The organism is Acinetobacter sp. 1294596, from assembly GCF_000582925.1.
Taxonomy (GTDB): Bacteria; Pseudomonadota; Gammaproteobacteria; order Pseudomonadales; family Moraxellaceae; genus Acinetobacter; species Acinetobacter radioresistens.
This window is the reverse complement of the sequence record NZ_JFCC01000008.1, coordinates 1-57,671: the sequence shown is the minus strand read 5'-3', so window position 1 is coordinate 57,671 and position 57,671 is coordinate 1. Positions and strand designations below refer to the sequence as shown.

Genomic DNA, 57,671 nt, shown 5'->3' with positions numbered 1-57,671 from the left:
CTCTGAGCAGCTAATAATCTTAGATTTTCTTCTAAATTCTGCTTATATAAGATATTAGACATCTAACTCACCCATAAGCAGGAAAAAATGAACCCAATACGTTTTCCCAATACTCGAAAGCTTTCTCTTTTTCCCCAATATCTTCATAGTAATTACCATTCTGAATATTCTCTAGGTCATTACTAGTGCGTACATAAATTTTATTTTGAAGATCTCTATCCAAGCGATTGATATTACCTTCAATACCTTTGGGATCGGTCACATCATAATAGATATTATCTTTTATGTAATTCAGACATTGTTGTACTTCAACTTGCAACGTTCCACATGGTTGCCAAATATTAGATCTATTCTTATAAAAATTTAGAAGCATAACTTCTAGTAAATAAGATGAGTGGATCGAAGTCTTTCTATCTATCTTATTCCAATATTTGATTAAGCGAATAATTTCTAAAATTTGCCCATTGTATTTTTGATTCACTTCTGTTGCTAGAGTTTGATCCTTTCTTGGATCCGTTTGCATCCAATAATTTCCATTACCACTTGGGATTAAATAGACTCCACTTTGAGTATAAAAACATGGAACTAAATCGAAGTTCCATTCATTACTGGTCATTTGAAATGTGACTGCCTGCTGACGTCTATTTAATTGAGGATTTTGATAGCCACTCATATTACTTAGCATCCTTTTAAATCTATTAAGAACTTTAATAGGACTCAAAGTATCGTCATCATTCAAAAGTTGTGACCAAATGCCTTTGTCCGATGGATTACTAATCGAAATAATGGCTTCATCATAATTACTAGCTTCATTCCATACGAATTTTCCACCATTCAAACCAATCATTTGATCAATATCATCAAGTGGCTTCACTTTAGTTCTTCTAGAAAAAGAGCCAAATGGCAAATTGTAGGTTTCAGCAAAATCTAACTTTTCTGCACTATTTGCATTTAATAACTTTATTTGTGCAAGCAAATGATCTCGACTTCTTCTGCCAGCATCAGTGCGACTTTTCAATAAATTAACTTTATCTTGTACTAATTCATTAAGCGCACCATTAATCGTTCTAGCCATTTTTATATCTCTTATTCCTGCGTACATTTTTTATAAATGGGCTTAATACATTTTTTCAACAATAAATCATCATTTTTTTACAATATTCACTATACCACTGTTTTTTATAAAATTTAATATATTCTACAGAAAGAGAACGTAATTTAATTTTATTCCTGCATAGCTTTCACAATGGATGTTCCCTATCCTGAGCAAGCTTTAAAGTAATGCTTTAAAACGAAGCGCAAGTAATGAGTATCCTCAAAATATATTCTGAGTGCGCAAGAGAGGGAGAAACGCATTAAAGCACTCCATTCTCCATCAACATCTCTACCCCACTCATCTTCTTCATATACTTCAACCGTTCCTTTTCCCCTTTTAACTGCTTTTTCATTGCTGAAGTATCCGCATCTACCTGCTTATATAAATCTGTAATTTTCACTTTGCCTATATATGCTTTTTTATTCCAGCTCAATGATTGAATAATTTCTTCTATCTGATCATCCAACTTTTGACTTTGCAGATCTAAGGCCAATTGGTAAAACTTCATTTGTTCCGCACTTAGACCCTTTTGTGAAGTACTCCGATTCTGCTCAATCTGGATTTGCAGTTTCAGTAAATAAAACAAATCCTGCGCTGCATAAGCCTCATTCGCTCGCTGCAGTAACTCAGTCTTTTCAACTTTTTTGCTTTCATCCGGTTCACGGTCTGGGTGAATAGTTGCAGCAATTTTTAAGTACACTGTTTTTAAAGACTGCTCGGCCAGCTTTGTAGCCTGCTCCAGTTTTTCCTGCTGGCGTTTAAGCTTGGCTTGCTCTCGTGTCTGGCTGTACTTTTCGCTATCCCATTCTTCAAAATCTTCAGATGCTATCTGTTCCGAATTATTTTCTTCATCAAAAAATAGCTCTATTTCCTCTGCACTTTGCTTTCTATTTTTTCTGGCTTGCGTATGTTCAATATGCTGTTGATAGTAATTATAAATGTCGTCAATAATCTCGGTTTGCTGCCTTGATAAAGATTGAGAGTTTTTTAAGTAAGCTGCAAGATACTGAATTTTAACATCCAGTTGCGTTGCCTCTGCCTTGGAGAATTCTGCCTCATGCAAATGTTTCCATAGCTGTTCCAATTGTTGAAACAGCACTGCATGCAACTCTTGATAGACCGGCATTAAAGTCTGACGGGTATATTGCTGAATCTGTTCCTGCGCCTGCTGCCACTGCTTCAGTTCAAGCTGTTGCTGCTCAATTTTATCAATTAGCCGGTTCAGCTTTCTCTGCTGCGGTGAAAGCCCGACATCGGGCTGAAGCGTGTTTTTTAATTCAAGTGCCATATGAATAATGCAGCAAAAGAAAAATTATACCTGATTTAAAGTCCATCATCTGATCCTTTACTTTACATCACCCAAGCAATTACAAGCGGCAACGTTATGGCAGCGCATAAGGTCTGTAAACTGATAACAGCTGCCATAAGCTGACTATCACCCTTTAACACTTTAGTCAGAATATAAGCTGCCGAGGCTGTCGGTAATGCGAAAAAAATCACCAGAATCTGCGTTTGTAACACAGGAAGCTGCATCCACCAGCAAATTCCTATAGCCAACGCCGGCATTACCAGCAAACGGGCAAAAGTATCCAGCATTAAGGTAAGAATATCTTTTTTCATTTCCATAAACTGTAAGGCTGCACCGACACAGAGCAGGCCCAGTGGCAGGCTTGCAGCAGAAAACAGTTTGATCAGGTTAAATACTCCTTCCCAGACAGGAATCTTTAATACATTTACGATCGCCCCTACCAGACAAGACATGATCAAGGGATTCTTCAACAGAGAAATAATGACAGGTCGTAAGCTCATCTGCTCGCTAGACGTCAGTGACAGCACAGAAATGATATTAACCAGTGGTATACAGACTGCCAGCAGAACCGCCAGTATGGCCATACCTTCCTGTTTAAACAGTGCTGCCACCAGTGCCAGCCCGATGTAAGTATTAAAACGGACAATACTTTGTGTATGTACGCCAAAGCGGGCAGGCTGAATGTGTTTTATATAGCGCAGCAGGTACAAGACAATCGTGGCAGTCAGCACTGTAATAAACATTGCCGCCAGCAGCATTTTCAGACTGTCAAATTCAATTTTTGCAGTCGCTAAAGTGTGAAACAGCAGCGCCGGAAACAAGATATAGTAATTCAGCTTTTCAGCGCCTGACCAGAATTCGGTACTTAAAAAATGATATCTTTTAAACAGGTAGCCCGTAGCAATCAATGCAACCAACGGAACAAGGGCCAGAATTATATGTGTCATGTGAAATACTATATGCTGGGGCCGCATTAAAAAATATCAAATTAATTTTTGATCCAAGCAGCAAAAATAAATAATGTTTTAAACAACATATAAGCTCTGCAAAGGATACACAATCTGTATTTCTAGCTCTAAGTGAAAAAACAGTTTTTTATTTTTCCTGCTTCATAAAAACAAGCCAGTCTCATCATGAGAGAAATGGAGTATAAAGTTGAAATACTATACACGATCAAGCTCCTCCTACAGCCGTCAGTTGTAAGTAAAACTAATCATCCACCCCCCTTTAAAATGATGCTTTTTTCATCATAATTTCTTTTATTTACAAACACTTGGATAAAAGTCCCTACAACTTCAGTCGTGGATATCTTCCACACCGATTATTAACATGCTAAAAGATAAGTTGAAAGATGTATAAAAATATTTAATCGTTTAAAACAGGTAAACATTCAGGTGTTTATCTTGGGCAGGAACCGCAAGCTCACAACAATAGAAAAGGAGTTTTACCATGTCAAATAAAGTACGTGCAGCCTCAGTGCTGTGCCTGAGTACATTGATGCTCGGCCTTGTGGCCTGTAGTAACAATAATAATGCTCCTGCTAGTGAAAATAATGCTGCATCGGGGAATGCTGCAAATACAGGTTCAGCAGGTTCGGGGACATTGGAGAAAATCCGTCAGTCTGGCACTGTAGTACTGGGACACCGTGATTCATCTATTCCATTTTCTTATATTGCAGATAATCCAAACCAGCCGGTGGGTTATGCTCATGACTTGCAAATGAAGGTCGTAGAAGCTCTTAAGCAGAAACTGAACAAACCGGATCTGAAAGTGCGTTATAACCTGGTGACCAGCCAGAACCGTATTCCTTTGGTTTCAAATGGTACCGTCGATCTGGAGTGCGGCTCAACCACCAACAATAAGGAACGTCAGCAACAGGTCGACTTTTCAGTTGGTTTCTTCCAGGTCGGTTCTCGTCTGCTTACAGCGAAAGACTCAGGTATTAAGGATTTTTCTGACTTAAAAGGCAAAAAGGTCGTAACCACCGCCGGCACAACTTCTGAACGTTATATCCGTCAGCATGCACAGGAACTGGGGATTGGTGAAGTTATTTCTGCCAAAGACCATGCTGATTCATTCTTGATGCTGCAAAATGGCCGTGCGGCAGCCTTTATGATGGATGATATTCTGCTGGCTGGTGAAAAGTCTAAAGCCAAAGAACCAGACAAGTGGGTGATTGTGGGTACACCACCGATTCAGGAAGTTTATGGCTGTATGCTGCGTAAAGGTGATAAAGAATTTAAACAAGTAGTTGATAACGCAATCAAGGCCACTTATGCCTCTGGTGAAATCAACGATATGTATAAAAAGTGGTTCCAGCAGCCAATTCCACCAAAAAATATTAACCTGAACTTCCCAATGTCGGAACAAGTAAAAGCCCTGATCAGCAATCCGCATGACCGGGATCAGTAAGTCCTGATTTTAGACAGTCATCGTCAGGCCAGGTATCTTCTGGCCTGCTTCTGTCAGGAGTTTTCATGAATTATAGCTGGAATTGGTCAGTACTGTTTCAGTCGACTGGTGTAGGTGACAGCACTTATCTGCAATGGGTATTAATCGGTCTGGGCTGGTTACTGGTCATTGCGCTGGTGGCCTGGAGTATTGCCATGGTGCTGGGGAGCATCCTGGGAATTATGCGCACCCTACCCAGTAAGACTGCACGTACTATCGGCACTGCTTATGTAACACTTTTTCGTAATGTTCCCTTATTGATCCAACTGTTTATCTGGTTCTATGTAGTTCCGAACTTTTTACCTGGTCCGGTCAAGGACTGGTGGATGAACGACTTAAGCTCAAATGCCAGTGCACTCATCTCGGCCAGTGTCGGATTGGGCCTGTTTACTGCCGCACGTGTCTGTGAACAGGTACGTACCGGTATTGAGGCATTGCCACGTGGCCAGATCAATGCAGGTTACGCCATGGGCTTTAGTACAGCACAGTTATACCGCTATGTCATTTTGCCGCAGTCATTCCGGACGATTTTGCCGCCGCTCAGTTCCGAGCTGACCAACTGTGTTAAAAACACTTCAGTCGCTTCACTGGTCGGGGTAGCGGAAATCATTTCACAGATGAAAACCATTAGTGAATATACCCAAAATACTATTGAAATTTATACCTTTGTGACCCTGATCTTTATTGTGATCAATGTCTGCTTCATTTTACTGATGACCCTGTTGGAACACCGTTTACGTGTACCGGGCCTGATTGCAGGAGGCAAATAATATGGAATGGCTCACTTCGTTTCTACAGGATTTACAGGCTTCTGGTCCGGCACTCTGGTACGGCATGACCATCACCCTGAAAGTTGTCTGTATTGCCACCCTTGGCGGAATTCTGATTGGTACCCTGCTGGCCCTGATGCGCCTGTCTTCTTTTAGAATACTTAATCTGGTGGCACAGGCGTATGTAAATCTGTTCCGTTCCATTCCCCTGCTGCTGGTGCTGATGTGGTTCTACTTTGCAGTTCCATTCATTTACACCACAATAACCGGACGTTTCCTGACTATAGATACTGCTCTGGTTTCCAGTATTGTGGCCTTCATGCTGTTTGAAGCAGCCTATTTCTCGGAAATTGTACGTGCAGGCATACAGTCAATTCCACGCGGCCAAAGTGCTGCGGCTTATGCTCTGGGAATGACATATAGCCAGAACATGCGGCTGGTTGTTTTGCCTCAGGCCTTTCGCAAAATGACTCCATTACTGCTACAGCAGACTATTATCCTGTTTCAGGATTCAACCATGGTTTATGCCATTGGCCTGCTGGATTTCTTCCGCAGCAATTATGTCCGCGGTGACCTGATGTCACTGCTCACTCAATACATCCTGTTTGCCGGTCTGGTCTATTTCACCATTAGTGCACTGGCAACATATACCGTAAGAAGATTACAGAAAAGGTTACATGTATGAATGATCAAAAGATCATGATTGATATGCACAATGTCAGCAAGTGGTATGGCAAGTTTCAGGTACTCACAGACTGTACCACCCAGATTCGTCAAGGTGAAGTGGTAGTAGTCTGTGGCCCATCAGGTTCCGGGAAATCTACTTTAATCAAAACAGTCAATGGCCTGGAAACCATCCAGCAGGGACAGATTCTGGTTGATGGTATTGCGATTAATGACCCCAAAACCGATCTGAACAAATTGCGTAGCCGGGTTGGTATGGTATTTCAGCATTTTGAACTGTTTCCTCACCTCAGCATTACTGAGAATCTGACTATTGCCCAGATTAAGGTATTGGGTCGCAGTGAAGCTGAGGCCAAGAAAAAAGGCCTGGCATATCTGGACCGCGTCGGTTTAAGTACTCAGGCAAACAAGTACCCGGCCGAGCTTTCCGGTGGCCAGCAGCAACGTGTGGCAATTGCCCGTGCTTTAAGCATGGATCCTATTGCCATGCTATTTGATGAACCCACCTCTGCTCTTGATCCGGAAATGATTAATGAAGTACTGGACGTAATGGTTGAACTGGCTAAAGAAGGCATGACCATGATGTGTGTAACTCATGAAATGGGTTTTGCCCGTCAGGTCGCAGACCGGATTATTTTCATGGATCAGGGTAAAATCGTGGAAGACTGTAGCAAGCAGGAGTTTTTCACAACGCCTCGGGGTGAACGTGCTCAGCAGTTCCTGAACAAGATTCTGCATTAAAAAAATTGATGAGAACAAGCAGATCATATGATCTGCTTTTTTGTAGTGTTTAAGATTAAAACCAGGTTTACAGTTAGTTTTGTTAAATTTTCAACCTGATTCTCTACTGTTTATCTTTAGCTTAAAAATGCACTTTTTCATAGCACAAATTCATAACCAGCCTTATACCTATTAAAAATAATTTATATTTATTAATAAATTAAATCATAAATAGACTATATTTTTATGCCCCATCTTGACGCAAACCTATAATTTAAACCTAAGTAATTGCTTTATATCGAGTCTTGTTATTTCTTAGCAAAACTTAATCAATATTTTCTGTCTTCTTCTCTCTTTTACTTAAATTTGGCATGGTTATACTGACTGAGTTTTAGATCAGTTGCACCGAATTGGAACCTCATTATGCAGAATATGGATTTATTTTTTCTCCTTCTTGGTGCAATTCTGGTACTTGCCATGCATGCCGGATTTGCTTTTTTAGAATTGGGAACTGTACGTCATAAGAATCAGGTGAATGCCTTAAGTAAAATTCTGACAGACTTCTCGATTTCTGCCTTGGCTTATTTTTTTGTTGGTTATTATATTGCCTATGGTCATCATTTTTTTCACCTAGGTGCAACGCTGGCTGAAGATCATGGCTATAACCTGATGCGCTGTTTTTTTCTGCTGACTTTCGCGGCAGCCATACCTGCCATCATCTCTGGCGGTATTGCTGAACGTGCCAAAATGCGCTCTCAGGCAATTGCGACTCTAGTTCTGGTTGCCTTAATTTACCCGTTCTTTGAAGGTATGATCTGGAACGGGAATCTGGGCCTCCAGGACTGGCTCAAGTCCAGTTTTGGTGCAAGCTTTCATGACTTTGCCGGTTCAGTGGTAGTCCATGCGATGGGCGGCTGGATTGCCTTGGCAGCTGTAATCCTTTTAGGTGCGCGTCGTGGCCGCTATAAAAAAGATGGACGGATCAGTGCACATCCCCCTTCTTCAATTCCTTTTCTGGCGTTGGGTTCCTGGATTCTGATTGTGGGCTGGTTTGGTTTTAATGTTATGAGTGCCCAGCGTCTGGATGCTATCTCCGGTCTGGTGGCCATTAACTCCCTGATGGCCATGACAGGTGGAACGCTGGCTGCCAACTTTATAGGTAAAAATGACCCTGGTTTTTTGCATAACGGACCACTTGCCGGATTAGTGGCTATCTGTGCCGGGTCAGATATTGTTCATCCAGTAGGTGCCTTAATTATTGGAGCACTGGCAGGTATTATTTTTGTCAAGCTGTTTACTTATACCCAAAACCGTCTAAAGGTAGATGATGTACTCGGTGTGTGGCCATTACACGGCGTATGTGGCGCTTTTGGTGGAATAGCAGTGGGAATATTTGGACAGCAGATATTGGGTGGTCTGGGCGGTGTTTCATTCATTTCACAGTTATTCGGTACTTTGCTGGTAATTGTTATTGCACTGGGCGGTGGTTTTTTAGTCTATGGCGTACTTAAACTGACTGTGGGTATCCGATTAAGTCAGGAAGATGAGTTTGTTGGTGCAGACCTCTCTATCCATAAAATTTCTGCTAATTCGGATGATAGTATGTTTTAAAATTCTGCTCATATCTGGCGGCCATCCAGGCCGCTTTTTAGCTTTATTAACCAATAAATTGCCAGATTTTCTCAAGTTTTTTAATTCTGGGGCTTATTAACTGAGCGTCATATGGATCTACTTCATGAAAGCCTTCCATCCAGACCGGATGCATTCCTGCATTTTGCGCGCCCTGAATATCATTTATGGGATGGTCACCAATAAACAGACATTCTTCAGGCATAACATTCAGCCGCTGACATACATATTGAAAAATTTCTGGCTCCGGCTTTTTAGAACCTGCTAGCTCCGAACTGACAATCAGGTCAAAATAGTGAGCGATATTTAAACCCTCTATAATTTTGAGTCGTGTGTCATGACCGCCATTTGACACTATTGCCAGTTTAAAACCCTGCTGTTTTAGCTCTTGCAATACTTGTTCAGAGCCTTCCATCGGTACTGCATGCAGGCCAAACTGTTCAAACCAGAATGCCGTCAACTCATCAAAATCTACAGTATGATGCCATTCAAGTTCATGTTGTAATGCCTGTGCAACGGAAGCAGCAATACTCGGATGAGTTAGCAATTCCTTTTTGGGATAGCCGCCATTATCAATCCGGTTGATGATAGCTTTAATCTGCATTACATCCACCTCTCCCAGGTGCCATTGATAATATTGGGCCAAATAGTAACTATAAGCCTCTACACTCTGGTCACGGTGTGTCAGGGTATTATCCAGATCAAAAAGGATGGCTTGAATCATACATAATATTCATAACTTAAAATTTAGAAAATTAGAGTAGCCTAATTGAGAATCGGCGTTATACTAATTTGTGTTAAAAACATACAGCAATTGCAACTATAACAACCAGCTTGATCATGACAGGGCTATTAGTCATCACAATAATTTAAATCATTTATCTTTTGCCAAAAATGAGTTACATGATGAAAAAAAGAGCATTTGCCTTCAGTATTAGCTTAGCCGCAATATGGATGAGTTCAAGTTTTGCCGAACTTGTTTCCAAGACGACAGTTTCAGACTCAACTTTAAATATGCCCTTAGTTTATAACATGATGGCTGCATCAACTCCGCATCAAACTGCTGAAAGTTTTACTGCATCTACAGCTGAAACGGTTTCCCTTTCCCCCATGAACAGTGCAAAGCAGACCCTAAATGATAATATGCACGTGATGAATGGTCCTAATCGTACTGCTTTGGATAAACTTTGTCAGGGAAAAATAATGGGAGAGAAAATTACCAGTAACAGTTATCGTCTGTCTGGCACGTGCCGGCTCAGCTTCAAACCGAATAACCCTCGTGACTGGTCACGTCTGGAGCAGCATCAGTTCTACAATACAAGCGCTGATCCTACCAGCCGTTTGGGAACATATTCAAAATACCAACAGCTCTGTAAAGATAAAAAAGTAGGACAGTCAATTTATGTCATAGTGAACAGACAAAAAATTAAAGGGGTGTGTCAGGCTCAGTTTCAGCCTGATTTACCTCAACGCAATTAACCAGCTTTTTCACTTGATTTAGCAAACTGCTGCTCATACGCTTCATTCGACATTGTTAAAAAACCGGGCTCAACAGTGCGAACCATATTATTCATTGGCCCTGTTCATACATAGAATTTTAGAATTTATATTCAAGCCCTATACCCCCTAGAGGTTGTTTATTTTTACTTTCACCCTGCTCGAGCGTTAAATAACCCGCATAACCATAGGTTTTGACCTGTTTATTTAGGGCATAGTCCGCACCTACCATATACTGCTGTGCTTCGTAATCTGGTGTGGCATTCTTAAATGAGGTAGCATTCTGGCTATATTGTGCCTTTAGAATCCAGTCTTGGGCCTGAGGCAATTGATACTCTGCTCCGATCAGCCAGCCTTGTGCATCATCAATTGTCGCTGCACCGGTTGCATTTCCGGCTGCATCCGCCACTTTTGAACTCTGATAGAGTACTTTCAGATACAGAGGCTGGTTCAGATGAATCCGTCCCACTGCCCGAACGGTATTTGCTGCTGCGAATATACCGCTGCTTAAGGGTTCCGGCTCGGAAGCATTTAAAATACCTCGTCCAAGAAAATTACTTGGGATAGCTTTATCATAGGCAATGCCTGCATTAAACAGTTGATGGTCATAGATGATCGCTGTAGAGAACGCATCACCTAAACCACGCCCAGCTGTTTTAACACCGCCACTGGATTTTTTAATACCTGAAGCTTCTCCAGTTGCCAGTAGCGTATTTATTTTAAGATTTCCTTCCGCTACAGGAATAGCGGGTGATTCATAAACCAGCACATTGTCTACCCTGTTTTCACCAGTAAAAATACCGGCAACATCTGCCTTATTAGCCACATAATTATTAAAGCTGTCTACCACACCGGACAGCTGCTTAAGGGGTGTATCATGTTTGCCCAGCTTGAGCATGCCAAGTCTGATATCTTTTAAACCTATAAAGCGGTTACGCTGGTCAAAATCGGTGTTATCACCATCTGCATAAAAGGTCCATTCAGCAGCATAGATTGCACTTAAACGCTCGTTCAGTTTTTCCTCGCCCTTGATTCCAATAAAGCTACTATTACTATTAATTTCCCAAACGTCTTTATCAGAAACACCCGAACGATTATTTTCTGGAAGATAATCCAGACTTACATCGATTTCCCCGTAAATGACTGGTGCAGCGAAAGATGTGCTCGTAATCAGACTCAAGATTAGCCCCGTTAAAATTTTCATTTTCATGATTTACTCGTGATTGATTTGTAACGGATCTTAGCGAGCCCTGTGATTGAATAAAATCAATTATTTTTTATTTAAAAATCTGATTTTATTATTTATTTTTTTATTACAAGCTTAGTTGTCTGCTCAAGGAAGGTATAGTTGTACCTGATACCTTTTCACTCCGCATGAGGTCCATTAAGTTAAATCAACTGCTGATAGGATCTGAATATAGAAAACAACTGAATGAGTGGTATCACAGGTAGACACTGGCTGCATATAGTTATTTATTAAGATGCTTCAATATAGAACACTAGAATAATCTATTATTTAGTAGACGACTGGTCTATTAGTAATTTATAGTAAAAGTATGAAACGATCAGATAAAAGTGAAGCAACGCGCCAACATATTTTAAGCAGTAGTTTTGAATTGGTACTGCATAAAGGTTTTGTTGGAGTGGGCTTACAGGAAATTCTCAAGAATTGCGATGTGCCTAAAGGCTCATTCTATTATTACTTTGCTTCAAAAGAGGCTTTCGGCTGCGCACTTCTACAACAGTATCTGGCTGATTACAAGGTCAAGATTGACCAGTTGATGCAGCAAGAAGGCGGAAGCGCTTACCTACGTCTTCTGGCACTTTGGAAAGCATGGATTAACCCTCCTGCTCATATTGAAGAAAGCATTCATGGCAGAGGCTGGGCAGAAAACTGTCTGATCGTCAAGTTAGCAGCAGAAGTTTCAGATTTATCTGAAGATATGCGTCAAATTTTGAACTTTGGCGTGCATAAGTTAACACAACGTATTATGAGTCTACTTAAAGAAGGACAACAAGACGGTTCAATTCCCTTACATATTGAACCTGAAAAACTGGCGCAAACAATGTATCAACTATGGTTGGGTGCAGCTTTATTGGCAAAACTTGCACAAGATAAGCAACCACTCTATCTCGCCTTGGAAACCACCCAACAATTATTAAAACCTTTAAAGGAATAGCAAATGCAAAGTATTATTCATCATCAGTTTGGCGAACCCGTTGAGGTTTTGGAAACTGCCGATATGCCACAACCCGAGCCGAAAGCTGGCGAAGTACGTATTAAAACAATTTTATCTCCAATGCATAACCATGATATATGGACTGTGCGTGGCAGTTATGGCTATAAGCCCACACTTCCCGCAATTGGTGGTAGTGAAGCTGTAGGGATAATCGACGCACTGGGTGAAGGTGTGCAAGGTGTAACAGTGGGTCAGCGTGTGGCAGTTGCTGGAGTTCATGGTAGTTGGGCGGAATATTTTATTGCGCCAGTGCAGGGTCTCGTCCCTTTAATTGATGCAATTGATGACGAAACTGCGGCTCAGTTAATTGGGATGCCAATCAGCGCATTAATGCTCTTAGACTTTATCAACCTGCCTGCAGATTCATGGCTAATTCAAAATACTGCAAATGGTGCGGTGGGTAAAACTGTGGCTATGATCGCAAAAGCGCGTGGTCAGAAGGTAATTCATCTGGTTCGTCGGCACGAAGCAGTCACTGAAATGCAAGCCTTGGGTATCGAGAATGTAGTTGCAACAGACCAGGCAGATTGGAAAAATCAGGTGAAAGCCATTCATGCTGATCAGCCTCTTATGGCCGGTGTAGACTCAATTGGTGGTCAAGCCAGTGGGGAAATGCTAGCTTTACTGAGCGACAATAGCCTATTAGTTTCATTTGGCAGTATGACAGGTGAAACCATGCAGATTTCCTCAGGAGATCTGATTTTTAAACAGGCCACTGTCAAAGGCTTTTGGGCAAGCGTCGTAAACAAGCAGTTATCTGCTGAACGCAAAAAGGCGCTAATTACAGAATTATTGACGCTTGCAGCGCAAAAAAAATTACTACTTCCTGTTGAAGGTATATTCAGCTTTGCACAAATTAGAGAAGCTGCACTGAAAGCCACTCAAGGTGCACGTCAGGGCAAAGTACTTCTTAAACCGTAATTTTTTATCCCAGATCAGCTACGAGGCTGATCTGGCGTTATTCATCAATAATAAGGATAAAGTGTATGATCGGACAAATTCTGGTCGTTTTGATTGCACTGCTACATCTCTATATTTTAGTTTTAGAAATGTTTTTATGGGATAAGCCCTCTGGTTTAAAAGCATTTGGTAATACTCTTGAAAAAGCACGGTTGACTAAAGTCATGGCGCAAAATCAAGGCTTATACAATGGTTTCTTGGCAGCTGGCCTGCTCTGGTCATTGTATGCACCTGAGAGCTATGCACTGGCACTCGCCAATTTCTTCTTAGGCTGCGTCCTGGTTGCAGGAATATACGGTGGGCTGACCGCAAGTAAGAAAATTATATATATTCAGGCACTACCTGCCCTTGTTGCCTTGATTGCAGTGAATTTTTTCTAAATTTATTAAATAATAGAAATTATTTTTAAGGCAAAATAAAAATATTTAATTTTCACACACCACCCTAAATTTGATTTATATAACTTTTATTGTTTAAAGTTCTTATGAAAACAAAACCATATACTTTTTTCTATCACCTGAATACAGCAAAACAAATAGTCCTTATACATCCGAAGGATGCTGGCTGACTTTTGTCCAGAGCCAAATTGGATACATACACAATATTGAAATGCCTATAATAATATTCAGATAATAGGCATAACCTAGCCAGTCTCCGGCGATACCACTTAACGTGTACAGTAGCCCACTGATTGTTGCCATAAGGGCAACCTGAAAAGTGAAATCGGTACCGGCATGTTGTTTTCTTGAATATTGCATTACCAGTGTGAGCATGACAACCAGTAACATGGCAGAAATCATGTCTTCAGCTGCATTAATGCAATAGATTAACCAGTGACCTACCCTATACCGCTGTTCATAACAATAAGCCAGCCAGGCGTATGCAATTAAACTTAGAACCTTGAAAAAAGAAAACAGAAATAAAGCCTGCGTACGACGCATCCATCTTAATAGCATACCAGCTAATACTGCTCCGAAAAGTGCTGCAACAGCACCTAATATTGTGATGTAAATACCAATCTGTGAAAGGCTGAGTCCCAGATCGACCATCAGTGGTTTTAACAGCGGTCCGGATAGTCCATCTGCTACTTTAAAAGTGACTAACACGCCTAACCAGGATTTTAAAATCCGGTTATTCAGGAAATAGTTAAAATACTGTCTGATGCTTTGCTTGCAGGATATTTTTTCGTAAAAGACCGATACTTCTTTTGCGGGCTCTTTAAATAAAACAATGGGCAGCGTATTTAAAAGAACCAAAGCTGCCAGTACTAAAAATGTAGGTTGCCAGCTTAACCATTCCAATGCCCAGAGCAAAGCTCCGCCCCCTACTATAAAGCCCAAACGTGAGCCAATGACCTGAAAAGTGTTACCCCAATGCTGTTGTTTGAGGGTAAGCAAATGAACAGCCAGTCCATCTGTAGCTATATCTTGGGTGGCACCTGCCAGATTTAGCAGCATTAAGGCAGCAAAAAAAGTGAGTAAAAAAACGGGCTGGTCGAGTGCCTGAATCGGCAAGAATGACAGGGCAATTAATATTAAAACACTGCATAACTGTGTAGGGATAATCCAGCTACAATAATGTCCAAACCGTTGAGTACCATAACGGTCAATCCAGGGTGCCCACAGAATTTTGATTGACCACGGCAGCATTAATAGGCCAAAGCCGCCAATATGTGCCAATGATACTCCTTGCATACGAAGAATGACAGGTAAGGCATGTGTCATAAAACCAACAGGTAGGCCTTGCGCCCAGTACAACGAAAACAGCAGCAGATAAAGATGCCGGGACATTTACTTTACTCGGTTATTCAGGATTATTTTTATGCTGCTCACACTGTCCATGATGCTCATTCCCATAAACCAAGCTTCAGATATTTTGCCAATGTATCAGCTGTGACATCGGATTAAGATTTAAAATACGCCACTACTTAAAAAACCAAAGCATGTTACAACATTTTCCCCGTCTACCCAATCTGGTTCCCTCACGCGGTACAGCAGCTACTCGGCTTTTATGCCAGAAACTGTTTCTGGCACAGGGCTGGACTTTTGAAGGTGAATTTCCCAATCTGCCTAAAGCTGTTGCAGTGGTATCACCCCACACTTCCAACATTGACGGCTGGTACGGATTTTTGGTGATCGGGGCACTGGGATTAAAAGTAAACGTGTTTGGAAAAGATAGCCTGTTCAGATTCCCTTTTAAGTCTTTACTCAAATGGATAGGTATTATTCCAGTCAAGCGTAACAGCACCAATGGTCTGACTGAACAGGCAGTAGAAAAAATCCACTCTACTGACAAAATCTGGATTGCCCTCGCCCCAGAAGGCACCCGAAAACGTGCCGAGAAAATCAAAAGCGGTTTTTACTGGATCGCTTATCAGGCAAATATTCCAATAGTCATGTTTTCTTTCGACTACAAGCATAAAAAAGTTTATTGCCTAGGCATCATGCAGCCTACAGGCAACTATGAAGCAGATCTGGAGTATATCCTGAAACAATATCAGGGGAAATTCTTTCCCAAAAAACCAGAGTGGCTGGCCCTACCCTTACAAAAACTGCTGGAAAATGCTGGCAAAAATTAAGCAAATCTGCTGTGATGGACATATCTTTTCTGATCCAAGTCACTACTAAACTAAAGATGAAATTTGCACAGCTTACTTTTGCAGGAATACTGGCACTAGCTCTTGCTGGATGTGACAAGACCGCCCAGACTCCACCGGTTACAACACAATTAAAGGCTCGTGAGCCTGTCATTGCCTTAGCACTTGGTGGTGGTGGTGCTAAAGGTTTTGCTCATATCGGTGTAATTAAAGTACTCGAATCTCACGGTATTAAACCTAGAATTGTTACAGGCACCAGTGCCGGTAGCTTTGTCGGTAGTATTTATGCCAGTGGTAAAACCCCGTATCAGTTACAGCAGCTGGCACTACAGCTTAAAGAGGCTGATATCCGTGATTTAACCCTTAATAGCCAGGGTATTATTTTAGGCCAAAAATTGCAGAACTATGTGAATACTCAGGTCAGCAATAAACCAATTGAAAAGTTTCCAATCCGCTTTGCTGCAGTCGCAACACGTCTTGATAATGGTCAAAAAGCAGACTTCATTAAAGGGAATGCGGGACAGGCTGTACGGGCCTCATGCAGTATCCCGAATGTATTCGTGCCGGCAACTATTGGTAAAACCAAATATATTGATGGTGGACTGGTGAGCCCGATTCCGGTAAAAACTGCCAGAGATATGGGAGCGGATATTGTTATTGCGGTTGATATTTCAGCCAGACCAGATGCCAGCCGCCCGGTAAATATGTGGGGTTTACTGGACCAGACCATTAATATCATGGGCCAGCAAAGCATTAATGAAGAACTTGCACAGGCTAATGTGGTCATCCAACCTAAAGTCGGGCACTTAGGCGTACTTGACTTAAAAGCCAGCAATGAATCTATTTTAGAAGGTGAGAAAGCGGCGCAGCTTAAGATACGGGCTATTCAAGGTGCGATTCAGCAATTTAAGAAGTCACCTGCGGCCTTTAAGCCAGCCCCACGCCCAAAATTCTGAACAGCTGAAAATTTTTAAATTTTCATTGAGTTATTGATCTGTTACAGTGAAGACTCATCTTTTTGCTGTAACTTTAATCACCGGACAAAATTATGGAATTTGTAATTGAACCTTGGCACTGGTTTGTACTCGGCATTTTACTGATTCTGTCCGAGTTAATTCTTCCTGCCTTTGCCGCATTATGGTTTGGTATTGCTGCAATCATGGTCTGTATTTTGTTTTGGCTTTTTCCAATGATGAGCCTGACCACTCAGATCGTGATGTGGATTGTCCTGTCGATTCTATGTACCCTGCTCTGGTTCAAGTTTATCAAGCCTCTGTCTATCGATAAAACCAAGGCCGGGCTCTCAAGGGAGGCCACTATCGGCCAGATAGGCATGGTTATTCAGACCGGTATGGAACATGGCCAGATTAAAGTCCGTTTTCCCATGCCGTTACTAGGGTCGGATGAATGGAACTGCCGTACGCAAGATATTGTTCAAGTCGGTGATCGGGTACAAGTGACGGATATATCAGGAAATAACCTGGTCGTGCAGCGACATGGTTAACTGCACGTTACTATCATGAAAATATAAAGAGAAGCCATCATGTCAGTCAGCACCATTATTGTTTTAGTCTTTTTACTCTTTGTAGGCGTAACTATTTTTAAAGGGGTGCGTATTGTTCCTCAAGGTTATAAGTGGATTGTTCAACGTCTGGGTAAATACCATACTACTTTGAATCCGGGCCTGAGTTTTGTGATTCCCTACGTCGATGAAGTCGCCTATAAAGTGACCACCAAAGATATTGTTCTGGATATTCCTTCACAAGAAGTGATCACCCGAGATAATGCTGTACTGCTGATGAATGCAGTAGCTTATATCAATCTGACTACACCAGAAAAAGCCGTCTATGGTATTGAAAACTATAGTTGGGCGATTCAGAATCTGGTACAGACTTCTTTACGTTCAATTGTTGGTGAAATGGATCTGGATGATGCACTTTCTTCACGTGATCATATCAAGGCCAAACTTAAAGCAGCCATTTCCGATGATATTTCAGATTGGGGTATCACTTTAAAAACTGTAGAAATCCAAGATATTCAGCCTTCTGCAACCATGCAGGCTGCAATGGAAGCGCAGGCAGCAGCTGAACGTCAGCGCCGTGCAACCGTAACGCGTGCTGATGGTGAAAAACAGGCTGCCATTTTAGAAGCTGATGGTCGTCTGGAGGCATCTCGCCGTGATGCAGAGGCACAGGTCGTATTGGCCGAAGCTTCACAAAAAGCTATTGATATGGTCACCTCAGCAGTAGGTGATAAGGAAATACCGGTAGCTTATTTGCTCGGTGAACAATATGTAAAAGCCATGCAGGATATGGCAAAATCCAATAATGCTAAAACGGTGGTTCTACCGGCTGATGTACTCAATACCATCCGCGGAATTATGGGTCGTCATAACTAATCTTGACTGATTTTATTAAAACAGGCGGCTTGCTTAATAGCCGCCTGTTCTTATTTTATTAATATTAAATAGAGTTTAATAACAAATAATGGAAGTAAAACTTGAGTCTCGGCAGAAAGACTTTGAGCAAAACACCCATAAATTACTCAATAGAAACTGCTTTAAACAGACTGATAGTTAGAAAAAATAGTTTTATGAGCGCATTTTTTATATAAAAAGGAGCTTAACATGCTCCTTTTTCATTACAGGGTTTTATTGGCCAGATCTAGCTTTTACGTGAAAGCAAAAATTGGGATATTGTATTGAGCTCTTCAGCAGCCTCTCCAAAATATTCAAGCGCACTAAAAGCCTGATCATGGAGTTGCTTGGCATAAAGCTGTGCCTGTTCAAGCCCCATCAAAGCAGGATAAGTTGACTTTTCGACCTGCTCATCTTTACCGGCCGTTTTACCCAGTACTTCTGTTTCAGACACAATATCCAGAATATCATCCTGTACCTGAAATGCCAGACCAATTGCCTGTCCATACTGGCGAAGTTGGGGAATAGCCTGATCCGTACCCTTAAATATAGTCACCGCAGCCATCATGATCGCTGCCTGAATCAATGCGCCTGTCTTATTGCAGTGAATATTTTCCAGCTGGCTTTGGTCTACCTGCTTGCCTTCAGCCTGTAAATCCATCACCTGGCCACAAACCATTTTTGAGCTTGCAGTAGCCAATATCTGCATCTGTCTTAATACAACTGCCTGGTCTACCGCCACGCCTTGATCAAACAGGCGGCTACCCAGAACTTCAAATGCCATTGACTGTAATATATCACCAGCCAGTAATGCAGTGTCTTCACCAAAAGCAACATGACAGGTAGGCTGACCGCGGCGCAGCAGATCATTATCCATACATGGCAAATCATCATGTGCCAGCGAATAGCAATGGATCATTTCGATCGCGACCGCAGCACGGCGCACAGCTGCAAAATTGGAGTTGGGCTGCAGGGCCGCTGTTGCATAACAGAGTGCAGGACGGACCCGTTTACCTCCGAGCATGACTGCATGATATACCGCACTTTTTAAAGGCTCTGGTAAGGAAAATGCCTCCAGCGCACTGAGCAGGTCCTGCTGGATACGTTCTTGCGCCTGTTTTAATATCTCTGCTTTAACTGCGGGTATTGCTGACACAAATAGCCTCAATATCTTCTGTTCGGTTAGACTTTTTTAACAAATTCGGATTTAAGTTTCATGGCTCCAATTCCATCAATCTTACAATCAATATTATGATCACTATGCTCAATCAGGCGAATATTTTTAACTTTTGTACCTATTTTTACGACCTGTGAGGAACCTTTAATTTTCAGGTCTTTGATCACACTGACCGTATCCCCATCCTGAAGCAGATTACCTACCGCATCCTTAACTGTAAAAGTTTCGGTCTCTATCATGTTGGATGCTGGCCACTCGTGCGCACATTCAGGACAGATATAAAGTTCCTGGTCTTGATAGGTAAATTCAGAGTGACACTGTGGACACGCAGGAAGTTGGTCAGTCATGAGGTTATCCTTATCAAAAGTAAGAGCATCATACTGCTTTCCGCCTGTTTTCTCTATGGCTCAGTTCGAAAGTATTATAGCACCCCCTATTTTAGGGAGAAAATCACATTGGCTCTTTATAATCAAAAGAGGAAATATAAAAAATACCAGCCTGACTTTGAAGACTGGTATTTTTTAATTTAATGTCTTTGGTTAAAAACAGTCGCCCGGTACACGAACCCAGCCTTCCATCAGCACACGGGCACTCCGGCTCATAATGGCTTTCCTGACAGTCCATGTTCCCTGCTGCTGTTCAGCTTGTGCGCCCACACGTAAGGTCCCGGAAGGATGTCCGAAACGGACGACTTCACGCTCTCCCCCACCAGCAGCGAGATTTACCACAGTGCCTGGGACTGCCGCCGCTGTTGCTATAGCAACTGCAGCAGTACCCATCATAGCATGGTGTAGTTTACCCATCGACATCGCACGGACCAGCAGGTCAATATCTTCCTGCTTGACCTGCTTTCCACTGGAGGCCATATAAGTAAGCGGGGGCGCCACAAAAGCAATTTTCGGCGTATGCTGACGGGAGGCTGCCTCAGCTATATCCTGTATCAGTCCCATTTTAAGAGCACCAAAGGCACGAATAGTTTCCAGACGTGCTAGCGCTAAAGGGTCAGTATTAATCTGTTCTTGTAACTCCGTGCCGGTATACCCTAAATCTGCTGCATTTAAAAAAATAGTGGGGATGCCTGCATTAATAAATGTAGCCTGAAAACTGCCTTCTCCAGGAACCTCGAACATATCGATGACATTGCCGGTAGGAAACATACTGCCCCCCTCACCATCATCATCGGAAGGATCTAAAAACTCAATTTGAACTTCGGCTGCCGGAAAGGTCACACCGTCCAGCTCGAAATCTCCAGTTTCCTGAACCTGCCCTTGCGTTACAGGTACATGTGCAACAATTGTTTTACCAATATTGACCTGCCAGATTTTTACGGTACATATACCATTTTCAGGAATACGATTAGCATCGACCAGTCCGTTACTAATAGCAAAAGACCCAACTGCTGCGGTCAAATTGCCACAGTTACCACTCCAGTCAACGACAGGCTGGTCAATTGAGACCTGTCCAAACAGATAGTCGACATCATGTTCTGCGCGGGTACTTTTAGACAGGATCACCGTTTTACTGGTGCTTGAGGTCGCTCCACCCATCCCATCAATCTGTTTGGTATAAGGGTCTGGACTGCCGATCACACGCAGTAAAAAATGATCACGCGCCTGACCTGCTTCGCGAGCCTTTTCAGGTAAATCATCAAGTTTAAAAAATACACCTTTACTGGTTCCGCCACGCATATAGGTAGCGGCGACTTTAATTTGTGGTACTGAACTCATTGCTGTTTTAATTCCTGTCATTCTTTATGATTATTGCTGGGCAAATGTGGGCTATCCAATCCCGGTTCATATTAAAGCTTTTTTAAACTGCTGTGCAGGCTATTCCTGTTCGAGTCTGAAACCGGCAGAATTATTTTATAGACTAGTCAGACTAAATTTAAATACTCAACCATCCCAATTCTATAAATAACAGCCTTACCTCTCTCTAAGTTATTTATTTTTATTAAATTTATAAAAGAGCTTAAGATTCAGCAGCAAGCAATTAGTCTGACTAGGCTAATAAGTTGCAATACATTACAATACTTGACTTAGTCATCGTCGAGCTGAGCACTTTGAACAATAATACATCGCAACTTCAGCGTGGCTTAAAAAACCGTCATATCCAGCTTATTGCCATGGGTGGAGCTATTGGTACCGGTCTGTTTTTAGGTTCTGCGCAGGTTATACAGTCTGCTGGTCCATCCATTATTTTAGGTTATGCGATCGGTGGATTAATTGCTTTTTTAATTATGCGCCAACTAGGTGAAATGATTGTACATGAGCCGGTTGCTGGCTCTTTTAGTCATTTTGCGCATAAATACTGGGGTAACTTTCCGGGCTTCTTGGCAGGCTGGAACTACTGGATTCTTTATATTTTAGTTGCAATGACAGAGCTGACTGCCGTTGCCAAATATATCAATTACTGGTGGCCGCATATTCCTGCGTGGGCTTCGGTACTCTTCTTTTTTGTAATCATTACTTTAGTTAACTTGGGTAATGTCAAGTTTTATGGTGAATCAGAATTCTGGCTATCCATTATCAAGGTGGCAGCAGTCATTTCCATGATTGTGTTTGGCCTTTATCTGATCTTTACTGCAGATGCCAGTTCTGGTGCATCTTTTAGCAATCTGTGGAGTCATGGCGGCTTTTTCCCGAATGGTTTTGACGGCCTGTTTTATATGCTGGCTTTCCTGATGTTTGCTTTTGGCGGGATTGAACTGATCGGAATGGCAGCTGCAGAAGCAGAAAACCCGGAAAAAACTATTCCTAAGGCTATTAACCAGGTAGTTTTCCGAATTTTACTGTTTTATGTAGGTTCACTCACCATCTTACTGTCACTGGTACCATGGAACCAGCTGGAACTCGGTGGTCTGGATAAAAGTCCATTTGTAATGATTTTTAGCCAGTTAGGTATTGGCTGGGCAGCTCATCTGCTGAATTTTATTATTCTGACTGCAGCCCTGTCAGTTTATAACAGCGGTATGTACGCCAATAGCCGTATGCTGTATGGTCTGGCTCAGCAAGGTAATGCGCCAAAAATATTCTTGAAGGTTAATAAGCAAGGTGTACCGATTCCTGCTGTGCTTTTCTCTGCACTTCTGATTTTCGGTTGCGTATTACTAAACTATCTGATTCCAGAAGATGCATTAGGTCATCTGATGTATGTGGTAGTAGGAGCTTTAGTACTGAACTGGGCCATGATCACGTTAACCCACTTAAAGTTCAAAGACTATATTCAGAAAAATGGAATTTTATCCAAATTTCCGGCACTGTTTTCACCTCTGAGCAACTATATCGTTTTAGTATTTATTGCTGTTGTACTCTACATTATGTGGACACAAGGCTTTAAAGAGTCGGTGCTGATGCTACCAATCTGGGTGGTTCTCATGCTAGTGCTTTATAAAATACTTAAACCTCGTGCGTAAAGTCCATAAAATTCTATTTTGAAAAAGTTATTGTTGAGACAGTAACTTTTTCATTTATAATAAGTCTTCTTTGTGCCTTTAGCTTAACTGGATAGAGCAGTTGCCTCCTAAGCGACCGACGTGGGTTCGAGTCCCGCAGGGCACACATCCTTTTAAATCAGTATACATCTCTTTAATGATTGCAAAGTCTTTTGCATATTTTGTCTCTCCTCTTCCCTGATTTAAGTATCATTTAAGTTTCAGCTTTTACATTAAAATTCCATACAAGCTGAAAGTATCAATGCCTTTATGATATTCAGACAACTCCAGAACAAGATTCCGCCTATTTCACTTAATATCTTCAATTTAATCCTGGCTATATGGTTTGGCATTGCCCTGAATCTTTCTTTTTATATGAAGATAATTCAGCTCACACCTTACCAGGGAATCAAGGCATGGTTATTTTTAATGGCAACAGTCATTGTAGTGGTGAGTATCTACAACCTGATTTTTCAGTTGCTGCAGTGGAAATGGAATATTCGATTCTTTGCTGTCGTCTTCATTCTTTTAGGCGGTTTTTCAGCTTATTTTGTTAACAGTCTGGGCATAGGTATATCAGCTGACCAAATTCAGAATGCATTACAAACCGATCAGCACGAAGTACTGGATCTGCTCTCTTGGCAATTTGTTTTGTGGAGTCTTGGCTTTGTCTTGCTGCCTTTATCATTGCTAGGCTTAGTCAAAATAAAAACTGAAGGTTTATCTAAAGTTTTTATTTCTAAAATGCTCAGTGCGCTGATTTCACTGGTTCTGGCCGGCCTGATGCTATTTATCTTCTATATTGATTATGCAGCTATCTTTCGTGAACATCGTGATCTAAAAGGTATGATCAGCCCACAAAATGTAATCGCATCTAGCATTTCGTATTATAAAAAGAAAGCGCTAAGACAGAATTTGCCGCTTATTAAATATGGAGAAGATGCACATTTAATTTTACCAGTATCAGATTCAAAAAAACCCCAGCTTATGGTTCTGGTAGTAGGTGAAACTGCCCGTGCTGAGAGTTTTGCTTTAAACGGATATACCAGAGCGACCAATCCAGAACTATCTAAACTGGATATTATAAATTTCAGTCAGGTCAATTCTTGTGGAACAGCCACAGCAGTTTCAGTTCCCTGCATGTTTTCCGGTATGCCGCGTCAGCAGTATGATGAACAGCTCGCATCACACCGGGAAGGCTTGCTAGATATTGCCCAGCGTGCGGGCTACAAAGTAACCTGGGTAGATAATAACTCAGGCTGTAAAGGCGTCTGCAACCGCATAGAACAATATGAATTCAATAAATCTCTTAAACAGAAGTGGTGTATAGAGGGAGAATGTCATGATGAAATCTTGCCTGAGGCACTCCAGGCTTATCTGGCCAGTATTCCAGAGACCGATAAGGCACCACGCCTGATTGTTCTGCATCAGGCAGGTAGTCATGGCCCGGCTTATTTTAAGCGCTCAACAGCAGCATACCAGCCGTTCCAACCGACATGTAATACCAATGCTATTCAGGGTTGTAGTGCCGAGTCTTTAATTAATAGCTACGATAATTCAATAGTTTACACCGATCATGTGCTTGCCGAGCTTATACAAACCTTAGAAGGAAACCAACACTATCAGAGCGCGCTATGGTATTTGTCGGATCATGGTGAATCTACTGGAGAGCATGGTTTATATTTACATGGTTCGCCTTATGCCATTGCACCCAGCCAGCAAACCCATATTCCAATGTTAATGTGGTTTTCAGAGAGCTGGAAACAGCAGCACCCTGTGCAGTTCGCCTGTCTGGCCAACCAGAAACAGCAAAATCTGAGCCAGGATAATTTATTTCCTACCCTGCTCAGTCTGCTCAACATTAAGAGTGCAGTGATACAGCCACAGCATGATATGCTGCAACAATGCCATCATCTATCGGGCCTGAGGATATAAAAAATGAATAAAATCCTGATTATTGAAGATGATTTTATGATTGCCGAATCCACCATTACACTGCTGCAATATCAGCAGTTCGCAGTGCAATGGGTAAATAACGGTATTGATGGCCTAAAACTGCTTAAAACACAGGAATTTGATATTGTCCTGCTAGATCTGGGCCTCCCTCTTATGGATGGAATGCAGGTCCTCAAGCAGATCCGGCAGCAAAAACCGGCTCTTCCAGTTTTAATTATTTCTGCACGCGACCAGCTACACAACCGGGTAGATGGCTTGAATCAAGGTGCAGATGATTATCTGGTTAAGCCTTATGAATTTGATGAATTACTGGCACGTATACAGGCTCTATTACGTCGCAGCACTATAACCAGCATTCAGACCGAAACCGTACAGATACTACAACATGGCGACCTGATACTTGATCTGGAACAGCATTCTGCCCTGTTTAAAAATGAACATATTGACTTGTCCAAGCGTGAATGGGCTATCCTTATTCCCTTGATGAGTTATCCCTATAAAATTTTTTCCAGAAGCAGTCTGGAAGATAAGCTCTACGATATAGATTCTGAAATCAACAGCAATACCATTGAGGTCTATATACACCATTTACGCACCAAGCTCGGCAAGGACTTTATCCGGACTATTCGTGGTTTAGGTTACCGTCTGGGTCAGGCCTAAGCTTAAACAGCGAAGTTTTTATGTCATCAAATTACTCCTTAAAAAAACGGCTCATACTCTATATTTCATTCTTTAGTATCAGTCTGGGCTGTGTACTGGTCTTTTCAGCTTATCGTATTGCGCTTGAAGAAATTAATGAAATTCTGGATGCCCAGATGCAGAATCTGGCTGAACGTATTGCCACTCATGGTCCAGAGCAGATCCAAAGCCAGTTTGATGAACATCAGCGCTACCATGAAGAAGATTTATTTGTAGATGTATGGGCATATACTGATCAAGATCATCAAAGCCAGTCAAAGCGGCTGGTTGCACCGGTAGAAAAAGCCGGTTTTTATACACACCAGACTGCAAGTGATATCTGGCGGACTTATGTGCTCCCACTTGAGCATGACCAGATACAGGTTAGCCAGCAGCTTTCTGTCCGCCGGCATCTGGCACTAGAACTTGCGGGCAATATGTTTATTCCCTACTTGCTGTTTATGCCCTTGGTGCTCTGGGGATTAGGCTGGATCATCAGCCACAATCTTAAACCTTTAGACGAATTTAAAGAAGAAATTGCAAAGCGTGAGCCACATGAATTAGAACCGGTTCAAATATTTAAATATCCTCAAGAAATTGTACCAGTCCTTAATGAAATCAACTCTCTATTTAGCCGAATTCAATATTCACAGCAAGAGCAGCGGCAATTTATAGCAAATGCAGCTCATGAGTTAAGAACACCGATTACTGCATTAAATTTGCAAATACAGATTCTGTTACAAGAGTTTCCTGACCATCCTGCTTTAAAGAACCTCAATAAAGGTTTAATGCGTGTCCAGCATCTGGTCAGTCAATTACTTAGCCTGGCTCAACAGGATGCAAATATTTTAGAAACTGAGCATGGTGTGCAGGTCAGAGTGAGCGATATCGCTACAAATTGTGTAGAGGAACTCATCCAGCTGGCAATACAAAAGAATATCGATCTGGGCATGGAGCAGCAGGATCCGGTGAGTATCTTGTCGGAACCCGCTATCATACACTCAATCATTTTTAATCTGATTGATAACGCCATTAAATACACGCCAGAGAATGGTGTAATTAATGTTTCCGTATATGCCAGAGAAAATGGAGCACTGATACAGATAGAAGACAGTGGACCAGGTATTGACCCTATGCTATACGAAAAGGTGCTTCAGCGTTTTTACCGTGTTTATCAGCATACAGAAATTGGGAGTGGCTTAGGTCTGTCCATTGTTCATAAGGCAACCCAACGTTTAAAGGGACGGCTTAGTTTTACACACAGCCAGACATTAGGTGGCTTACAGGTCAATATATTTTTACCAGATAATATTCTTTAAAAACCTGTAGAAAGTAGTGAGCCAGAATCTCTAGTCAGTACTTAAAATTTGAGGATAATCTGGTATATCAGAACATTTACACACCAGCAGATCCACAATGTCCATAGATTATGACTTAAAAAATGGGCACCACGCATCATCTGTGCCCAGCCCATTGCAAAACCAAGTATTAAGCCAGCCACAAGAAAGAAACAGGCCTTTTTTATATTAGATAAGCGGTAAACAAAATAACCTGTTAATAAAGCAAAACCTGTTGAAGCATGGCCGCCTGGAAAGCAATGCCCATTTTTTGCTGAAAAATCCCAAGTAAACCCTGAAATAGAAGGGATAGTCATATTCCATGGACAAGCATATGCAGACTGCGACTTGATGAGACCAACGATACTGGTACATAACAGGGAGACCAGAAAAAAATAGCCCCACTTCATTTGATACATTTTAAGTTTTTGGCACTTAAATGAGCTTAACCAGCCCATAAAATAGCAGATATAAACAGCCATAATTATATCTTTTATATAGCTATGGTTGAGTTTCGCCAAATACCAGCTATCACGAAATAGGAATTCTCCCGAGTGGCTTACCCACGGTTGTATAAGAGATAAATCGATTAACCCGCCTACAGGGAAAAAAATTTTTAAGATAAAGAAATTTATAAATAATAAAATGTACTGATAAGACAAAAAATAGTTTGAGTTTTGCATCACAGAAAATTTAAATAAATATCCTCTTTATCTGAACAGATATTACTTAAAATCATCTTAAACTGACCCACTACTTCCTACTTAAAATCTTGTTTAAAGAAAATTAACCCATTCCTCCCTACAATGAATTCACTTAAATTAATTATTTGCTTAAATTTTGCTCTTGATTTTCTTGATTATTTTTAAAAATCTGAATAGTCAAATTTTAAATTTTAATTGAAAAAAGCGATTATTACATAATAACGATAAATTAATATTTTTATATTTCAATTACTTAATTTATTATTCTTTTTAAATTATAGAACATTTACTCCAGTTAGCATGTTTTTTCAACATATTTTTTTTATTTTTAAGTTCAAATAGAGCATTTACTCTTAGTTTAATTGTGCTATTTTTGTCACATGGAGTTAAGTTAGATTTTATCCCGGAAGAGGATGATCTCCAAAATTAAAAAGCATAGATCATGCACGTAAAACTTCCCGTATCTCAAGGAAAGACTAGAATGAAATTAAAAACTCTTAGCACAGCAATGATTTTAGCAATGCTACCTGCAACTGGGGTATTTGCAGCAGCTTTAGATCGTTCAGGTCAGTCGATCTCTGCATTCTTACAGCCAGGTAATTATTTTGAAGCCGGAATTTCTGTTCTTGATCCATCAGTTTCTGGTAAAGTTCAAAATAATTGGACGCCAGGAGGAGCTGCCGCACCATTAGCTCCTGCTTATCGAGGCACCTCAGTTGGCGAAATGGGTGATGATTATTATTTTCCAAGTGCAGCATTAAAATTTCAGTTAACTGATAATTTTTCATTTGGTATAATTTATGATCAGCCATTTGGAGCGAAAGCAACTTACCCTACTGATACTTATTTAAATCCTTTAGCTGGTGGTGTTTTCCATAATGGAACAGAAGGTACAGAAGTAGAAGTTAAATCAGAAAATATTACTATGCTTGTAGGTTATCAACCTATTGAAAATTTTAATATTTATGGTGGTGCTGTATACCAGTCAGTTGAAGGTAATGTTCAATTACGTGGTCTAGCATATGGCAGTACAACTGCATTAGGTCAATACAATGCTACAATGGAAGACGATAGTGCTGTAGGTTGGTTAGCGGGTATTGCTTACCAGATTCCTGAAATTGCTCTAAAAGCATCACTAACTTATCGTTCTGAAATTGATCATGATTTGAAAACAAATGAATATGGTCATAGTGATATTTTAGCTTTAGTAACGCAAAACCCTGCTGCTGCGCTTTATAATGTAAATACAAATACTAAAATTTCTACTCCTCAGTCTGTAAACCTTGATTTCCAAAGCGGTATTATGGCAGATACAGTAGCCTTTGCTAACGTACGCTGGGTCAACTGGAAGGATTTCTCAATTCGTCCACAGCAGTTTGAACGAGTTTCAAGAGCTTTAGGCGCGGCAGGTGCTACTCCTAATAATCCAAATGGCTTTGATATTGTTTCTTATACTGATGATCAAATCTCAGCTACTCTAGGCGTAGGCCGTAAATTTTCTGAACAATGGGCAGGTAACGTTTCTGTAGGTTGGGATTCAGGTGCTGGTAATCCAGTTTCTACTTTAGGCCCAACAGAAGGCTATTGGAATCTTGGTTTAGGTCTACAATTTAGCCCTGCACAAAACTACTTTATTGCGGGCGGTGTGAAATATTTCTGGTTAGGCGATGCAAAAGCTCAAGCTGCATCTGATTTCGGTTCTAATTCATATGTAGCTGATTTTGAAGATAACGATGCTTGGGGTTATGGTCTAAAAATTGGTTATCGTTTCTAAGGTAAATTATTTTAGAAAGGCTATCGCTTGCGGTAGCTTTTCTATTACTACTCTACTATACAAATTTTAAGTGTTGCTAATTTAGCCAAAAAAAATCCGGTTTTGTTTGGTATCTTTTTAAAACATTTACTCTAATTTTTTATTTATAAATCATTTATATACATCAGTATTCTTAGTCTTTTTACTCTAATCAAGCATATTTCTTGCATTCATCAGTTCATTTTTTAGACCGAGCTGAGCATTTACTCTTTTTTGTTTTGTGTTACTTTCCCTCAACTTTTTTGTTACATATGGCATCAGGGAAAGACCATGAAGCTCAATAAAATTTATTCCGCTATTCTTCTTAGCTCACTCCCTCTCACTGCGGTTAATGCGGGTGGTTTAGACCGTTCAGGTCAATCTATTCAGGCATTTTTACAGCCTGGAAACTATTTTGAGGCAGGTATTTCTATCCTTGATCCTGATGTTTCAGGTACTGACGCAAATGGGAATGTTGCTGGTGATATGGCTGGGGACTACTATTTCCCATCAGCGGCTTTGAAAATTCAAGCTACTGATAAAATTTCACTTGGTCTGATCTATGATCAGCCATTTGGTGCTGATGCCGAGTACAAAGGAAATAATAACTTTGTTGAAAACCGTATGGTTCCATTTAAAGGTGGTACTACCGTTGAAGTAGATACTCAAAACCTGAATTTTCTGATTGGCTATCAGCCTACTCAAAACTGGAATTTATATGCAGGTGCTGTTTATCAGACAGTTGATGGTACGGTGAAATTACGCGGTAATGCTTATAGCGCCTTCAATGGATATGATTTAAAAACAGGTGAAGACGAATCGGTAGGCTGGCTGGCTGGTATTGCTTATCAAATTCCTGAGATTGCCCTAAAAGCTGCTATAACCTATCGTTCTGAAATTGAGCATGATATGAATGCTTATGAGAATTTTGGCGCGGCAGGACTCACTGGTAATCCTCGACTTGATGGTGCAATGAACCAGATTAGTGCTACTTCTGGACGTACTGAATTAACCACACCACAGTCAGTTAATGTCGATTTTCAAACGGGCATTATGGAAAATACTGTCGCATTTGCCAATGTACGATGGGTAGAATGGTCCAAGTTTGCAGTTCAACCTTATAAATTCGGCAAGTTATCGCAAGTCCTTGGTCAATCAACTCCAGCTCTTGGCAAACCAAATGGCTTTAATCTGATTGACTATAAAGATGATCAGATTTCAGCAACGGTCGGTGTAGGTCGTAAATTTAATGATCTGTGGGCAGGTAATGTATCAGTAGGTTGGGATTCTGGTGCAGGTAATCCTGTAACAACTCTAGGCCCAACTGAAGGTTACTGGAGTATAGGTACAGGCGTACGTTTTTCACCGGCTGAAAATTACTTTATTGGTGCAGGTGTAAAATACTTCTGGTTAGGTGATGCTGATGCAGTAACAGGTGCTCATACGGCGGCAGGTACTTTTGAAAGTAATCATGCTATCGCTTATGGTCTAAATATTGGTTACAAATTCTAAAAATCTCATTAGACAATTTATAGAAAAAGGGCGCTTCAAGTGCCCTTTTTTAAGCTTATTTATAAAATCTTAAGCTGGAATATCGCGCAGTGACACTGAACGGATTGCCTCTTTTAAAGCAGCGTAACCATGAATTGCCTGGAACTGCGGGAACTCAGCGATTACATTTTCTGGCGCATCAAACAGGAAACCATGGTCTGCTTCACCCAGCATGGTTGTATCATTATACGAGTCCCCTGCTGCAATTACACGAAAGTTCAGGTTGTGGAGTGCCTTTACTGCCTCACGTTTCTGGTCTGGCTGACGTAATTTATAGGCAGTGATCATGCCTTTTTCATCTGTTTCCAGCTTGTGACAAAAAATAGTAGGCCAGCCCAACTGTTGCATCAATGGATGGGCAAATTCATAGAAAGTATCAGATAAAATAATCAGCTGGAAATGGGTACGGACCCACTCTACAAATTCTTTGGCGCCGGGTAATGGACCCATATCTGCAATCACGGCCTGAATATCATTTAAGCCTAAACCATGCTGCTTCAAGATATTTAAACGCTGAGTCATCAGGACATCGTAGTCAGGAATGTCTCGAGTAGTGGCTTCTAGTTCTTTAATCCCTGTTTTTTTTGCAAAGTTAATCCAGATTTCCGGGACTAATACCCCCTCAAGATCGAGACATACAATTTCCATGAATTCTCCAAGCATCATAAAAAAATCGGATTATCATAGCATTAACCCGATATATTTTGTGCAACTGTTTATTAATCAGTTTTATTCATAAGCTTTGTAGTTAATGTGCTAAGCAGCTTATTTCATTTCCCTTAAAATGTATTGCACTTTAGTGAATATATATTTTTACAGCGTCCAAGCCTTTGAGCCAGGAGCCTTCATGACTGCTATCCCAACCATTGATATAGTGGATGCCTTGGCATCTGAATATGCTGACAAATCTCCAAGCGAGATTCTGGAACTTGCCTTGAGTCAGGAAGGTGAAATTGCTATTTCATTTTCAGGGGCTGAAGATGTAGTCCTGATTGATATGGCCTCCCGCTTGGGAAAACCATTTCGGGTATTCAGTCTGGATACTGGCCGGCTGCATTCAGAAACCTATCAGTTTATTGAAAAAGTCCGCAATCATTACAACATTGAAATTGAAATTTGTTTTCCTGAAGCAGAACCCTTACTCGATATGGTAAATCGTAAAGGCCTGTTTAGCTTCTATGTTGATGGCCATCAGGAATGCTGTGGTATTCGTAAAGTTCAGCCATTACGCAAGAAACTAGCGACTTTAGATGGCTGGATTACCGGTCAGCGTCGTGACCAGAGTCCGGGAACCCGTACTGAAATACCAGTAGTTCAGGCAGACACAGGTTTTTCTGGGCCGGGTAAACAGTTAATCAAGTATAACCCGCTGGCCAACTGGTCAAGCAGTGATGTCTGGAGTTATATCCGTTTAATGGAAATTCCATATAATGCCCTGCATGAACGTGGTTTTATCTCAATCGGCTGTGAACCTTGTACTAAAGCTGTTTTACCAAATCAGCATGAACGTGAAGGGCGCTGGTGGTGGGAAGAAGCCACCCATAAAGAATGTGGTCTGCATGCTGGTAATTTAAAGAAGTAATATCAGTCAAAAAACCGCTCATACCTAACTGAGAGTCTTAACAGTTGATTGGGCGGTTTTTTATTTAACTGATGAATTCACATAAATTTATGCTGCGTCTGGACTGAAAGATTATATACTGTAACGCGTGTTCTATAATTCTAACAATGAGCAGCTCAATAAGAGCTGACAGATCCATTGCAGTGAGGCAATCAACGCTATGCGTCCATTACACCCAATTGATTTCATTTTTTTATCATTAGAAAAACGTCAACAGCCCATGCATGTAGGCGGTCTATTCCTGTTTGAAATTCCTGAACATGCACCCGCGACTTTTATACAAGATTTGGTACAGGATATTCGTAACTCAAAATCAATTCCGATACCACCCTTTAATAACCGGCTAAGTGGCCTGTTTTGGGATGAAGATGAAGAGTTTGATCTGGATCATCACTTCCGCCATATTTCACTGCCTCATCCAGGACGTATTCGCGAACTATTAGCTTATATTTCTCAAGAACATAGTACACTTATTGATCGCGCAAAACCGCTCTGGACCTGTAATATTATTGAAGGTATTGAAGGCAACCGATTTGCTATGTACTTCAAAATTCATCATGCCATGGTTGATGGAATTGCAGGAATGCGACTGGTTGAAAAATCACTATCTAAAGACCAGCAGGCTAAAAGTATTGTACCGCCATGGTGTGTAGAAGGCCCACGAGCCAAACGCCTTAAAGAAGCTAAAAAAGGAAGTACAAAGAAAATTCTTGGATTACTTAAAGACCAGTTTGAAGCTGTACCTAAAGTAATGTATGAACTGTCACAGACAGTGATGAAAGATATGGGCCGTAATCCGCACTATGTTTCTAGCTTTCAGGCACCGAAAAGTATACTCAATCAGCGGGTCAGTGCTTCACGACGTTTTGCAGCACAATCTTTTGAGTTGAACCGTTTGCGTAGTATCGCAAGTGCATTGGATGTAACTATTAATGATGTAATTCTGGCAGTGTGTTCGGGTGCTTTACGTGAATATCTTCTTAGCCAGAACAGTTTCCCGGCCAAGCCATTAATTGCCTTGGTTCCAGCTTCTATCCGGGATGATGACTCAGATGTGAGCAACCGGATCACCATGATTCTGGCCAATCTGGGTACACATCAGGCAGATCCACTGAAACGGCTGGAAACTATTCGCCGGAGTGTACTAAATGCTAAACAGCGCTTTAAACGGATGACATCAGGTCAGATTCTGAATTACAGCGCATTGGTATACTCTGCCGCAGGACTTAATATACTTTCAGGAATGATGCCTAAACGTCAGGCCTTTAACTTGGTAATTTCTAATGTGCCGGGTCCACGTGAACCCTTGTACTGGAATGGTGCAAAGTTGGATGCACTTTTTCCTGCTTCGATTGTACTGGATGGACAAGCTTTAAATATTACCATGACCAGTTATCTGGACAAACTCGAGGTCGGCTTAATCGCCTGTCGCAATGCATTACCCAAAATGCAGAATCTGCTTACCCATTTGGAAGATGAAATACAACGTTTTGAATCACTGATTGAAGCTGAAACGTTTGAGAAGAATCTGACTGTAACAGGTTAAAGGACAGTAGAAAATTGAGGGGCAGAATTAAGCCCCTTATTTTTTAATAGTACGGCACTGTTTTAAAAGCTGGTGACAAACCGAGCGGATCATCGCAGTAGTAATCTGGATTTCTCGACCATCATCATCAAGCATATAGCATGTATTGACTTTTTTTGAATCAAGTACGTGTTGAAAACCTTTATGAATAATTCTTTCACTAACATTCATGTCATTTACCTCATTTGCTAAGACTACATAGGGGAGAAAAGTCTTTGGCTACCCAATGCATCTAGTATTGAAAATTCATGCATGAAAGTAAAATTTCAGTTGTAACAAGGATTAAGCGAAATTCTGTTACAACTTTAGCTTAAGATGATGTCATATTGCTCTTGCGTATACAGATTTTCGACCTGGAACTTAATTACCCGATTTACAAAATGCTCTAAATCAGCCACTGCTGGTGCTTCTGCTGTTAATAGACGGTCTATGACCGCAGGATGGGCAACTACTGTAAAGCCACTTTGTGATTCAAATGCCCGAGCATAGCGCATAATTTCTCGAAATATCTCGTAACATACTGTTTCTGCTGTCTTCACATATCCCCGTCCCTGACAGGTTGGGCAAGCTTCACATAATAGATGTTCTAAAGACTCCCGAGTTCGTTTCCGGGTCATTTCTACCAGTCCCAATTCGGAAACTTGTGTAATTTTAGTTTTGGCATGATCCCGTTCCAGCATTTTTTCAAACTGGTGCATGACTTCATTGCGGTGGTTCGCTTCCTGCATGTCAATAAAATCAATAATAATGATGCCGCCCAAGTTGCGTAGTCGTAACTGCCGGACAATCACTTGAGTGGCTTCCATATTGGTTTTAAAGACCGTATCTTCAAGTGAACGGCCGCCCACATAGGAACCTGTATTAACATCAATAGTAGTCATGGCTTCAGTCTGATCAATCATCAGATAGCCACCTGATTTTAAGGCCACTCGTGTCTGCAAGGCTTTTTGCAGGTCTTCTTCGACATTATACAAGTCGAAAAGTGGGCGCTCACCTGGGTAGTGAATCAGACGATCTTGCATACCCGGTACGAACTCTTCAATAAATTCGCTCAGTTTGGTATAGATTTCCCGCGAATCAATATAGATTTTGGCAGTTTCTTCATTGGCCAGATCACGGATAACACGCTGAGGCAAAGGTAATTCTTCAAAAATCAGAGATGGGACAGTGGTAGCACGCTGTTTGCGCTGAATATATTCCCAAAGCTTGGCAAGGTAGGCCATATCTTGGGCAATATCTGCTTCATCGACGCCATCAGCTGCCGTACGCACAATTACACTACCTGGTAAATCGTGCTGTTGCTGAATTTTCTCAATCAGTGAACGCAGCCGGTCACGCTCTTCTTCTGATTCGATTCGCTGTGAAACCCCAATGTGATTTCCAAATGGCATCAGTACCAGATAGCGGGAAGGAATTGAAAGGTCAGTAGACAGCCGCGCGCCTTTAGTACCCAGCATATCTTTCATAACCTGCACCGTCAAAATCTGGCCGGGCTGTAATAATTCAAATACATTGGGAGTAGACTGGTTGCGGGGCCAGATCATGTCATTGATATGTAAAAAAGCTGTACGTGAAAGGCCAATATCGACAAAAGCAGCCTGCATGCCAGGCAATACACGGACTACCTTGCCTTTATAGATATTTCCCACCAGACCACGCTTGACAGTCCGTTCAACAAACAGTTCATTGACCGTACCATTTTCAACTAATGCGACCCGACATTCCATAGGGGTGACATTAATGAGTAGCTCATCAGACATACTAAAACTCAAAACATTATAAAAATTCTTTCCAGCGGTTAATTTAGTGCCTTAACTGCTTTTAATAACTGTATTGTCTCATGTAACGGCAACCCGACTACATTGGTGTAGCTGCCAAAAATCCGGGGAATATATTGCGCTGCAATGCCCTGTATGGCATATGCACCCGCTTTGCCTTCTGGCTCTCCGGTCGCCCAATAACGCTCCATGTCGTTTGGACTGAGTGTTTGAAATTCAACCTGGGTATGTACCACTATACTCGAAATCTGCCGGGATGTGGCAATACAGACCCCTGAAAAAACATCATGGTGTCTGCCAGATAATTTTGACCAGATTTCAAAGGCATGCTGCTTCGATTCAGGTTTACCAATAATGGTACCATCCAGCCCGAGACTGGTATCGGCAGCAATAATCACAGATTCAGGATATTGTGCAAGTACTGCCTGTGCTTTTTGACGAGCCAGACGCTCTACGTACTCACCGACACTTTCACCTGCTCTTGTGCTCTCGTCAATATCAGGACTGTGAATATCGAATTCCAGTCCTAATTGCCTGAGCAGCTCCTGTCGCCTTGGCGAACTTGAGGCCAGAATCAGATGCGCCATTTTCGCAGCAGGTAATAAAGGATGGGCCAGCACAAAATACTGCTAAGCAATGGCTGCCAGTGCCGTGCAATTGAAAAATGCAGCCCGGCCATAACCTGGGTAAACCAGGTAAATAGCAAATGGGCAAAAATTGCTAGCGTTGCCAGTACCCATAAATTACCAAAGGTTAAAATCCGGCGTTCACGAGTAAACCAGCGTACGACAAAGGTGATCAGCACAAAACTGAGTGCATTCATTCCCAGGGGCGCATCACGTAGCAAGTCTGTAAAAATGCCCACTGCAAAGGCAAACCAGACACCTGTCCAGCTTGGCTGACACAATATCCAGAACAGCATGATCATCAGCATAAATAATGGCCGCCATCCGGAAATGTCATAAGACAGTGGATAGACCATTAATACTGACCCGACTATGACTGACAGGATAATGACAATCAATGGATCTTTACGCTTTTCATAACGCAACTTAGCGATTGGCATAGGGTTGCTCCATCGCTAGAGAGTCCGAAAACAGGATCACCACATGATGTCCACCAGCCAGCTGTGCAGCTGGAATCACCTGAATCTGGGCGAACTCACCTGAATTATGGCGTCTGACTTTAGATACGGTACCCACCAGATAGCCTGCCGGAAAATGTTCACCTAACCCTGAAGTATAGATTTTGTCTCCCGGTTTGATATCTGCACTGGTCGGCACGTATTCCATTTTCAGCAGCCCGAGATCGCCTGTTCCTGCCACAATGGCACGCATACCGGTCCGTTCCAGACGTACAGATAGCGAATGTTCCTTGTCCGAGAGCAACATTACACGGCTAGAATGCGGATAGACATCAATGATCTGCCCCATTACTCCACGGTCATCCAGCACAGTCTGCCCCACCTTGAGCTGATTGCTGGCTCCCCGGTTAATAATAATGATATGCCGTAAGGGATCAGCATCAGTACCGATGACTTCTGCAATTTCCATACGACCATCAATAATAAGTGGTGTATCGAGCAGACCGCGTAAACGTGTATTCTCGGCAGAGAGCTCTGACAATTTTTGTAGACGCACCTGAGCCTGTAACAGCTCGGCCTGCATCGCAGTATTTTCACGGCGCAGCTGGGCTTCAGATTTGGTTTGTTGACTCAGCCATTCTCTCGACAACACGGGATAGCTTGCCAGTGCATAAATAGGATTATATGCAGCGTACAGGACTTCCCTGGCAGGTTGCACCACATGCGGCATGCGCCAGTCAAAAAACAGCACAATAAGGCAGGTGATCACCGCTATGATGAATGAGCGAAAAGATGGCGGTTGTCTTGAAAAAAGATTCGGTTGCACCGCCTGGTTCCTAACTTAACCTACAAACAGCATATCATGATTCGGATTATCGAAGAATTCGAGTACCTTACCGCCACCGCGAGTCACACAGGTCAGTGGATCTTCTGCAACCATAACAGGCAGTCCGGTTTCCTGAGCCAGCAGTTTGTCCAGATTACGCAGCAATGCACCACCGCCTGTAAGCACAATTCCGCGCTCGGCAATATCAGAGGACAGCTCTGGTGGAGTCTGTTCAAGTGCCGATTTTACTGCACTGACAATATTGGAAAGCGGATCAGCAATGGCCTGAGTAATTTCATCAGAGGTTACGGTAATTGAACGGGGAACGCCTTCAGCCAGGTTACGGCCACGCACTTCGATTTCAAGTGTTGTACCGTCTCCGATCGCCATACCCACTTTTTTCTTGATCAGTTCCGCAGTCGTTTCACCAATCACGCAACCATGTGCTTTACGCACATAATTAATGATCTGCTCATCAAAAACATCACCACCAATACGTAGAGAATCTGCGTACACACAACCCTGTAGGGAAATAATCGCAATTTCAGTGGTACCGCCACCAACATCAACCACCATAGAACCACACGCCTGCTCAACCGGCATACCTGCACCGATTGCAGCCGCCATCGGCTCTTCAATCAGGCGGACATCACGCGCACCTGCATTAAATACCGCTTCACGAATAGCACGACGCTCAACCAGTGTCGATTTGCATGGTACACACACCACAACACGTGGTGCAGGTGGAAACAGGCGCTTCTCATGGACTTTGCCAATGAACTGGTTCAGCATGGTCTCAGTTACTTCAAAGTCGGCAATTACGCCATCTTTCATCGGACGTATGGCAGAAATATTTGCCGGGGTACGTCCAAGCATCTGTTTCGCATCCAGGCCTACGGCGGCAACAATTTTCTGTGAACCACTGTGACGGATCGCGACAACTGTCGGTTCATTCAGAATGATGCCCCGCCCTGGTGCATAAATAAGTGTATTTGCTGTACCTAAATCAATGGCTAGATCCGGCGAAAACAAGCCAATTAGTCGTTTTAGAATCACGGGTCGTTCTCAGTTAAACTTTATGTGGACGCAAGGTGGCAACTTTAACTAAATGTAGTGCGTTGAACAAGTCAATCGCTTATTATAACGCACGATATTTTGAATTTTTTAATACTGATTAGGTGATGGTATGTCTACACCGGATGCTCAGCATTCTGCAGATTTAAATGCACAAACAGTTTCAGCAATCGCCAATCTTGCACGTCTTTCGCTCAATGATACGCAATCTGCTGAATATGCTCAAAGTCTAAATAAAATTTTAGGCATGATGGATACCTTAAAGGCAATCGATACTGAGGGTGTTGAACCGCTAAAAAGTCCATTTGATCACCCTCAGCCATTACGTCAGGATGTTGTGACTGAAACCAATCATCGTGAAGAATATCAGGCAGTTGCCCCAGCTACTGAAGCGGGGCTGTATCTGGTTCCACGTGTAATTGAATAATTATCTGGTCAACTTCTGTACTTCAAAACTGAACCTAAAAGAATTTAACTCATGACTGATTTGCATCGTTTATCGATTCGTGAACTTGCCGAAGGCTTAAAAACAGCCCAGTTTTCCTCGCGCGAATTGACTCAGCACTATTTAAACCGTATTGAAAAAATTGATGCGCAGGTTAACAGCTATGTCACTGTAACTGCCGAACAGGCACTGGCTCAAGCTGATGCTGCTGATGCTGCGATTAAAACCGGTACCGCAACTGTACTTACCGGCGTACCTATCGCACATAAAGATATTTTCTGTACTCAAGGTATTAAAACCACTGCCGGCTCTAAAATGCTGGACAACTTTATTTCCCCTTACGATGCTACCGTAGTTGCTAAGGGCAAAGCAGCCGGTCTGGTCACACTAGGTAAAGTGAATATGGATGAATTCGCTATGGGTTCAACCTCCGAGAATTCATTTTACGGTGCGACCAAAAACCCGTGGAATTTAAGCTGTGTACCGGGTGGATCATCGGGTGGTTCGGCAGCGGCTGTGGCAGCAGATCTTGCTCCGTTTGCCACCGGCACCGATACCGGTGGTTCAATCCGTCAGCCTGCATCTTTTTGTGGTCTCACTGGTCTGAAACCTACCTATGGCCGTGTATCCCGTTTCGGAATGATTGCCTATGCCTCGTCACTGGATCAAGGTGGCCCGATGGCACGTTCTGCTGAAGACTGTGCTTATTTGATGAATGTCATGGCCGGCCATGATGAAAAAGACTCGACCTCCATGAATCAGGAAGTCGATGATTATGTAGCCAACTTGAATACAGCTTCTGTTAAAGGTTTACGTGTTGGTATTCCTAAGCAGTATTTTCAGGTTGATGGGTTGAATGCTGAAGTGAAAGCGCGTGTTGAAGAGTCATTGAAAAAGCTCGAAGAAATGGGCGCGATTCTGGTTGAAATTGACCTAAACATGACTGAGGCTTACGTTCCAACTTATTATCTGATTGCTCCGGCCGAGGCCTCATCCAACCTGTCACGTTATGACGGCGTGCGTTATGGCTATCGCTGTGAAAATCCGGTGGACTTGATGGATCTTTACAAACGTTCGCGTTCGGAAGGTTTTGGTACAGAAGTCCAGCGCCGGATCCTGATTGGAACCTATGCCCTGTCAGCCGGTTATTATGATGCTTACTATGTCAAAGCCCAGAAAGTTCGTCGCCTGATTCAGCAGGATTTTCTGAAAGCCTTTGAACAGGTCGATGTGATTGCAGCTCCAAGTGCGCCGACTACTGCCTATCAGCTGGGTGCTGCACAAGATACGGTAGTCATGTATCTGGGCGATATCTATACCCTTGCGGTCAACCTTGCCGGTCTGCCAGCTATTAATGCGCCAATTGGTTTCGATGCCAACCAGCTGCCTGTAGGCCTGCAACTGATTGGTAATTACTGGTCTGAGTCACAACTGCTGTCTGTAGTACACCAGTATCAGCAGGTAACCGACTGGCACACCCAACGTGCGGCAATTGCTGAGGAGAATGCATAATGGCTCAAGCTCAAAAATCGGCTAAACCGAAGTCCAACCTGATTGATGGTTGGGAAGTCGTTATTGGGATCGAGATTCACACTCAACTTGCGACCAAATCGAAAATCTTCTCAGGTTCATCGACTGAATTCGGTCAAGACCCAAATACACAAGCCAGCCTGGTTGATCTGGCCATGCCGGGCGTATTGCCAGTACTCAACAAAGAAGTAGTGGATTTAGCGATTCGCTTTGGTTTGGGTATTGATGCCTACATTGACCAAGCATCTGTGTTTGCACGTAAAAACTACTTTTACCCGGATTCTCCAAAAGGTTACCAGATTAGCCAGATGGACAATCCGATTGTGGGCTTGGGTCATATCGACATCCAGCTTGAAGATGGTACAGTTAAACGCATTGGCGTGACGCGTGCGCACCTTGAGGAAGATGCTGGTAAATCAATCCATGACCAGTTTGAAGGCATGTCAGGCATTGACTTGAACCGTGCAGGTACGCCACTTTTAGAGATCGTATCTGAACCGGATATGCGCTCAGTTGAAGAAGCGGTTGCCTACATTAAAGCGATTCACACGCTAGTGCGTTGGTTAGGGATCTCTGACGGTAACATGGCAGAAGGTTCGTTCCGTGCCGATTGTAACGTGTCTTTACGCCGTCCGGGTCAACCGTTCGGTACACGTTGTGAGTTGAAAAACCTCAACTCATTCCGTTTCATTGAACAAGCGATTAACGTGGAAATCGAACGTCAAATGGAAATCCTTGAATGGGATGGCACGATTGACCAAGAAACACGTTTATTTGACCCTGTGAAGATGGAAACGCGTTCAATGCGTTCAAAAGAAGAAGCGAACGATTACCGCTACTTCCCTGACCCAGACTTGTTACCTGTCATTATTGCTGATGAGCAAATCGAAGCAATTAAAGCGACCATGCCTGAGCTTCCTGCTGCACGTCGTGCGCGTTTCGTAGCTGACTTTGGTGTGACTGAGTACGATGCACACGTATTAACGCTGACTCGTGAAATGTCAGAGTTCTACGAAGAAGTCGTTAAGGCTGCTGGCGGTGCTGCGCAAGGTAAGATTGCTGCAAACTGGGTGATGGGTGAATTCTCAGGTGCGTTAAACAAAGCGGGCTTAGAGCTTGCTGACTCTCCTGTAACAGCAGAAAAACTTGGCGGTATGATCGCGCGTATTGTCGATAACACAATTAACGGTAAAATCGCGAAACAAGTGTTCGGCTTTATGTGGGAAGAAGGCAAAACTGCGGACGAGATTATTGCTGAAAAAGGCTTGAAACAGGAAACTGATACAGGTGCAATTGAAGCAATTATTAAGGACGTACTTGCTGCCAACGAGAAGATGGTTGACGAGTATAAATCTGGTAAAGAGAAAGCCTTTAACGGTCTTGTTGGTCAAGTGATGAAAGCAGCAAAAGGTAAAGCGAACCCTGCGCAAGTCAATGAGTTGATGAAGAAATTGATTGGTTAAGGCTGATTGATTTTGGAATAGAAAACCCGCTTTAGAGCGGGTTTTTTTATTCAATATAAGTAGTGTTTAAAAGGGCCTCAGAGGTTTGTGAAACATGTCGTCTACTTCTTCTTATAATATCTTTCAATGATTCTATGCCTTGTAAGAAAGTGAATAAATGACTCGACTCTAGAAGCAAAAGTGTTGTTCTTCTACCTGATGCTTCCTTAATAGCTTGGGAAGAATAACCAGACATCGAAACAAAGATGCCCATTGTGTTGTCAGCCATTTTATCAATTTTAGCTTTAAAACTATCAATGGCTTCTGAACCAGTTTGGTTTTTCGTAAACTTTAATTCAACTAAATAAGTAGTCCCATCTATCGTTAATGAGCCATCTATCTGCCGACCATCTACTTTATATGGTGTCCTAGATTGAATATCAGAATAGTCTAAGGCTTCATAAAACCATTTTTCAAAATCATAACCACCTTGTTGAGTACCAACGAATGGCAGCAGGCTATAAAGTTGCTGTTGTAAACTTTCCCTATCAACAAGTGATTTTCTAATTTCATTTTGGATTTCTTTAACGTTATCTTTTGTCTTTTGCTTTTCTTGCTCTGATTTAAGATCGTCTAATTTCTGATTTATATAAGATCTTAACTCTACAACAGACTTATGCGCTTGCTGTATTTTTAAATCTGAATCCTCCCATCCACGAAGATCAGGAAAAGTTCTTTGTTCAGACAATTCATAAGCCCATTTAAGTACAACAGATTTACCTTTCTGATTTTTTGATAAGGCAGTAAATAGTCTATCTAAAAATTCACGTTTTGATTCTCCATCTCCCCAACTTGAAATTATATGTTCACTTATACCTGTATTTCTTAAAAAATTCTTTAAGGTCTGTTTTCTCCAAAAAGATCTTAATAATGCTTCGTATACAAGTAAAACTAAACGTGCATTAACCTCAAGTTCAGCAATCCCCATTATAAATTTTGCCTCTTTTTATTGATCACCTTTTAGATCAAATTATAACCCATGAAATAATGAAAATTTAAAACTGAGGGAAAGCATTATCATTTAATTTTCATAAATTTAATCCAAGCACTTCACACCAAAAACAACATGACCATTAAAAAGTATCATCTATCGCCAAACTCGAAGACTTAGGAGACGCCTAGCTTCCTCACCCCTTGCGCAGCAGTGCTGCTCATCCCAATGGGAGAGGGAATGTCATTTGATTAATTTGATACGCGAAGTTCCCTCTCCTTTCTTAAAGGAGAGGGTTAGGGAGAGGATTATTTTTATGCTATAAAACAAAAAAGTCGCAGAAAAACAAAAATGACACCTGAACTCTTACTCACCATCATTCAAATTGCCATTGGCATATTTATAGCAGTGATCATCATTTTGCTGATGATTCCAAAAAGCCGTAAATGGCTCGCTGAAATGCAACCTACACCCCACAGAAAACAACGTAGCGAAGACTTTGTCTTTGGAATGGATTTTATTCTCTACCCGATTTACTGGTTGATTAAACTCATCATCGGGATATTCAAATCATAAAGCTATTCTTAACGGAAATTTGAAATCTGCTCAAAAAATGCCACTTTTCCCATATTGGAAATTGATTAATTAGAATAGAATCTGCGCATTCTCCCATCCCCCCCATTACCATGTCCAAAAACCTCGCTACCCTGATTGGCTTCAGTGCTATTTTACAGTGGTCGTCTATCGTGGGTTTACTGAAAAAAGTTAGTGCAAATATCGGTGCAGATTTAGCTGTGCTATTTATGTATAGCTTAAGTGCGGTACTACTGTTTGCCCTGTTTCGTATTCCTAACTTAAAACAAATTCCGCGTAAGTACCTCTTTGGGGCAACAGCATTATTTGTAGTGTATGAAATCTGCTTTTCCTACGCCATTGCCCTTGCCCAAAACGCACAACAAGCCATTGAAATCAGCCTAGTCAATTACCTGTGGCCGAGTATGACCATCTTGATGCTGATTCTATTTAAAGAACTGAAATTCAATAAGTGGGTGATTTTAGGTTTAGGGATTAGCCTTGCAGGCGTGTTCTATATTCAAACTGGGAATGGTGCGATTGATCTTGCTGCGGTGATTAGCCATATGCAAAGTAATCCGCTGAGTTATGGCTTGGCATTTATAGGCGCAAGTTTATGGTCACTGTATTGTGTGATGACTAAAAAATATAGTCAGGGACATAACCCGATTACCCTATTCTTTATTGCGACTAGTGCTGTGTTATGGCTCAAAATGCTCGTACTACATCCTGAGCAATTCGCGCAAATCGTTCATATTGATGCCACAACGCTGATGTATATGCTGATGGTTTCTACTGTGACAGGACTCGGTTATGCGGCTTGGAATATCGGCATTAACCGCGGCAATATCACCATGCTGGTCACACTGTCTTACTTTAGCCCGATTTTTTCACCCATCATGTCGATGTGGATTTTACAAACACCTCTATCGAAAACCTTTTGGCTTGGGGCAATCATGGTGACATTGGGTTCATTTGTGTGCTGGACTTCGACCAATTGGCATGAGCTTAAACAACGTTTTATCACGATGCGGTTAAGACAGACTTGAACCGCAGCTTTTTACTTATACAACTTATTTTTATCCGAGATTTTAACGGGTAACACCCAACTTATTCCAAAGATCCGGCGTCAAGAAAGTTGTTACCAGCTTATTCAAATCTACATATTTCAGAACACCATTAAGCTGCTGTTTAATTTCAGGCGTTTTAAGAATTTCTTCACCTGTAATACTGCCTAACTCTTGAAAACTGCCTCCCACCGCCTGCAAACCTTCAGTCTGAATCACCGCCTTGGTCTGTGCCGAACATTGCTCTACCAGTATGCGTTGCAGCACAGTGGCCAGATTCTTATCTAATGCTTCCTTTTGTGTCGCAGTCACATTACTAAAGGCCTTTAAGTCGGGATGATTGCCCAATGCCACAAAGGTCCATTGCAGAACTACGGTTTTATCGGTGGGGGTGGTCGATTTCATCAAACAGTTACTGAGCTGATCCACCGTTGGGCCAGCCAATGCAATCTGAGAGGCCCCTAGTAAGGTTGCCCCTATAAAAAGTCCGCGAAACTTGCTCAAGGATATAAGCGCCATAGTATTTCCCTGCTTTTTAATATTGGGCCAATTACATAAAACCGTTTATTTGTAGCATACCGGCTGTTGGTTTACCTGTTATGACTGTGTAAATAGGTGCATTAGAAAGTTTATAGAGAAACCATGAAGACAATGTTCCGTAGACATCAAAAGTTTTCTAATTCCTTAATAACAATAAGCAGGGAACTGTAGCGTAATAACAGACTGCGGCTTATAGTCAGCAAAACCGGTATATAGGGAATTGACCAGATTCTTTATATTAAAAAAACCCGCCGAAGCGGGTGGAGTAAAAGCAGCTTTAATCATCTAATACGGCTTCAAAGGTCTTGAGACGTTTATAGATCGATAACAGCTCGATAATCGTTTTCCAGGACATAATCAGATACTGAAATGATTCACGGACTTTATCGAAAACATTACCAATCTGGTTGATCAGGCCCAAGGTCATCTTGCCGGCTGCAATAGCAGGGAAAAGCACGACCAGACTGTAGAGGATATCAAGCTGGCGGTACCAGGTTGCCACCAGATTAAAATAGGCGTAATGAAAATATAAACGGAAATAGTTCTGGCGTACTCGGGAAAACAGCTCTTTTAAGGTTGCCGGCTGGGCTCGGTCTGCATAGTCTTCACCATATACCAGCTCTTTACGGTAAGCTGCCTCAACTTTCTGGTTATTAAACTCAAGGCCCGGTAACTTGACACCCACCACCATGAGCAGAACCGTACCAAAGATAGCCCAGACAATGGCTGCCCAGACCAGTGAGTGTTCTACCTGCCCCACCAGCGGCAATTCCGGTACATGCCGGGAGAGCTCAAATAAGATTGGCAGGAATGCAACCAGAACCATAACCGCTTTAATCAGCTCGACCCCTAAATCTTCCATAATAGTGGCAAAACGCATGGTGTCCTCCTGAACCCGCTGTGATGCTCCTTCAACATGACGTAACCGGTCCCAATGCGCGGTATAGTATTCATTCATTGCGGTACGCCAACGAAAAATATAATGACTGGTAAAGAAAGCATTAATGACCATAATAGTCACTGCTACCATGGCAATATATAAAAAGGTCAAGGTACCCATATACAGGTCACGGATATTACCGCCACCGCTACTCAGCATTCGCTGAATTAAATCCCAGAATGGCCCATACCACGCATTAATAGCTACACTGACCTGTACGCTAAACCAGATATTAAACAGAATAAATGCCGAGCCCCATACCGACCAACGTTGCCAGGGATGATTTGCTTTAAACCGCCAGAAAATGGCAAAGATCGTAGTAGCTACGAAGTACCACAGGTAAAACCAGAGAAATGCCGGAGACCAAAACCGGCTAACCCCAATGGGCAGTTCAGCCTGAGCATAATCTGATGGAAAGCCCAGCCAGCTTCCCCACTCCCGTCCGCCTGCTACATACCAGAGCAGCAGGTTGACTATGAACCAGAACAGCAATGACAGAAAAAATACTTTGGGTTGTGGAAAAAAAGATTTAAACATGCAACCTGTGATTCCTTTTATTTTTTATAAACGGCATTGAACTGATAAATTACACGTGTGGCTGGTCAAGTACCAGTCTCTTGATGAATGGACCGGTCATTTTTAGTTTATTATTTTTCTATAGCAGGTTTCCAGCAGTTCTTCTTTGACTGTCAGCATCAGTATTTAAGATGCTAAATATCACAAAAAGCAGGGCCAGTGCCCTGCTTTTTATAAGTGCACCAGATTAGGAAACCTTTAAATTGAGTTCCTGTTGCATCATTTCACGGATTTTATATTTCTGGGCTTTGCCTGAAGCAGTTAAAGGAAAAGCTGTTACAAACCGGATATAACGCGGCACTTTCTGGTGCGAGATATGTTCCTTGCAGTACTGTCGGATAATTTCTTCACTGGTATTACTATGCGGATGCAGGATAATACAGGCGCAAAGTTCCTCACCATATTTCTGGTCAGGCACACCTACAACCTGTACATCAGACACATCGGGATGAGTATATAAAAAATCCTCTATTTCTTTAGGGAACAGGTTTTCCCCTCCCCGAATGACGACATCTTTAATACGGCCCTTAATCTGGATAAAGCCCTGCTGGTCCATTTCCGCCAGATCTCCGGTATGCATCCAGCCAGTCTGATCAATCACTTCTTTAGTTTTTTCTTCATCTTCCCAATAGCCCAGCATGACTGAATAGCCCCGGGTACATAGTTGGCCAAGTTTGCCGCGCGGTACAATCTTGCCGTTACGGTCGATAATCTTGATTTCTACATGCGGATGTATGCGTCCCACTGTATTGACCCGGGTTTCAATCGGGTCATCTACCATACTCTGGGCACTTACCGGCGAGGTTTCAGTCATGCCATAGCATATGGTCACTTGTGACATATGCATGCGGTCGATCACACGCTGCATAATCTCACGCGGACACGGACTGCCCGCCATAATTCCGGTACGCAGGCTGCTCAGGTCAAACTCGTTAAACTGCTCATGTTCCAGCATGGCAATAAACATGGTAGGCACACCGTAAGCAGCCGTACATTTTTCCTGTTCAATAGCCTTTAAACTGCTAAGTGGATTAAACACATCACATGGATAGACCATTGCAGAACCATGAGTTACACAGGCCAGATTTCCCATGACCATACCAAAACAGTGAAATAGTGGTACCGAAATACATACTCTGTCCTGCGGGGTAAGTAAAATTCGTTCACCAACAAAATAGCCATTATTCAGAATATTGTTATGGGTCAGCATGGTCCCTTTGGGGTTACCGGTAGTACCAGATGTAAACTGGATATTAATAGTTTCATCGAATTGTAATTCCTGACCGATATTTTGCAGCGCCTGCAACTGCTCTGAGGTAGGTGAAGTCAGTAAGTCATCGAAACAGTGGAAAGCAGGATGAGCCTGATCATCAATTTTTATCAGATGTTTTAAATGCGGCAGTCGCTGTAAAGACAGTTCACGGCTTTGAGTTTCATGCAGCTCAGGAACAATCTTGAGTAAAATTTCCTTAAAGTTACTTGTTTTGCACTGTACTGCCATAATCAGGCCAACACAGGACACCTTGTTGAGCACATATTCAAGTTCATGACTGCGATAAGATGGATTCAGGTTGACCAGAATGATACCTGCCTTAGCCGTGGCAAACTGTGCAATAGTCCATTCCACACAGTTGGGTGCCCAGATTGCAAGGCGATCACCTTTTTTTAGTCCCAGCTCAAGCAGATTACAGGCAAAGGCATCAACCAGTGTTCTCAATTCTGCATAACTGATGCGACGATTTTGGTGAACCGAGACAACGGCATCCTGTGCAGTATATTGCGCACATGCCTGATCAAATTTCTGTCCAATGGTCATGCCCAGTAAAGGTTGCTCACTTGCACCAGATGCATAACTTAATTGTGTATCTGTCATTGAATCCTACTCCTTGATTCATTGTCATTGTGTTTTTCAGATTGTTATTCGGGGTCGATACATGACCCCGGTTTTCATTGTGTTTTACGTATTGTTATGTGCAATTCTTTGTTCAGTTCTTTCTTATCCATACAACAGGCATGTTTAGGTGTTAATTTTCTCCTTGTACCGGTTGAGGTGCACGAACGACTGCCTGCAGACAGAACTCGGCTACATAACGGACAAAGTCCTGCTTATCAAACTTTTTACGGCGAGCCGGGTCAATCGGCTCGACTACAGCAAAAGTCATGGCACCAACAATACACAGGGCTGCGGTATTGACATCGTCAAAACTGAAATCTCCACTTTCCTGACCTTCTTTCAAAATATCAATAATGGCATTCTTGATTAGCTGCTTAACCCGTACACGCTCAATTTCGATAGCCACATCGACTGGTTCGAAGATGAGTGAATAAGCCAGCTGCGGTCCGGTAAGTGCGCGTTTTACAAAGGCTGTAACTGCCTTAAACAGTTTTTCTTTTGGCGGCAGGTCTTCCCGGTAAATGGACTCAAGAATGCGGATTTCCTGCATGGCAGCGTCGGTCAGGACTTCCACCAGTAACTGGTTTTTTGAATTAAAGTAACGGTAGACCAGACCGCTTGAAATACCGGCCAGTTCTGCAATGGCATTAATCTGGGCATCTTTAAATCCCCCACGAGCAGTCAGGTCACGTGTAGCCTGTAAAATGGCCAGCCGGTTCTGCGCCATCCGTTCTTCCATCAGAGAAGATCTTTTATAGTTCATAAGAAAAATATTATTTACTTCACGCCTTAAAATGAATTATAAATCATTTTATGAATAAAGGTTCACTTTTTTAAAAAATAATTGTATTGTGAACTCAGGTCACAACAAATACAGCTGCGAAATAACAAATACAGTTCTACAGGATGGTAGAGAATGAATTTACAAACAATTGATTTTGGAATAGATAATACCCTAAAAGCCCTACAGGAATCGGTTCAGAACTTTGCCAAAAAGGAAGTGGCGCCTCTTGCGGCCAAGGCCGATCAGGATAATCTGTTTCCAGCGCAACTGTGGAAAAAAATGGGTGACATGGGCCTGTTGGGCATGACCGTCTCTGAAGAGTACGGCGGCAGTAATATGGGTTATCTGGCTCACATTCTGGTCATGGAAGAAATCTCGCGGGCCAGTGCATCTATTGGCTTGTCTTATGGTGCACATTCTAACCTCTGTATCAACCAGATTCACCGTCATGGTACTGAAGCACAGAAACAGCGTTACCTGCCAAAACTGGTATCTGGTGAATATGTAGGAGCGCTGGCAATGTCTGAACCGAATGCCGGTTCAGACGTGGTAAGTATGACACTTCGTGCTGACCAGAAAGGCGACCACTATGTATTAAATGGTTCAAAAATGTGGATCACCAATGGTGGTGATGCTGACGTATTGGTGGTCTATGCCAAAACCGATCTGCAGGCAGGTGCCAAAGGCATGACGGCCTTCTTAATTGAAAAAGACATGAAAGGCTTTAGTCATGGCCAGCATCTGGACAAACTGGGGATGCGCGGCTCTAACACTTCCCCTCTATTTTTTGATGACTGTAAAGTACCCGCCGAGAATGTACTGGGTGGAGTGGGCAATGGTGTCAAGGTACTCATGAGTGGACTTGATTATGAACGCGCTGTACTAAGCGGTGGTCCGCTTGGCATTATGGATGCCTGTCTGGATATTGTGATGCCCTACCTGCATGAACGTAAGCAGTTCGGTCAGGCACTAGGCGAGTTCCAGTTAATGCAAGGCAAAATTGCCGACATGTATTCGACCTGGCTGGCCTGCAAGGCTCTAGTATACAGCGTAGGTCAAGCCTGTGACCGTGCTGATCATGGCCGTGCTCTGCGTAAAGATGCAGCGAGCGCCATTTTATATTCGGCTGAAAAAGCCACTTGGATGGCCGGTGAAGCAATTCAGACTTTAGGTGGTAATGGTTATATCAATGACTTTGCTACAGGGCGTTTATGGCGCGATGCCAAACTGTATGAGATCGGTGCCGGCACTTCAGAAATCCGACGCATGCTGATTGGCCGTGAGCTGTTCAACGAAACAGCCTGATCCCTTTAACCTTAATGCACAAGGATGACTGCCATGAACCAGATTGCAATCAAGATGAATAGCCGCAGTGAAGAATTCAAACAGAATAAGCAGGCCATGCAGGAACTGGTCGATGACCTGAACCAGCTGGCTGCCAAAATCCAGCTGGGTGGCGGAGAAAAGGCCCGAGAAAAACATCTGGCCCGGGGTAAACTGCTACCACGTCAACGTATCGAACGCCTTCTAGATACAGGCAGCCCTTTTCTGGAAATTGGCCAGCTGGCTGCCTATGGCTTGTATGACAATGATGTACCTTCTGCCGGGGTAATTGCCGGGATTGGTCAGGTGCATGGTGTACAGTGCATGATTATTGCCAATGACGCCACAGTTAAAGGTGGTACCTATTATCCGCTTACAGTCAAAAAACACCTTCGGGCCCAGGAAATTGCCGAGCAGAACCGGCTGCCCTGCATCTATCTGGTAGACTCGGGAGGAGCTTTCCTGCCTCTCCAGGATGAAGTATTTCCAGACCGCGACCATTTTGGCCGGATTTTCTATAATCAGGCACAGATGTCTGCCAAAGGCATACCGCAAATTGCAGTGGTCATGGGCAGCTGTACCGCAGGGGGTGCCTATGTACCGGCCATGTCGGATGAAACCATTATTGTGCGTAATCAGGGCACATTTTTTCTCGGTGCCCCGCCACTGGTCAAGGCAGCCACAGGCGAAGTGGTTACTAGCGAAGATCTCGGCGGTGGCGATGTCCACACCCGTCTTTCCGGTGTTGCCGACCATCTGGCTGAAAATGATCTGCATGCACTTGGAATCACCCGCAGGATTGTAGCCAACCTGAACTGGAAAAAAGCAGCACAGCTTCAGCTAAAAGAGATTGAATCACCATTATTTGATGCCGAAGAGCTATATGGCATTATTCCGAGTGACAGCCGCAAACCTTTTGATGTACGGGAAATCATTGCACGAATTGTTGATGGTTCACGCTTCGATGAATTTAAGGCACGGTTTGGAACTACGCTTATTACAGGCTTCGCTCATCTGTATGGTATGCCGGTCGGAATTATTGCCAATAATGGCATTCTCTTTTCCGAATCTGCCCAGAAAGGCGCACATTTTATTGAACTGTGTACACAACGCAAAATTCCACTGCTATTCATTCAGAACATTACCGGCTTTATGGTTGGCCGCCAGTATGAAAATGAAGGAATTGCCAAACATGGCGCCAAACTGGTCATGGCAGTTGCTACAGCCAAAGTTCCTAAAATCACGCTGGTAATTGGCGGCTCATTTGGCGCCGGAAACTATGGCATGTGTGGCCGTGCATACTCACCGCGCTTTATGTGGACATGGCCTAATTCACGTATATCGGTCATGGGTGGCGAGCAGGCTGCTAGTGTTCTTGCCACTTTACGCCGCGATGCCATTGAGAGCAAAGGCGAAAACTGGACTGCCGAGCAGGAAGACGAGTTCAAAAATCCGATTCGACAACAGTACGAGCGCCAGGGCCATCCTTATTATGCCTCTGCCCGACTGTGGGATGACGGGGTAATTGATCCTGCACAAAGCCGTCAGGTACTTGCACTCAGTTTGTCCGCGGCCTTGAATGCTCCAATTGAAGAAACCCATTTTGGCGTATTCCGCATGTAGGAGAGATTCATGAAGCATTTTGAACTGATTGAAATTAAAGAGCAGCCTAATGGAGCCACCTATATCTGGCTAAACCGTCCAGAACTGCACAATGCCTTTAATGCACAATTAATTGCCGAGCTCAGCCAGTGTTTTGATGCGCTAGAGCAAAACGTGAATACTCGTGTGGTAATACTGGCAGGCCGCGGCAAAAATTTCTCTGCTGGCGCAGACCTGAACTGGATGAAAGCAGCCCGTCATTTTAGTAGTGAAGAGAACCAGCAGGATGCCATGAAGCTGGCCACCATGCTGCATAAACTGGCTCATCTTAGACAGCCCACCATTGCCCGTGTGCATGGTGCAGCACTAGGAGGCGGGTTAGGCCTGGCCTCGGCCTGTGATATATGTATTGCCAGCGAAAAAGCAATGTTTGCAACCTCTGAAGTACGTTTGGGACTGGCTCCCTCTACCATCAGTCCCTATGTGATTCGGGCCATTGGTGCGCGTCAGGCTTCACGTTACTTTTTAACTGCTGAGCGGCTTTCAGCACAGCAGGCTAAAGCCATCGGACTGGCTCATGAAGTCTATAGTGCCGAAGCACTGGATACAGGCATTCAACAAATAATTGAACAGCTGCTATTAGGTAGTCCGCAGGCACAAACGGCTTCCAAACAACTGATCGACACTGTAGCCGAACAGGAACTGACTGCTGAACTTATGCAGCAGACCGCAGCTCATATTGCAAGATTACGGCTGGGCGAAGAGGCACAAGAAGGCCTGAGTGCCTTTTTGGAAAAACGTACACCGCACTGGTGCGCTTAAGGCCATTTTCCACAAAATCATAAAAAGCAGGATAAAGGATTATGTTTAAGAAAATTTTAATTGCGAACCGTGGTGAAATTGCCTGTCGTGTCATCCGTACTGCCAAGGAACTCGGCATTCAAACTGTTGCGGTTTATTCTGAAGCTGATGCCGAGGCACAGCATGTTAAACAGGCAGATGAAGCCATCTGTATTGGTCGTGCTCCAGCCAGTGAAAGTTACCTGAAAATTGAACGGATTATAGAAGCAGCACTGCTAACCGGTGCAGAAGCGGTCCATCCGGGTTATGGCTTTTTATCTGAAAATGATGATTTTGCACTAGCCTGCCAGCAAAATGGTATCGAATTTATTGGGCCGCCGGTGGAAGCAATCCGGGCAATGGGTCTAAAAGCTACCTCTAAAGCACTCATGGAAAAGGCCGGTGTGCCGTTGACACCAGGTTATCATGGCAAAAATCAGGAGCCGGATTTTTTAAAACAGCAGGCCGATGCGATTGGCTACCCGGTGCTGATTAAAGCCAGTGCAGGTGGTGGCGGTAAAGGCATGCGTCTGGTGGAACGCAGTGAAGACTTCTTAAGTTCTCTGACCTCATGCAAGAGCGAAGCTCGATCAAGTTTTGGTAATGAAGATGTATTAATTGAACGTTATGTCACGCGCCCAAGACACATTGAGGTTCAGGTTTTTGGTGACAAGCATGGCAATTATGTTCATCTGTTTGAGCGTGACTGTTCAGTACAGCGCCGTCACCAGAAGGTTCTGGAGGAAGCCCCTGCTCCGCTGATGCCAGAAGAAAAACTGGAGGCCATGCGCCAAGCTGCGATTGACGCCGCACGCGCTGTCAACTACGTAGGTGCCGGTACAGTCGAATTTATTGTCGAGCAGGATGGTACGGCCTATTTTATGGAAATGAATACTCGCCTGCAGGTCGAACATCCGGTGACTGAAATGATTACCGGACAGGATCTGGTCGAGTGGCAGCTACGGGTTGCCTATGGTGAACCTCTACCTAAAGCTCAGGCGGATCTTTCTATTCAAGGTCATGCCTTGGAAGCTCGGATTTATGCAGAAGATCCAGATAATGGCTTTTTACCCTCGATTGGTAAAATTCATTTTCTGCAATACCCACAGCAGAATGCACATGTGCGGGTAGATAGCGGCATTATTCAGGGCGACAGCATCAGCAGCTTTTATGACCCGATGATTGCCAAGCTGATTGTCTGGGGCAAAACCCGTCAGGATGCACTGCGCCAGATGCAGCATGCCTTGCAAAACTTTTATATTCAGGGTGTGGGTAATAATGTAGCTTTCCTGCACCGTCTGGTGGGGACTGGATCATTTAGCCAGCCAAACTTAGATACTGGACTGATCGAGCGTGAAAATATCCAGCTGTTCAGTTCAAAGCCTGAGATTAAACCATCTCTACTGGCACAAGCTGCTGTCCTCCATCTGCTTCAGCAGACGTTAAAGCACTCCCTGCCGCATGATCCTTGGCAACAGCCTAACTTCTGGCGATTGAACCAGCAGGCTAAAACCCATGTTCAGTTACGCCATCAGCAGGAAATTTATGATATTGAACTGGCTATCTTAAAACAGGGCTATCTGGTTAAGGTCCATAATCAAGATTTTAAAATTTCTGGCGAACTGACTGCATCTAATACAGCCCATCTCCAGATAGATAATCATCAACATAAGCTATGCTTTGTAAAGTGTGACTCAAGTCTGGTGCTCTTTGAACAGGCACAACCCTATGAGTTTGAAATTATTGATCCGTATGCCCATGTAGAAGGTGAGGCTGAAGAAGCAGGTAATCTTAAGGCACCTATGCCAGGCATTATTACTCAGGTACTGGTAGAGCAGTTTGCTCAGGTCAAAAAAGATGAACCGCTTATGACACTGGAAGCTATGAAAATTGAATATACCATCCGGGCACCACAGGACGGTATCATTAACAATCTGTTCTTCCAGTCTGGTGATCAGGTCGCTGCGGGTGATGAATTGCTGGATTTCTGTATTGAAGCGGAGGCCTCTGCATGAATGAAAGTATCAGGATTGTTGAAGTCGGTGCACGTGATGGCCTGCAAAATGAAAAAAGTGTGATCACTTTTCAGCAGCGTTACGAGTTTCTTACTCGCCTGATGGCAACGGGGATTAAAGCGATAGAAGTGGGCTCTTGTGTATCGGCAAAGTGGGTTCCACAAATGGCTAACAGTGATGAACTTTATGCACAGCTCCCGAAACAGGATGATATTTCACTGAGTCTGCTAACTCCTAATTTGAAAGGTTTTGAAGCCGCCCTTCAGGTGAAGTGTCAGGAAATTGCAGTTTTTACGGCAGCCTCAGAAAGCTTCACTCAGAAAAATATTAATTGTTCGATTCAGGAGAGCCTTGAACGCTTTCAAGATATTATGCAACAGGCCAAACAGCATAATATTCGGGTGCGTGGTTATGTATCGTGTATGGTGGACTGCCCTTATGAGGGTGCAATTTCCCCCCAGAAAGTTGCAGAAGTTGCAAAGACTTTATATGACATGGGCTGTTATGAAGTATCGTTAGGTGAAACTATTGGAACCGCTACACCATTAAGGGTTCGCGCAGTCTGGAAAGAATGCCTTGAACTCCTGCCAAAAGAAGCTCTGGCTGGGCACTTTCATGACACTTATGGTATGGCAATTACTAATATCTATGAGTCGATTCAGCAAGGAATCCGTAGCTTTGATTCTTCAATCTCGGGACTTGGTGGCTGTCCTTATGCCAAAGGTGCTTCAGGTAATGTTGCAACTGAAGATGTCTATTATCTGGTTAGCCAGATGGGTTTTGATACGGGCATACAGCTCGAAAAACTGATGGCAGCCGCAGACTATATTGCAGAGGTATTGCATCGGCCTAATCCGTCTAAATTTGCACAGGCCTATAAACAAAAACTTTGCACAGTATAAAGTCCATAAAAAATTAAGGATGAGGTCCTATGAATAATAAAGTTTATCCCTCAGCATCCGATGCGTTAAAAGATATTGTACAGGATGGTCAGCAGATTGCTGTAGGCGGATTCGGCCTGTGTGGTATTCCTGAAGCTCTGATTTCAGCTCTAGAAGAAACCGGAGTAAAAGACCTGACCTGTATTTCCAATAATGCAGGAGTAGATGACTTCGGTTTAGGAAAGCTGCTGGCTACCCGTCAGATCAAGAAAATGATTTCATCCTATGTTGGAGAAAATAAAGAATTTGAGCGTCAATACCTGAGTGGTGAACTTGAAGTTGAACTTACCCCTCAAGGTACGCTGGCCGAAAAACTGCGGGCCGGCGGTGCTGGTATTCCCGCTTTTTTTACCCAGACCGGCGTAGGCACTCTCATTGCTGAAGGGAAGGAAGAGCGAGAGTTCAACGGCAAAACCTATATCATGGAAGAATCACTGACAGCCGATATATCGCTGGTTAAAGCCTATAAAGCCGACAAAGCCGGAAATCTGGTCTTTCGTAAAACCGCACAGAACTTTAATCCGGTCTGTGCCATGGCCGGAAAAATTACCGTGGCTGAAGTTGAACAGATTGTCGAGATTGGTGAGCTGGATCCGGATGCTATTCACCTGCCGGGAATCTATGTTAACCGTATTGTACTCAATGCCACACCTGAAAAACGGATTGAACAGATGACACTGAAAACGGCGGAGGGATAAATATGGCTTGGTCACGTAATGAAATGGCACAGCGTGCCGCACAGGAACTCGAAGACGGATTCTATGTCAACCTGGGTATTGGATTGCCGACCCTGGTCGCCAACTATATTCCAGAACAGGTCAATGTCTGGCTCCAGTCTGAAAACGGTTTACTGGGGATTGGAGAGTTTCCAACTGAAGAAACGGTGGATGCTGATCTGATCAATGCGGGTAAGCAGACCGTAACAGCCCGGCCCGGCGCTGCATTTTTCTCAAGTGCTGAGTCCTTTGCCATGATTCGTGGTGGACACGTCAATATTGCGATTTTAGGGGCAATGGAAGTTTCCGAACAGGGAGATCTGGCCAACTGGATGATTCCGGGCAAGAAAGTTAAGGGCATGGGCGGAGCCATGGATCTGGTTGCAGGTGTACAAAAAGTCGTAGTGCTGATGGAGCACTGTGCGAAAGATGGAACACCAAAAATTGTAAAACAGTGTAGCCTGCCACTTACAGGTAAAGGTGTAGTCCAC

At 42.8% G+C, this 57,671-nt stretch carries 56 protein-coding genes and 1 tRNA gene (1 of these 57 running past the window's edge); 34 read left to right on the top strand and 23 right to left on the bottom strand.

Going from position 1 to position 57,671, the window contains the following annotated elements; all coding sequences use genetic code 11:
- From J502_RS05235 to J502_RS05220, 4 genes are all read right to left on the bottom strand, one after another.
- Positions 1 to 62 carry the start of an S-4TM family putative pore-forming effector gene (locus J502_RS05235; protein ID WP_005015894.1) on the bottom strand. It extends 832 nt beyond the left edge of the window, so the window shows 62 of its 894 coding nt (coding positions 1–62); it begins with the start codon at positions 60 to 62; the stop codon falls past the left edge of the window.
- 5 nt (positions 63 to 67) lie between these two features.
- Positions 68 to 1,075: an SMODS domain-containing nucleotidyltransferase gene (locus J502_RS05230; protein WP_034683368.1), complete on the bottom strand. Its 1,008-nt coding sequence runs from the start codon at positions 1,073 to 1,075 to the stop codon at positions 68 to 70.
- Between the two features lie 280 nt (positions 1,076 to 1,355).
- Positions 1,356 to 2,384, bottom strand: coding sequence for a coiled-coil domain-containing protein (locus tag J502_RS05225; RefSeq protein WP_034683367.1), 1,029 nt, complete (start codon positions 2,382 to 2,384; stop codon positions 1,356 to 1,358).
- A gap of 62 nt (positions 2,385 to 2,446) precedes the next feature.
- Positions 2,447 to 3,352, bottom strand: coding sequence for an AEC family transporter (locus tag J502_RS05220; protein WP_010700121.1), 906 nt, complete (start codon positions 3,350 to 3,352; stop codon positions 2,447 to 2,449).
- Positions 3,353 to 3,854: 502 nt separating this feature from the next.
- Here J502_RS05220 and J502_RS05215 point away from each other — a divergent pair.
- From J502_RS05215 to J502_RS05195, 5 genes are all read left to right on the top strand, one after another.
- Positions 3,855 to 4,817 carry a transporter substrate-binding domain-containing protein gene (locus tag J502_RS05215; protein ID WP_034683366.1) on the top strand — a complete coding sequence of 321 codons (963 nt, stop codon included), beginning with the start codon at positions 3,855 to 3,857 and terminating at the stop codon, positions 4,815 to 4,817.
- A 65-nt stretch (positions 4,818 to 4,882) separates the two neighbouring features.
- Positions 4,883 to 5,626 (top strand): amino acid ABC transporter permease, encoded by a 744-nt coding sequence (locus J502_RS05210; RefSeq protein WP_034683365.1) that lies wholly within the window; start codon positions 4,883 to 4,885, stop codon positions 5,624 to 5,626.
- Position 5,627: 1 nt separating this feature from the next.
- Complete coding sequence (locus tag J502_RS05205; RefSeq protein ID WP_005015907.1) at positions 5,628 to 6,311, top strand: ABC transporter permease subunit; 684 nt, start codon at positions 5,628 to 5,630, stop codon at positions 6,309 to 6,311.
- Positions 6,312 to 6,325: 14 nt separating this feature from the next.
- Positions 6,326 to 7,051: an amino acid ABC transporter ATP-binding protein gene (locus tag J502_RS05200; RefSeq protein ID WP_171053876.1), complete on the top strand. Its 726-nt coding sequence runs from the start codon at positions 6,326 to 6,328 to the stop codon at positions 7,049 to 7,051.
- Between the two features lie 402 nt (positions 7,052 to 7,453).
- The gene (locus tag J502_RS05195) at positions 7,454 to 8,641 is read left to right on the top strand and encodes an ammonium transporter (RefSeq protein ID WP_005015913.1); all 1,188 of its coding nucleotides are present in this window, start codon (positions 7,454 to 7,456) and stop codon (positions 8,639 to 8,641) included.
- A 46-nt stretch (positions 8,642 to 8,687) separates the two neighbouring features.
- On the opposite strand, the gene J502_RS05190 is transcribed toward J502_RS05195, so the two are convergent.
- Entirely contained in the window at positions 8,688 to 9,383 is a 696-nt protein-coding gene (locus J502_RS05190) for an HAD family hydrolase (protein ID WP_034683364.1), read from the bottom strand.
- 182 nt (positions 9,384 to 9,565) lie between these two features.
- Between J502_RS05190 and J502_RS05185 the strand changes: the two genes are divergently transcribed.
- The gene (locus J502_RS05185) at positions 9,566 to 10,138 is read left to right on the top strand and encodes a hypothetical protein (protein ID WP_034683363.1); all 573 of its coding nucleotides are present in this window, start codon (positions 9,566 to 9,568) and stop codon (positions 10,136 to 10,138) included.
- A 118-nt stretch (positions 10,139 to 10,256) separates the two neighbouring features.
- Here J502_RS05185 and J502_RS05180 read toward each other — a convergent pair whose 3' ends face one another.
- On the bottom strand, positions 10,257 to 11,366 hold the full coding sequence (locus tag J502_RS05180; protein WP_034683362.1) for a porin: 1,110 nt from the start codon (positions 11,364 to 11,366) through the stop codon (positions 10,257 to 10,259).
- 346 nt (positions 11,367 to 11,712) lie between these two features.
- Between J502_RS05180 and J502_RS05175 the strand changes: the two genes are divergently transcribed.
- From J502_RS05175 to J502_RS05165, 3 genes are all read left to right on the top strand, one after another.
- Positions 11,713 to 12,336: a TetR/AcrR family transcriptional regulator gene (locus J502_RS05175; protein WP_034683361.1), complete on the top strand. Its 624-nt coding sequence runs from the start codon at positions 11,713 to 11,715 to the stop codon at positions 12,334 to 12,336.
- Between the two features lie 3 nt (positions 12,337 to 12,339).
- A complete protein-coding gene (locus J502_RS05170) occupies positions 12,340 to 13,317 on the top strand; it encodes a zinc-binding dehydrogenase (RefSeq protein WP_034683360.1) in 978 nt (325 codons plus the stop codon).
- Between the two features lie 65 nt (positions 13,318 to 13,382).
- Positions 13,383 to 13,736: a DUF1304 domain-containing protein gene (locus J502_RS05165; RefSeq protein ID WP_034683359.1), complete on the top strand. Its 354-nt coding sequence runs from the start codon at positions 13,383 to 13,385 to the stop codon at positions 13,734 to 13,736.
- Positions 13,737 to 13,898: 162 nt separating this feature from the next.
- On the opposite strand, the gene J502_RS05160 is transcribed toward J502_RS05165, so the two are convergent.
- Positions 13,899 to 15,146, bottom strand: a complete 1,248-nt coding sequence (locus tag J502_RS05160) for an MFS transporter (RefSeq protein ID WP_034683357.1) — start codon at positions 15,144 to 15,146, stop codon at positions 13,899 to 13,901.
- Between the two features lie 152 nt (positions 15,147 to 15,298).
- Here J502_RS05160 and J502_RS05155 point away from each other — a divergent pair, with 152 nt between their 5' ends.
- From J502_RS05155 to J502_RS05140, 4 genes are all read left to right on the top strand, one after another.
- Positions 15,299 to 15,934 (top strand): lysophospholipid acyltransferase family protein, encoded by a 636-nt coding sequence (locus J502_RS05155; RefSeq protein ID WP_034683355.1) that lies wholly within the window; start codon positions 15,299 to 15,301, stop codon positions 15,932 to 15,934.
- Between the two features lie 56 nt (positions 15,935 to 15,990).
- A complete protein-coding gene (locus tag J502_RS05150) occupies positions 15,991 to 16,908 on the top strand; it encodes a patatin-like phospholipase family protein (protein WP_155757373.1) in 918 nt (305 codons plus the stop codon).
- Positions 16,909 to 17,000: 92 nt separating this feature from the next.
- The gene (locus J502_RS05145; RefSeq protein WP_005015941.1) at positions 17,001 to 17,456 is read left to right on the top strand and encodes an NfeD family protein; all 456 of its coding nucleotides are present in this window, start codon (positions 17,001 to 17,003) and stop codon (positions 17,454 to 17,456) included.
- Between the two features lie 39 nt (positions 17,457 to 17,495).
- Entirely contained in the window at positions 17,496 to 18,350 is an 855-nt protein-coding gene (locus J502_RS05140) for an SPFH domain-containing protein (RefSeq protein ID WP_005015943.1), read from the top strand.
- A 265-nt stretch (positions 18,351 to 18,615) separates the two neighbouring features.
- Here J502_RS05140 and J502_RS05135 read toward each other — a convergent pair whose 3' ends face one another.
- From J502_RS05135 to prpF, 3 genes are all read right to left on the bottom strand, one after another.
- The gene (locus J502_RS05135; RefSeq protein ID WP_005406980.1) at positions 18,616 to 19,524 is read right to left on the bottom strand and encodes a polyprenyl synthetase family protein; all 909 of its coding nucleotides are present in this window, start codon (positions 19,522 to 19,524) and stop codon (positions 18,616 to 18,618) included.
- A 26-nt stretch (positions 19,525 to 19,550) separates the two neighbouring features.
- Entirely contained in the window at positions 19,551 to 19,892 is a 342-nt protein-coding gene (locus tag J502_RS05130; protein ID WP_034429059.1) for a zinc ribbon domain-containing protein YjdM, read from the bottom strand.
- Positions 19,893 to 20,084: 192 nt separating this feature from the next.
- The gene (gene prpF / locus J502_RS05125; RefSeq protein WP_005015951.1) at positions 20,085 to 21,272 is read right to left on the bottom strand and encodes a 2-methylaconitate cis-trans isomerase PrpF; all 1,188 of its coding nucleotides are present in this window, start codon (positions 21,270 to 21,272) and stop codon (positions 20,085 to 20,087) included.
- A 332-nt stretch (positions 21,273 to 21,604) separates the two neighbouring features.
- Here prpF and J502_RS05120 point away from each other — a divergent pair, with 332 nt between their 5' ends.
- The 5 genes from J502_RS05120 (at position 21,605) to J502_RS05100 (ending at position 26,928) form a co-directional block, all read left to right on the top strand.
- Positions 21,605 to 22,957, top strand: coding sequence for an amino acid permease (locus J502_RS05120; RefSeq protein ID WP_005406968.1), 1,353 nt, complete (start codon positions 21,605 to 21,607; stop codon positions 22,955 to 22,957).
- Positions 22,958 to 23,029: 72 nt separating this feature from the next.
- A tRNA-Arg gene (locus J502_RS05115) sits at positions 23,030 to 23,102 on the top strand.
- A 143-nt stretch (positions 23,103 to 23,245) separates the two neighbouring features.
- A complete protein-coding gene (locus J502_RS05110; RefSeq protein ID WP_034683352.1) occupies positions 23,246 to 24,910 on the top strand; it encodes a phosphoethanolamine transferase in 1,665 nt (554 codons plus the stop codon).
- A gap of 3 nt (positions 24,911 to 24,913) precedes the next feature.
- A complete protein-coding gene (locus tag J502_RS05105) occupies positions 24,914 to 25,591 on the top strand; it encodes a response regulator transcription factor (protein WP_005015954.1) in 678 nt (225 codons plus the stop codon).
- Between the two features lie 20 nt (positions 25,592 to 25,611).
- Complete coding sequence (locus tag J502_RS05100) at positions 25,612 to 26,928, top strand: ATP-binding protein (RefSeq protein WP_005015955.1); 1,317 nt, start codon at positions 25,612 to 25,614, stop codon at positions 26,926 to 26,928.
- A gap of 41 nt (positions 26,929 to 26,969) precedes the next feature.
- On the opposite strand, the gene J502_RS05095 is transcribed toward J502_RS05100, so the two are convergent.
- A complete protein-coding gene (locus J502_RS05095; protein ID WP_005015957.1) occupies positions 26,970 to 27,629 on the bottom strand; it encodes a phosphatase PAP2 family protein in 660 nt (219 codons plus the stop codon).
- Positions 27,630 to 28,131: 502 nt separating this feature from the next.
- Between J502_RS05095 and J502_RS05090 the strand changes: the two genes are divergently transcribed.
- Positions 28,132 to 29,424 carry an OmpP1/FadL family transporter gene (locus J502_RS05090; protein ID WP_005015959.1) on the top strand — a complete coding sequence of 431 codons (1,293 nt, stop codon included), beginning with the start codon at positions 28,132 to 28,134 and terminating at the stop codon, positions 29,422 to 29,424.
- Between the two features lie 309 nt (positions 29,425 to 29,733).
- Positions 29,734 to 30,954 carry an OmpP1/FadL family transporter gene (locus J502_RS05085; RefSeq protein WP_005015960.1) on the top strand — a complete coding sequence of 407 codons (1,221 nt, stop codon included), beginning with the start codon at positions 29,734 to 29,736 and terminating at the stop codon, positions 30,952 to 30,954.
- Between the two features lie 69 nt (positions 30,955 to 31,023).
- Here the strand turns inward: J502_RS05085 and thrH are convergent, their stop codons facing one another.
- On the bottom strand, positions 31,024 to 31,641 hold the full coding sequence (gene thrH, locus J502_RS05080) for a bifunctional phosphoserine phosphatase/homoserine phosphotransferase ThrH (RefSeq protein WP_005015962.1): 618 nt from the start codon (positions 31,639 to 31,641) through the stop codon (positions 31,024 to 31,026).
- Between the two features lie 199 nt (positions 31,642 to 31,840).
- Between thrH and J502_RS05075 the strand changes: the two genes are divergently transcribed.
- Both J502_RS05075 and J502_RS05070 read left to right on the top strand, forming a co-directional pair.
- Complete coding sequence (locus J502_RS05075; protein WP_005015964.1) at positions 31,841 to 32,575, top strand: phosphoadenylyl-sulfate reductase; 735 nt, start codon at positions 31,841 to 31,843, stop codon at positions 32,573 to 32,575.
- A gap of 199 nt (positions 32,576 to 32,774) precedes the next feature.
- Positions 32,775 to 34,160 (top strand): WS/DGAT/MGAT family O-acyltransferase, encoded by a 1,386-nt coding sequence (locus J502_RS05070; RefSeq protein WP_034683351.1) that lies wholly within the window; start codon positions 32,775 to 32,777, stop codon positions 34,158 to 34,160.
- 36 nt (positions 34,161 to 34,196) lie between these two features.
- Here J502_RS05070 and J502_RS16925 read toward each other — a convergent pair whose 3' ends face one another.
- The 6 genes from J502_RS16925 to J502_RS05045 form a co-directional block, all read right to left on the bottom strand.
- Positions 34,197 to 34,370, bottom strand: a complete 174-nt coding sequence (locus J502_RS16925; RefSeq protein ID WP_005015969.1) for a PA1571 family protein — start codon at positions 34,368 to 34,370, stop codon at positions 34,197 to 34,199.
- A gap of 134 nt (positions 34,371 to 34,504) precedes the next feature.
- Positions 34,505 to 35,959, bottom strand: a complete 1,455-nt coding sequence (gene rng / locus J502_RS05065) for a ribonuclease G (RefSeq protein ID WP_005015970.1) — start codon at positions 35,957 to 35,959, stop codon at positions 34,505 to 34,507.
- Positions 35,960 to 35,997: 38 nt separating this feature from the next.
- Positions 35,998 to 36,564: a Maf-like protein gene (locus tag J502_RS05060; RefSeq protein WP_005024888.1), complete on the bottom strand. Its 567-nt coding sequence runs from the start codon at positions 36,562 to 36,564 to the stop codon at positions 35,998 to 36,000.
- Positions 36,552 to 37,043, bottom strand: coding sequence for a rod shape-determining protein MreD (mreD, locus tag J502_RS05055; protein WP_005024886.1), 492 nt, complete (start codon positions 37,041 to 37,043; stop codon positions 36,552 to 36,554). Before mreD ends, J502_RS05060 begins: the two co-directional genes overlap by 13 nt.
- Entirely contained in the window at positions 37,030 to 37,887 is an 858-nt protein-coding gene (gene mreC, locus J502_RS05050) for a rod shape-determining protein MreC (protein ID WP_005024884.1), read from the bottom strand. The genes mreD and mreC overlap by 14 nt, the downstream gene beginning before the upstream one ends.
- Before the next feature lie 15 nt (positions 37,888 to 37,902).
- Positions 37,903 to 38,943, bottom strand: coding sequence for a rod shape-determining protein (locus J502_RS05045; protein ID WP_034683349.1), 1,041 nt, complete (start codon positions 38,941 to 38,943; stop codon positions 37,903 to 37,905).
- 130 nt (positions 38,944 to 39,073) lie between these two features.
- On the opposite strand from J502_RS05045, the gene gatC reads away from it, so the two are divergent.
- Genes gatC through gatB form a run of 3 tightly spaced genes read left to right on the top strand, consistent with a single transcriptional unit; the run spans position 39,074 to position 42,399 of the window.
- On the top strand, positions 39,074 to 39,388 hold the full coding sequence (gatC, locus tag J502_RS05040) for an Asp-tRNA(Asn)/Glu-tRNA(Gln) amidotransferase subunit GatC (RefSeq protein WP_005015990.1): 315 nt from the start codon (positions 39,074 to 39,076) through the stop codon (positions 39,386 to 39,388).
- A gap of 51 nt (positions 39,389 to 39,439) precedes the next feature.
- Positions 39,440 to 40,918, top strand: coding sequence for an Asp-tRNA(Asn)/Glu-tRNA(Gln) amidotransferase subunit GatA (gatA, locus tag J502_RS05035; RefSeq protein WP_034683348.1), 1,479 nt, complete (start codon positions 39,440 to 39,442; stop codon positions 40,916 to 40,918).
- Entirely contained in the window at positions 40,918 to 42,399 is a 1,482-nt protein-coding gene (gene gatB, locus J502_RS05030; RefSeq protein WP_034683346.1) for an Asp-tRNA(Asn)/Glu-tRNA(Gln) amidotransferase subunit GatB, read from the top strand. Before gatA ends, gatB begins: the two co-directional genes overlap by 1 nt.
- Positions 42,400 to 42,445: 46 nt before the next feature.
- Here gatB and J502_RS05025 read toward each other — a convergent pair whose 3' ends face one another.
- Complete coding sequence (locus J502_RS05025; RefSeq protein WP_248136801.1) at positions 42,446 to 43,366, bottom strand: restriction endonuclease; 921 nt, start codon at positions 43,364 to 43,366, stop codon at positions 42,446 to 42,448.
- Positions 43,367 to 43,720: 354 nt separating this feature from the next.
- Between J502_RS05025 and J502_RS05020 the strand changes: the two genes are divergently transcribed.
- Positions 43,721 to 43,945 carry a hypothetical protein gene (locus tag J502_RS05020; protein ID WP_034683345.1) on the top strand — a complete coding sequence of 75 codons (225 nt, stop codon included), beginning with the start codon at positions 43,721 to 43,723 and terminating at the stop codon, positions 43,943 to 43,945.
- Between the two features lie 110 nt (positions 43,946 to 44,055).
- Positions 44,056 to 44,991 (top strand): aromatic amino acid DMT transporter YddG, encoded by a 936-nt coding sequence (gene yddG / locus J502_RS05015; RefSeq protein WP_034683344.1) that lies wholly within the window; start codon positions 44,056 to 44,058, stop codon positions 44,989 to 44,991.
- A 42-nt stretch (positions 44,992 to 45,033) separates the two neighbouring features.
- Here yddG and J502_RS05010 read toward each other — a convergent pair whose 3' ends face one another.
- The 4 genes from J502_RS05010 to J502_RS04995 all read right to left on the bottom strand — a co-directional run bounded on the left by J502_RS05010 (position 45,034) and on the right by J502_RS04995 (position 49,722).
- On the bottom strand, positions 45,034 to 45,528 hold the full coding sequence (locus J502_RS05010) for a hypothetical protein (protein ID WP_034683343.1): 495 nt from the start codon (positions 45,526 to 45,528) through the stop codon (positions 45,034 to 45,036).
- 298 nt (positions 45,529 to 45,826) lie between these two features.
- Positions 45,827 to 47,026 carry a peptide antibiotic transporter SbmA gene (gene sbmA, locus J502_RS05005; protein ID WP_034683342.1) on the bottom strand — a complete coding sequence of 400 codons (1,200 nt, stop codon included), beginning with the start codon at positions 47,024 to 47,026 and terminating at the stop codon, positions 45,827 to 45,829.
- A gap of 226 nt (positions 47,027 to 47,252) precedes the next feature.
- Positions 47,253 to 48,938, bottom strand: coding sequence for an AMP-binding protein (locus tag J502_RS05000; RefSeq protein ID WP_005016010.1), 1,686 nt, complete (start codon positions 48,936 to 48,938; stop codon positions 47,253 to 47,255).
- Between the two features lie 151 nt (positions 48,939 to 49,089).
- Positions 49,090 to 49,722: a TetR/AcrR family transcriptional regulator gene (locus tag J502_RS04995; RefSeq protein WP_005404936.1), complete on the bottom strand. Its 633-nt coding sequence runs from the start codon at positions 49,720 to 49,722 to the stop codon at positions 49,090 to 49,092.
- A 153-nt stretch (positions 49,723 to 49,875) separates the two neighbouring features.
- Between J502_RS04995 and J502_RS04990 the strand changes: the two genes are divergently transcribed.
- The 7 genes from J502_RS04990 to J502_RS04960 form a co-directional block, all read left to right on the top strand.
- Positions 49,876 to 51,048, top strand: coding sequence for an isovaleryl-CoA dehydrogenase (locus J502_RS04990; protein ID WP_034671957.1), 1,173 nt, complete (start codon positions 49,876 to 49,878; stop codon positions 51,046 to 51,048).
- A gap of 33 nt (positions 51,049 to 51,081) precedes the next feature.
- Positions 51,082 to 52,689, top strand: a complete 1,608-nt coding sequence (locus J502_RS04985; RefSeq protein WP_034683340.1) for a carboxyl transferase domain-containing protein — start codon at positions 51,082 to 51,084, stop codon at positions 52,687 to 52,689.
- A gap of 9 nt (positions 52,690 to 52,698) precedes the next feature.
- On the top strand, positions 52,699 to 53,490 hold the full coding sequence (locus J502_RS04980) for an enoyl-CoA hydratase-related protein (protein WP_005016022.1): 792 nt from the start codon (positions 52,699 to 52,701) through the stop codon (positions 53,488 to 53,490).
- 41 nt (positions 53,491 to 53,531) lie between these two features.
- A complete protein-coding gene (locus tag J502_RS04975) occupies positions 53,532 to 55,523 on the top strand; it encodes an acetyl-CoA carboxylase biotin carboxylase subunit (protein ID WP_034683338.1) in 1,992 nt (663 codons plus the stop codon).
- Positions 55,520 to 56,425, top strand: coding sequence for a hydroxymethylglutaryl-CoA lyase (locus tag J502_RS04970; protein WP_005016028.1), 906 nt, complete (start codon positions 55,520 to 55,522; stop codon positions 56,423 to 56,425). Before J502_RS04975 ends, J502_RS04970 begins: the two co-directional genes overlap by 4 nt.
- A 29-nt stretch (positions 56,426 to 56,454) precedes the next feature.
- A complete protein-coding gene (locus tag J502_RS04965) occupies positions 56,455 to 57,162 on the top strand; it encodes a CoA transferase subunit A (RefSeq protein ID WP_034683337.1) in 708 nt (235 codons plus the stop codon).
- Positions 57,163 to 57,164: 2 nt separating this feature from the next.
- A partial coding sequence (locus tag J502_RS04960) for a 3-oxoacid CoA-transferase subunit B (RefSeq protein WP_034683335.1) occupies positions 57,165 to 57,671 on the top strand: 507 nt, incomplete at its 3' end.

What these genes read in the sequence shown, in the direction of transcription:
- J502_RS05085 (WP_005015960.1), top strand. Translation starts at nt 29,734, where the DNA reads ATGAAGCTCAATAAAATTTATTCCGCTATTCTTCTTAGCTCACTCCCT.
- J502_RS05185 (WP_034683363.1), top strand. Translation starts at nt 9,566, where the DNA reads ATGAAAAAAAGAGCATTTGCCTTCAGTATTAGCTTAGCCGCAATATGG.
- J502_RS05200 (WP_171053876.1), top strand. Translation starts at nt 6,326, where the DNA reads ATGATTGATATGCACAATGTCAGCAAGTGGTATGGCAAGTTTCAGGTA.
- J502_RS04965 (WP_034683337.1), top strand. Translation starts at nt 56,455, where the DNA reads ATGAATAATAAAGTTTATCCCTCAGCATCCGATGCGTTAAAAGATATT.
- J502_RS04980 (WP_005016022.1), top strand. Translation starts at nt 52,699, where the DNA reads ATGAAGCATTTTGAACTGATTGAAATTAAAGAGCAGCCTAATGGAGCC.
- J502_RS05180 (WP_034683362.1), bottom strand. Translation starts at nt 11,366, where the DNA reads ATGAAAATGAAAATTTTAACGGGGCTAATCTTGAGTCTGATTACGAGC.
- J502_RS05145 (WP_005015941.1), top strand. Translation starts at nt 17,001, where the DNA reads ATGGAATTTGTAATTGAACCTTGGCACTGGTTTGTACTCGGCATTTTA.
- J502_RS05110 (WP_034683352.1), top strand. Translation starts at nt 23,246, where the DNA reads ATGATATTCAGACAACTCCAGAACAAGATTCCGCCTATTTCACTTAAT.
- J502_RS04995 (WP_005404936.1), bottom strand. Translation starts at nt 49,722, where the DNA reads ATGAACTATAAAAGATCTTCTCTGATGGAAGAACGGATGGCGCAGAAC.
- J502_RS05100 (WP_005015955.1), top strand. Translation starts at nt 25,612, where the DNA reads ATGTCATCAAATTACTCCTTAAAAAAACGGCTCATACTCTATATTTCA.
- thrH (WP_005015962.1), bottom strand. Translation starts at nt 31,641, where the DNA reads ATGGAAATTGTATGTCTCGATCTTGAGGGGGTATTAGTCCCGGAAATC.
- gatA (WP_034683348.1), top strand. Translation starts at nt 39,440, where the DNA reads ATGACTGATTTGCATCGTTTATCGATTCGTGAACTTGCCGAAGGCTTA.
- J502_RS05000 (WP_005016010.1), bottom strand. Translation starts at nt 48,938, where the DNA reads ATGACAGATACACAATTAAGTTATGCATCTGGTGCAAGTGAGCAACCT.
- mreD (WP_005024886.1), bottom strand. Translation starts at nt 37,043, where the DNA reads ATGCCAATCGCTAAGTTGCGTTATGAAAAGCGTAAAGATCCATTGATT.
- J502_RS04975 (WP_034683338.1), top strand. Translation starts at nt 53,532, where the DNA reads ATGTTTAAGAAAATTTTAATTGCGAACCGTGGTGAAATTGCCTGTCGT.
- J502_RS05220 (WP_010700121.1), bottom strand. Translation starts at nt 3,352, where the DNA reads ATGACACATATAATTCTGGCCCTTGTTCCGTTGGTTGCATTGATTGCT.
- J502_RS05170 (WP_034683360.1), top strand. Translation starts at nt 12,340, where the DNA reads ATGCAAAGTATTATTCATCATCAGTTTGGCGAACCCGTTGAGGTTTTG.
- J502_RS05175 (WP_034683361.1), top strand. Translation starts at nt 11,713, where the DNA reads ATGAAACGATCAGATAAAAGTGAAGCAACGCGCCAACATATTTTAAGC.
- rng (WP_005015970.1), bottom strand. Translation starts at nt 35,959, where the DNA reads ATGTCTGATGAGCTACTCATTAATGTCACCCCTATGGAATGTCGGGTC.
- J502_RS16925 (WP_005015969.1), bottom strand. Translation starts at nt 34,370, where the DNA reads ATGAATGTTAGTGAAAGAATTATTCATAAAGGTTTTCAACACGTACTT.
- gatB (WP_034683346.1), top strand. Translation starts at nt 40,918, where the DNA reads ATGGCTCAAGCTCAAAAATCGGCTAAACCGAAGTCCAACCTGATTGAT.
- J502_RS05060 (WP_005024888.1), bottom strand. Translation starts at nt 36,564, where the DNA reads ATGGCGCATCTGATTCTGGCCTCAAGTTCGCCAAGGCGACAGGAGCTG.
- J502_RS05230 (WP_034683368.1), bottom strand. Translation starts at nt 1,075, where the DNA reads ATGGCTAGAACGATTAATGGTGCGCTTAATGAATTAGTACAAGATAAA.
- J502_RS05020 (WP_034683345.1), top strand. Translation starts at nt 43,721, where the DNA reads ATGACACCTGAACTCTTACTCACCATCATTCAAATTGCCATTGGCATA.
- prpF (WP_005015951.1), bottom strand. Translation starts at nt 21,272, where the DNA reads ATGAGTTCAGTACCACAAATTAAAGTCGCCGCTACCTATATGCGTGGC.
- J502_RS05070 (WP_034683351.1), top strand. Translation starts at nt 32,775, where the DNA reads ATGCGTCCATTACACCCAATTGATTTCATTTTTTTATCATTAGAAAAA.
- J502_RS05075 (WP_005015964.1), top strand. Translation starts at nt 31,841, where the DNA reads ATGACTGCTATCCCAACCATTGATATAGTGGATGCCTTGGCATCTGAA.
- yddG (WP_034683344.1), top strand. Translation starts at nt 44,056, where the DNA reads ATGTCCAAAAACCTCGCTACCCTGATTGGCTTCAGTGCTATTTTACAG.
- J502_RS05095 (WP_005015957.1), bottom strand. Translation starts at nt 27,629, where the DNA reads ATGCAAAACTCAAACTATTTTTTGTCTTATCAGTACATTTTATTATTT.
- J502_RS05010 (WP_034683343.1), bottom strand. Translation starts at nt 45,528, where the DNA reads ATGGCGCTTATATCCTTGAGCAAGTTTCGCGGACTTTTTATAGGGGCA.
- J502_RS05155 (WP_034683355.1), top strand. Translation starts at nt 15,299, where the DNA reads ATGTTACAACATTTTCCCCGTCTACCCAATCTGGTTCCCTCACGCGGT.
- J502_RS05140 (WP_005015943.1), top strand. Translation starts at nt 17,496, where the DNA reads ATGTCAGTCAGCACCATTATTGTTTTAGTCTTTTTACTCTTTGTAGGC.
- J502_RS05130 (WP_034429059.1), bottom strand. Translation starts at nt 19,892, where the DNA reads ATGACTGACCAACTTCCTGCGTGTCCACAGTGTCACTCTGAATTTACC.
- J502_RS05195 (WP_005015913.1), top strand. Translation starts at nt 7,454, where the DNA reads ATGCAGAATATGGATTTATTTTTTCTCCTTCTTGGTGCAATTCTGGTA.
- J502_RS05190 (WP_034683364.1), bottom strand. Translation starts at nt 9,383, where the DNA reads ATGATTCAAGCCATCCTTTTTGATCTGGATAATACCCTGACACACCGT.
- J502_RS05025 (WP_248136801.1), bottom strand. Translation starts at nt 43,366, where the DNA reads ATGGGGATTGCTGAACTTGAGGTTAATGCACGTTTAGTTTTACTTGTA.
- J502_RS05090 (WP_005015959.1), top strand. Translation starts at nt 28,132, where the DNA reads ATGAAATTAAAAACTCTTAGCACAGCAATGATTTTAGCAATGCTACCT.
- J502_RS04970 (WP_005016028.1), top strand. Translation starts at nt 55,520, where the DNA reads ATGAATGAAAGTATCAGGATTGTTGAAGTCGGTGCACGTGATGGCCTG.
- sbmA (WP_034683342.1), bottom strand. Translation starts at nt 47,026, where the DNA reads ATGTTTAAATCTTTTTTTCCACAACCCAAAGTATTTTTTCTGTCATTG.
- J502_RS05225 (WP_034683367.1), bottom strand. Translation starts at nt 2,384, where the DNA reads ATGGCACTTGAATTAAAAAACACGCTTCAGCCCGATGTCGGGCTTTCA.
- J502_RS05160 (WP_034683357.1), bottom strand. Translation starts at nt 15,146, where the DNA reads ATGTCCCGGCATCTTTATCTGCTGCTGTTTTCGTTGTACTGGGCGCAA.
- J502_RS05105 (WP_005015954.1), top strand. Translation starts at nt 24,914, where the DNA reads ATGAATAAAATCCTGATTATTGAAGATGATTTTATGATTGCCGAATCC.
- gatC (WP_005015990.1), top strand. Translation starts at nt 39,074, where the DNA reads ATGTCTACACCGGATGCTCAGCATTCTGCAGATTTAAATGCACAAACA.
- J502_RS05165 (WP_034683359.1), top strand. Translation starts at nt 13,383, where the DNA reads ATGATCGGACAAATTCTGGTCGTTTTGATTGCACTGCTACATCTCTAT.
- J502_RS05205 (WP_005015907.1), top strand. Translation starts at nt 5,628, where the DNA reads ATGGAATGGCTCACTTCGTTTCTACAGGATTTACAGGCTTCTGGTCCG.
- J502_RS04985 (WP_034683340.1), top strand. Translation starts at nt 51,082, where the DNA reads ATGAACCAGATTGCAATCAAGATGAATAGCCGCAGTGAAGAATTCAAA.
- J502_RS04990 (WP_034671957.1), top strand. Translation starts at nt 49,876, where the DNA reads ATGAATTTACAAACAATTGATTTTGGAATAGATAATACCCTAAAAGCC.
- J502_RS05150 (WP_155757373.1), top strand. Translation starts at nt 15,991, where the DNA reads ATGAAATTTGCACAGCTTACTTTTGCAGGAATACTGGCACTAGCTCTT.
- J502_RS05215 (WP_034683366.1), top strand. Translation starts at nt 3,855, where the DNA reads ATGTCAAATAAAGTACGTGCAGCCTCAGTGCTGTGCCTGAGTACATTG.
- J502_RS05210 (WP_034683365.1), top strand. Translation starts at nt 4,883, where the DNA reads ATGAATTATAGCTGGAATTGGTCAGTACTGTTTCAGTCGACTGGTGTA.